We start from the raw sequence: 56,217 nt of genomic DNA on the forward strand, positions 1-56,217 counted from the left end.
CGACCTCGACCTCGACGGTGGTGGTCTGGCCCAGCCGCACCTGCTTCGGGACGCTGCCGAAGGCGATGGTCACGGGGTACTGGACGACGTTGTTGCTGGTGGTGGCGACCGGGTCGATCTGGGTGATCTTGCCGGTGGCGGTGACGCCGGGCAGCGCGTCGAAGGTGACGGTGGCCGCCTGGCCGGCCTTCAGCTTGCCGACGTCCGACTCGGTGAACGTGCCGACGAGCTGGAGCCTGCCGGTGTCGGCCAGCTCGACGAAGCCCGACTGGCTCTGGCCGGACTGGCTCTGGCCGGACTGGCTCTGACCCGACTGGCTCTGGCCCGTGGAGGCGCCGCCGGCGCCGCCGTTCACGGCCGTGACCGTGCCGGCGAACGGCGCCCTGATCACGGCGCCCGCGACCGTGCGCTGCGCCTCCCGGTAGGCGTTGCGCGCCTTGACGTAGGCGGCGTACAGCTGGGCCGTCGAGGTGCCGTCGTCCGCGGCGCTCGCGTACGTGGCCCGTGCGGCCGACAGGTTCTCCTGCGCGGCCGTGTCGTCCAGCCTGGCCAGGATGTCGCCTACGCGGACCTTGTCGCCGGCCTTCACGTAGACCCGCTCGACCGTGCCGCTCGTGGCGAAGGCGAGCGATCTGGTCTTCGCGCTCCCGACCGCTCCCGAGGCGGACACGGTGGCCGTCACGGTGCCCCGCCCGGCGGTCACCGTCCGGGTGGCCGTCTGGCCCGCCGCCTGTTCCGTGCCGAGCTGGGCATAGGCGAACGCGGCACCACCCAGCAGGAGCACGGCAAGGGCTCCGTTGGTCATCAGCGCTCTGCGCCTTGTCGACACCTTCACAGCCGGTGACCCTTGCACACCAGCCTGCGCCCGAGCAGGGAGCCAGCTGAAGGTTCGCTGACAAGGCCGCCACCCGTCCGGCGTCCACAGGTAACTCTGAGCCGCCTCGCAGCCGGGCGTGAACCTGCCAGGCCATGATGGGCCACCATGAGACCGACATTCCCGCCGAAGGCGCTCACGCTGGGCGGGCTGGCGCTGGCCGTCATCGTGGCCGGGTCCGGCCTGGCCATCACTTCGCGTGACGACGCCACCCCGGCTGTCCAGGTACGGCTGGCGGCCGCCCAGCGCGGCGAGGTCACCGCCTCGGTGACGGCCGCGGGCAACACCGTCGACGGATCGCGGCGGGACCTGGCCTTCGGCTCCTCGGGAACGGTCAGCAGGGTCTACGTGAAGGCCGGGGCCAAGGTGAAGAAGGGCCAGGTGCTGGCCCGGATCGACGGCCGCGCGGCCCGCGAGTCGTACGCCGCCGCCGCGGCCGACCTCGCGGCGGCCGAGGAGGCCCTCACCACGGCCTCCACCACGGCCTCCGCCACCTGCCCCCCCACCGGCGCGGCGACGGCCGATACGCAGGCCGGCGCGACCGGCACATCAGCCAACGGCGCCGGCCGAACGCCGAGCACGCCCCCCACGCCGGCCGGCGGCACCGGCACGCCGAGCGCCGGGACCGGCAACACTGGCGGGATCGGTGGGACTTCGGATGCCCCGGTCGGTGCGGCCGTCGACCGCGCGATTGGCACGCCAAGCGCGGCGATCGGCGCGTCGGGGAGCCGTGTGGTCGGCGCGGTCTCGGCCGGCGCCACCGGCGTGATCGCGGACGGCCCGGCCGGTCGCGCGGGCGGGACGCCTTCCGGGAGCGCCACTCCGAGCGCCACCCGCGGCGCCGGCCCCAGTGCGACCCCGGCGCCGAGCGGGACCCCGACTCCCGAGCCGACCGGGCACGAGCCCCGGCCCACGGTGACCGTGACCGTGACGGCCACCGTCACCGCCACCGCCACGGTCACCGCCACCGCCACCGCCACCGCCACCGCCACCGCGACGCCGGGAGACGGCGGTGGCGGCAGGCCGGCCGAGAGCGGCAGCCCCACCGGCTCCGCGAACCCCACCGGCTCCGCGAACCCGACGGGCTCGGCGAACCCGACGGGCTCCGCCAAGCCCACCGGCTCACCGAAGCCGACGGGTTCGGGCAGGCCCTCGGGTGGGCCCAGTGGGAAGCCGACGGCCGGAGGGCAGCGCTCGCCGGGGGCGACCACGGGGCCGCGCGCCTCCCAGGGGTGCGGCGACGCGGCCAGGGGCGGGCTGAGCGAGGAGCAGGCTTCGGCGAACGTCGACAGGGCGCAGGCGGCGCTCGAGGAGGCCGCCGACGTGGTGCGGGGCACCCGGATCGTGGCTCCCGCGCCGGGCACCGTGCTGTCGGTGGCGGGTAGGGCAGGTGAGCCGGCGGGCACCGGCACCTTCATCAGCCTCGGCGACCTGAACGAACTGCAGGTCCAGGCGATGGTCACCGAGTCCGACGTGAACAGGCTCAAGCTCGGCCAGCGGGCGAGGATCACACTGGCCACCCGGCCCGGCGAGGAGCACACCGGCCGGATCATCCATATCTCACCCACCGCGACCGTGTCCGACCAGCTCGTCCGCTATTCCGTCACGCTCGCCTTCGACGAGCCGCCCACCGGGCTGATGCTGGGCCAGACGGCCTCCGTGACGGTCACCACCGAGACGGCGAAGGACACGGTGTACGTGCCGGTCGAGGCCGTGCGCAGCCGCGCGGACGGCACGACCGTGGTCACCGTACGTTCCGGCGGCCGCGACTCGGCGCGGGCGGTGAGCACCGGGGTCCGCGGCGACCGGTACGTGGAGGTCACCTCCGGCCTGACCGAGAGCGACCAGGTCGTGCTGAAGGACGGATCGGCCGGCGAGTTCCCGGACGGCGGCTGGCCGGGACGTTGAGCGAATCCTCAGCCGTCTCCCAGCGAACGGTCAGGTCCGGGGCTCCGGAGTGGCCGGGATCGTGAGGCGGTGCGCGGTCCTGGCGCGGGCGCCCCTGCGGGAGACGTACTCGAGGGTGCGGAAGGCAACCGACAGGTCGTCGTGGGTGAGCTTCGCGGTGATGTAGCCGCGGCGCTGGTCGATGTAGGAGATGTGCCGGTTCTCCGACAGCGCCTCGGCGATCCGGCGGTGGTCGCGGTAGCCGTCGCCGTCGCTGGCGATCGACGAGGTCACGAGCTCCTTGGCGATCACGGGCGAGCCGGGGTCGTCGAAGTCCGCCTTGAGGTCGGACAGGTGGTGCATGTGGGCGTCGCCGGTGAGCACGACCGGATTGGCGGTGGCCGCCAGCGAGCCGAGCAGCCGGGTGCGCTCGGCGGCGTAGCCGTCCCAGGAGTCCATGTTCACCTCGCGGCCCGGGCCGGCTTTGAAGTCGCGGTGGGCCATCATGATCTGCTGGCCGAGCAGGTTCCATCGGGTGGTGGAGCCGCGCAGTCCCTCTTCCAGCCAGCGCCACTGAGCGGCGCCGAGCAGGGTCCGCCCGGTGTCCAGCCGCTCGTCGCAGCCCGCCCGCACGCCGTCCCGGCAGGCCTGGTCGTCGCGGAACTGGCGGGTGTCGAGCAGGTGGAAGCGGGCGAGCGACCCCCAGGAGACGCGCCGGTTCACGCGCAGCGCCGCTCCCCGGACGCTGGCCCGGCGTAGCGGCATGTTCTCGTAGTACGCGCGGAAGGCGTCGGCGCGGCGCCGGTCGAATGCCGGGGCGCCGGTGCTGGAGACGGGACCTGCCCAGTTGTTCTCCACCTCGTGGTCGTCGAAGGCCACCAGCCACGGCGCGGTCGCGTGCGCCAGCTGGAGGTCGGGGTCGCTCTTGTACTGGGCGTGTCGCAGCCGGTAGTCGGCCAGCGTCACGCACTTGCCGGGCGTGTGGGTGCGCACCTGACCGGCGAGCGCGGTGTAGCCGCGGGGGCCGTACTCGTACATGTAATCGCCGAGGAACACCACCAGCTCGGGCTCCTCCTCGGCCAGGCGCCGGTAGGCCGTGTAGTAGCCGTGCTCGTAGTGGGCGCAGGCGGCCACGGCGAACGACAGCGGCCGCGCCCCCACGGGCGTGGTCCTGGTGCGGCCGGCTGGCGAGACCCGGCCCTGGCTCCTGAACCGGTAGAAGTAGTCGCGGCCCGGGTCCAGGCCCCGGACCTCGACGTGCACGCTGTGCGCCGCCGCCGGCCGGGCCGTGGCCGTACCGGATCTGACGATCTTCGTGAAGCGCTCGTCCGCGGCGATCTGCCAGTCGACGGGCACGTCATGGGAGGGCATGCCGCCGCGCCCGTCGCCACCGAGCGGGTCGAGGGCGAGGCGGGTCCAGAGCACGAACCCGTCGGTGGAGGGGTCGCCGGAGGCGACGCCGAGCGTGAACGGGTCGCTGTTCAGTGCCCTGGATGTCCGGGAGTAGCCGGCCGGGGCGAGGAGGCTCACGGTCGCCGTCGCGAGGAAGGATCTGCGGTCCACGCTTCAGGTATGCCGGCCTCCGCTGACCCGGTCATGACGCCGGAGTCAAGGGCGGATGAACAGCGTCGGTCGGCCTCCTCCCGCGGCCCGCCGAGAAGTCTCCGCCGTCCAGCTCATGCCAGGAAGGGTCGCAAATGCGGGGGGACGGCCGGGCAGGCCAGGTACTTCTCCACGGTGTGGAAGTCGATCCAGTCCAGGTTGACCAGTTCGGTGAGGTCGACGCCGGTGAAGCTGTCGCACAGGTCGGGCGGGATGGCCGCGATGTCGTCCTTGTCGGCGATGTTCACCCAGCGTTTGACGCCGGCGGGGCGTCCGCCGCGGCCGTTGACGGGGGCGGGCAGCAGCCGTTCGAAGACGACGTTGCGCATGCCCAGCGGGCTGCCGAGGGTCAGCAGCAGGTCGATCCGCAGGTCGGGGTTGGCCCAGAGCGCCTCGTAGGCGACGACGCTGCCGAGGGAATGAGCGATCACCACCTTAGGCTGATTTTTCCGGATAACGGCTGCGACGGTCTGGCGGGATCTCTCGCGCTTGACCGGGTCGGTGAGGTAGGCCGCCACCTCCGGCGCGAACAGCGTGGCGAACGCCACCGACCTGCTGTCGAGCCTGGTCAGCAGCCACCCCGCGAACGATTTGAGCGCCCCGGTGACGTGCTCGCCCACGCCCAGCTGCCTGGCCCAGTCGACGAGGACCTGGTGGGCCGGGGCGTCCATGGCCGCGAGCGCCCGCGGGCCCTCCGGCGGCCTGCCGTCGTGCAGGTGGTGGGCGAAGTAGGCGACCTCGCTGATGTACGCCCGGCGCTCTCCCCCGAGCGCCACTCCCAGGTAGCGATCCCACTTGAGGCGCATCGCCTCCGCCGCCCCGGCCACCGAGTTGCCGGCGTCGAGGTAGTACTTGTACTTGCCGATCCCGTGCACGCCGACGATCGCCGCCACAGCGCCTCCCACTCGCCCCGTATTGTCCAGGCGATATTGGCATACGCCGCCCGCGTCCGGCCGTCAACCGCCCGACCTGACTTTAGGCTTGCCTAAACGTTTAGGTAGAGCTAAAGTGAAGGCATCTGAGCAACCGAGGCGTTGAGAGCGAGCCGAGATGGCCTTCCGCCGGAGCACGCAGGACGAGGGGGCGGGTCCGGGCGGCCTCGCCCAGGACGTCGTCGACGAGATCACGTGGTATATGCGCGAGCACAAGATCTCCCGCGCCGACCTGGCCGCGTCGATGGGCGTCTCGCCCGGCCGCGTGAGCCAGATCCTGTCCGGCGACGAGAACCTCACGCTGCGCACGCTCGGCTCCGTGGTCGCCGCGCTGGGCGCCCGGCTCGATCTCACGCTGGGCGACGCGGAGGGCTCCGCCGACCTCGGCTGAGGCCACCGGCTCACGGATGCGGTCTGACCGGCTCGGTGACCGTACGCGACCGCGACGGTGGCACGTACACAGGCAGCGACCGATGGCCGGCCCGGTAGGCCGAGGCGAGCAACCGGAGCAGGTCACTCTCGGCGTCGTGCCGCAGGATCCCGTGCAACCGGGTCAGATCGTTGAGGTAGCGCTCATACCGTGCCTGCTTCGTGTGCCGCGACCCGCCGAGCGCGGCCACCGCCTTGGAGCGCGAGGCGCCGTCCTCGATCAGCGCCGCCACGTCCAGCCTGCGTTCGATCGCCTCCAGCCTGGCGTGCACCCGCTCCTTGCGGCGTTCCTCGGGGGTGAGCCGGTCGCAGACGCGTTCGTGGTAGCGGATGGCGGCCAGGCTCAGCTCGTGGACGGTCCACGAGTCGTCCAGCCGTCTCTCGCACCAGCCCCGCTGGTCCTCGGCCATCGCCTGGTCCAGCCTGGCCAGCAGCGACACCAGCCAGAACGTCGCCATCTCCTTGCCCAGCGTGCGGCGTTCGGCCTCGCCGGCCCGGACCTGGCTGAACCACAGGCCGCTCGGCGCCACCGCGCCCAGCAGGGTGGACAGGTACTCGTCGAGCACGATCCCGCCCACCAGCGCGACCGACGCGGACACCAGCCCGGTCAGCACGATGATCGTCACCGCCAGCCGCCGGCCGGCGGGCCCGAACGGCCGGCCTTTGCCCTGGCAGCGCAGCAGGAGGAACCCGACGGCGGAGACCAGGGCCAGCCCGATCGTGAGGCCCACCTGCCCGGCCGTGACCTCCTGCATGGAATCCGCCTTCCGTGCTGGATGTTGAATTCCATAGTCGCAGCGATAACGGGCAATGGAAATGCTGTTGCCTGTCGCATATGTCCGCCAGATACGGTGAAACTCTCACCAGGCGCTTTCAACGACAGGAGCACGCCGCCATGCCCGGCCCGCTGATCGTCAGCAACTCGGTCGTCGTCCCCGACGCCGAGCTCGTCTGGCGCTTCTCGCGTTCGTCCGGGCCCGGCGGCCAGGGCGTCAACACCACCGACAGCAGGGTGGAGCTCAGCTTCGACGTGGCGGCCAGCACGGCTTTGCCGCCGGCGCTGAAGGCCCGCGCGCTCGAGCGCCTGGGCGCCCCCGTCATCACGATCGCCGCCTCGGAACACCGTTCCCAGCTGCGCAACCGGGAGGCCGCCGAGCAGCGGCTGGCCCAGCGGCTGCGCGAGGCGATCGCCCCGCCGCCGAAGCGCCGCCGCCCTACCAAGCCGAGCCGGGGGGCCGTCGAGCGGCGCATCGCCACCAAGAAGCACCGCGCCGACCTGAAGCGTCTGCGCCGCGACCCCTGACCCGCGGGGCCGAGCGGGTCACGCCCGTTCAGGTCCAGAGGCGCTCCGGGTCTCCGGCGTTCAGGAGCGCGGTGACGTCGTCCAGCGGCGGGTAGATCCGTTTCTCCACGATGGTGCGCTTGAGATCCTTGGCGCTGCCGCCGGTGAGCTTGACGGAGCGTTCCCATCCGGTGGTGAGGAGGGCGCCGGCCGCCCCCAGGTCGAGACAGGTCACGTAGGGCTGGGGCGCGAACTCCAGGGAGGGCCGCCCGAGCAGGTCGGCCGCGGCGTTGTGGCCGGCGTATCTGCCGAGGGGGATCGCGTACTGGCAGCTCTGCAGGGTCGGATGGTCGGAGTCCGCCATCGCGGCCGCGGTGTCTCCGGCGGCGAACACCTCCGGCGACTCCGGCACCCGGAGGTGCCGATCGACGCGCAACCTGTCCAGGCCGTCACGGCGGCCCGGGATGTGCCGGGTGAGCGCGCTCGCCGCCATGCCGGCCGTCCACACGGTGGTGTGCGCGGAGATCTCCGTCCCGTCGGTGAGGCGGACGTGGGCGGCGTCGAGCGACGCGACACTCGAGTCGAGACGGACCTCGATGCCGAGCTCCTCCACCGCGGCGCTGATGATGGGATGCGGCCCCGGGCCGAGCTCCGGCCCGAGCATGCCCGCGCGTTCCACCAGCACGACACGGACCTCGTGGGCGGCCGGTCCGGCGAGCGCGCGGAGCCGCCCGACCAGCTCGGTCGACACCTCCAGGCCGGTGAAGCCCGCCCCGACGACCACGGCGGTGAACCGGCCGGACCCCTCGGGCCGAGCCGGGAGCGCGCGCAGGTGGCTGTCGAGGGCGACCGCGCGGGCCAGGGTGTCGACGTCGAACAGGTGCTCGCCACCGGGCAGGTCCGGCCGGCGCAGGGCGCTGCCGCTGGCCAGGATCAGGCGGCGGTAGCTCAGCCGCTCCGTCCGCCCGTCGCCGTGCGTGACGGCGACCGACCGGTGGTCGCTGTCGATGGCCGTGGCGATCCCGGGCAGCCGCGTGACGCCGACGGGGTGCAGGATCCGTTCCAGCGGCACCCGCAGCGCCGCCGGGTCGGCTTCGTACAGGCGCGGGCGGATGACGAGGTCGTCGCCCGGGGTGACCATGGTGATCGTCAGGCCGGCACCGTGCTCATCGCGTAACCGGGCGGCGGCCAGAGCGCTCCACACCCCGGCGAATCCGCCACCGATGATCAAAATATCTGACATTTCGCTTACCTCCGTATACACAGGGTGAAACGCATACGGCCCAAGGGCGGGGACGTCGAAGGGCCCGCCCCGGCGCCGGGGCGCGGGCTCAGCCGGGCCACAGGTCGAGCGCCGCCGACTCGCGCGCCCAGATGTCGGCGAGCGTCTCGCGCCGGCGCACCAGCCGTACGTCGCCGTCGTCGAGGTGCACGACCGCCGGCCGGGGAAAGCCGTTGAACTGGGTGGACAGCACCTCGCAGTAGGCCCCCTGGTTCAGCAGGGCCACCAGGTCGCCCTCCCGCACGGCCGGCAACGAGACGTCCTCGGCGATGCTGTCGTACGCGCACGTGGGCCCCACCAGCTCCACCGGCAGCGGATGCGGCGCGGCGCCGGGCCCGTGCCCGACCACCAGCAGGGGAAAGCCGACCCGGTTGAGCCCGCGGCCGGTGAACATGGTCATGGCGCAGTCGAGCGTGACATAGCGTCGCTCTCGCGGGCGGGTCACGTCCTTCACGTCCTGGACTCCGGCGAGCAGCAGCACGGCGTTGCCCACGTGGAACCCGCCGGTCTCGAACTGCACGATCGGATCCCAGTCGGCCCCGGCGAGCCCGGCCGCGATCGCCTCCGCGTACTCGTCGGGAGTGGGCAGCGTCCTGAACTCGCCGTCGCCGCCGTTGCCCGGCGTCGAAAGGTACACCGACCGTCCGGAGCGCAGCCCGCCGCCGAGGTTGAGGCGCGGGGTGACGATTCCCATCCGGCGTCGCAGCAGGTGGGCGAACTCCACGATCTCCTCGGCGCAGCGGGCCTGGTGCATGAGCTGCCGCTCGGCGGTGAAGTCCGCGCGGTAGCCGGGGAAGCCGGCGTGGTGGGTGAGCCCGGCGAACTCTAGCTCCTCCGACGCCACGATGGCCCGGACGACGGCCTCGGCGTCACCGCTCTGCGTGCTCGAGCCGAACTTGCCCTCGGCGATGCGCAGCGTCCGCTCGTAGCTGGGGTCGCTCCGCAGCAGGCGGGCATAGGAGAGCTTCAGCCGGACCGCGCACGGCACCGTGACGCCCAGCGACCGCGCGATCGCCCGGATCCGGTCGACCTCGGCGATCGAGTCGACGTTGATCTGCCAGACGCCCAGGCGGATGGCGGCGGTGAGGTAGGCGCGCGACTTCCCGTTGCCGTTGATGATCACCTTGCCGGCCGGCACACCGGCCGACACGGCGAGCGCGAGCTCGTACTCGGAGCTGCAGTCCAGCGCCGCCCCGAGCCCCGCCATGGTCTGGACGACCGCCCGGTTGTTGTTCGCCTTCATGGAGTACGCGATCACCGGCCGCGAGAGCCGGGCGCTGAGCGCGGCGTGCAGGGTCGTGTAGTTGAGCCGGAGCTGGGAGGCGGAGATCGCCCACGTGGGCGTGCCGTGGCGGGCGGCCAGCTCCGCCAGGCTGACGCCGTCGAACGTGACGGAGCCGTCCGGGGCGTGGGCGAGCGCCTCGGGCGCGTGGGACAGGTCGGTCACGGTCACCTGGGCACCATCCTTGGGTCGGGGGCACCGTACCGGCGCCGGGAGGAGTTCATGATCATGAGGGTCAGCGGCCCACGTGCCGTCCGGCGTTGAACGGGGGCATCGCCTCCGGGTCGACGGCGACGTCGATCAACGCCGGCCCGTCCTGCGCGAACGCCTCGCGCAGGGCGTCCGCCAGGTGGTGGGGGTCCGTCACCCGGCGGCCGTGGATGCCCACCGCCGACGCGAGCCGGTCGTGCCGCACGTCGGCGAAGTCCAGCCACCTCGGCGGCCGGTCGTTCAGGTCGTGCCAGAGGCGCTGGTAGGCGAAGCAGCCGTTGTTGAGCACGACGACCACGACCGGCAGCCGCTCCCGCGCCAGGGTTTCCAGCTCGCCCCAGGTGAATCCGAACCCGCCGTCGCCGACGACGGCGACGACCCTGCGGCCGGGGTGGGCGACCTGCGCTCCGATGGCCCCGGGCAGGCCGAACCCGAGAGTGCCGGCCGCACGCCCGTAGGTGATGGCGGAGACGTCGCGGCCGACGGTCAGCGCGCTGAGCGCCCAGATGCTGGAGTAGCCGGCGTCGCAGACCACCAGGGCGTCCTCCGGCAGGGTCTCGCGCAGGTCCGCGTACACGCGGGCGGGCGCGACGGCCTCGCCCGGCGCCCGCGCCGCGGCGGCCTGGGCGGCTCTCACCTGCTCCCATCGCCGGGCGAGCTCGCGGGTGACCGCCGACAGGTCGCGGGATTCGGGCCGCGCGGCGCGCAGGGCGTCGTTGATCGCCTCAAGGGCCAGGCGGGCATCGGCGGCGATGGGGAGCTGGTCGCGGGGCGAGCGGGCGAGGCGGTCGGCGTCGACGTCGACGCGGATCACGGTGCTGCCCGGCGCGGGCAGTCTGCCGCCGTCGGTGGTCGCGCCGTCGAGATCCGATCCGACGACGAGGACGACGTCGGCGGCCGCGAGCCGCGGGTTGGCCACGCTGCCCGATCCGCCGGTCGCGTCGCTCATGAATCCGGCGACACCGGCGTAGAGAGGATGGGTCTCCGTGATGACGCCCCGGGCCATGGCCGTCAGCGCCATCGGGGCGGCCAGCCGCTCGGCCAGCTCGGTGGCCGCGGCTCCCGCTCCGGCGATGCGGGCGCCGTTGCCGAGCAGCAGCACCGGTGACCGGGCCCCGGCGAGGATGGCGGCCGCCCGCGCGGCCACCTCCGGTGCGACGCCCGCGGGGGCAGGGAAGGGCTCGTTCCGCGATGGCCGGGCCGGCTCCACGGAAGCGCCGAGAACGTCGTTGGGCAGGGCCACCAGGACGGGACCCGGGCATCCGCTCATGGAGGTGCGCAGCGCCCTGGCCACGGCCGGCGCGACGTCCTCGGGCCGCTCGGGTCGTGCCGCCCACTTGACGATCGGCGCGACCACGCCGAGCATGTCGACCTCCTGGAAGGCGCCGCGCCCCCGGACCGTCGTCTCCACGTCGCTGACCAGCGCGACAACGGGTGAGTTCGCCTCGCGCGCTTCGAACAGCGCGGTGACGAGGTTGAGCGCGCCGGGGCCGTGGATGCCGCAGGCGACGGCCGGTCGCCTGGTCAGCCGGGCGACCGCGTCGGCGGCGAAACCCGCCGACCGCTCGTCGCGCATGGTCACCGGCCTGATGACGTCCGGGTCGATCGCCTCGTAGAGCCATTCCGGGGAATCCTGGCCGAAGATCTCGGTCACCCCGTGGCGGCGCAGCTCCTCGGCGACGGCGTGACCGGCGTTGCGCGCGGCGGGCTCAGACATGGGCGCCGGTCCGCCGCCCAGGGGCCGCGCCGGCGGGCCGCCGCGGCCGGAGGTGGCCGGCCGAAGCCGGGGCTGGATGCCGAACGATCATCGCATCTCCTTGAGGGTGGAGACCCAGCCCTTCAGGGCGGGGAGGAAAGCCGGAACAATCCGGCAAAATCGAACACTTATTCTATATCTGGCTGATCTTGCAGTAGCGTGTGAGGCGGGCGCAGATCGCGAAGCGGGCCTGCAAATACCGCTTCCACCCGGCCCGGGAGCAGGCCGAAGAGCTTGCCCGGAACGCCGCCGGGTCGCCGAGAGGGTCACGGCGGGGCCGGACGTCGGTTCCCGACAACTCGGCAATTGTATAATTGGATCCTATTCCTCCCTCAGAAGGCCGTCAAGGGACGGTATCGGCGGTGATTGGATACAACTCGTGTCCCGGCGTCGGCCCGGGCGAGACGGAGGTGTCCATGAACCGGCGCAGCACGTTCCCGGTGATGCGTGAGACGTTGTTGTCGTAGTCGTTGTGGGAGAGGCTGCCGACCCAGTCGATCGAGCCGACCGCGAACACCGCTCCCCCTCCGGGGGTCTCGAAGAAGGTGAGGTCGGCCCGGACGTCGGCGCACTCCGTGCCGCCCTGCCCCGGCTTCATCGCCAGCACCTCTTCGACCACGTGCTGGAACAGGTCGCTGTGGCCGCCCTGGGAGGTCGCGACCACGAGGGCGTGCGGCGGCGTCCCGAGCGAGACGTCCGCCCGGTCGGTCTCCGCGCCGGCCGCGCCGCCGCCGTTGTTGCCGAAGTCGCCGATCGGCTCGTCCTCGTCCACGCCCTCGAAGATGAAGGCGGCGCGCGGATCCCGGCTCGCCGGCGTGCGGTGGTAGGGAACGGAGGGCCCGCCGCCCTGCGCGGTGAAGCCGACGCCGGCGAGCCGTTGCGGCGGCCGCCCGCGGTGCCGCCACAGTCCGCCCGGCTCACCGTTGGAATGATGCTCCTCGCCGGGCGCGCTCGCCCATGCCCGGGTGCCCGCGTGGCCGCGGCGGATCTCGATCACATGGGGGCGATCCGGGAGGACCGTCGTCACCCAGTAGAACCCGTTGCCGCCCAGGTACATCAGCCGGCCGCCGGTGTCCGCGTAACACGTCAGCGCCTCGAGCATCTCGCCGCTGACGTACTCGGGATGCATGCCGGTGAGGACCACGTCGTAGCGCCGCAGCAGCGCGAGGCCCTCCTCGTGGAGGTCGTCGTCGGTGATCACGTCGTAGCCGACGTCCCGCGCGTTCAGCCAGTCGAGGAGGTACATGTCGCCGCTGAAGCACCACCCGCCTCCGCCGCTGAGGAACCAGCGGTAGGTGGGCTGGACGTTGAGCATCGGCCGCAGCCGTGAGACGTGCGCGACGCCGGATCCGTCGGAGTGCAGGTTGTAGAGCGACGGCCCCAGATCACGGCGCTCGCCGATGACCGGGTCGATCTCGTCGATCACCACGTCGGCGCCCCCGGTCATCTCCCTCATCCGGACGGGGTTGTGCCGCAGGTTGGAGTAGGCCATGTAGGTGAAGGTCGAGGCCAGGAACGCGATCCGCCGGCGGGCTCGCCCGCGCGGTGGGCGTACGAAGAAGACCACGAAACACTCCTCGCCGTCCGAGCTGAGCCGTGCGGCGTAGGCTCCGCCGGCCAGCTCGTCCGGCACCTCGTAGCGGAAGGCCGGATCCCAGCGGGCGTCGTCGAGGTCGTCGTCGTGGAAGTGGATCGCGCCGTACTCCCCGGGCGCCAGGCGGTGATCACGGTATCGCCCGGTCCAGCGGTGACCCGTCACGGCACGCAGCGGAGAGTTGACCGTCTCGCCGTGGAAGCCGTGCCCCGACACGTCCGTGATCCGCCGATGCTCCATGTCCAGGCTGAAGTCCCAGTCGGCCTGGACCTGCCCCGGGGCGAGGTCCCTGCCGTCCGCGCCGTCGCGCAGCCGCGCCATCTCGGCAGCCGTCAGCGCCCGATCGAGCACGCAGGGGCTGTCGATCTTGCCGTTGAACCCGCCCTCGAGGCGGGGAGGCCGCCGGCCCCCTGCCGAGCCGGCCAGCGCCTCGCCGGCGATGAGGACGGGAGCGCCGGGGTCGATCCGCGGGCCGGCGCCGATGTGCCCGGTCCGGTCCGCGCGATCGGGGTCACCGGCGTAGCGCCGCAGCGGCCGCTGGAGGAGGCGCACCGTGCCGGCGGCCGGATCGAGCGCCGCCGCCACGAGGTACCAGTGCCCGGCCAGGAGCGGGACCCCCGTGCCGACCAGGACGTCGCCGGCCCGGCACGCGAGCGCGCCGGTCTCGTCGAGCAGCAGGCCGAAGCCCTCGCCGGGCTCTTCGCAGCCCTTCGTCAGGATCCCCTGGCGGCGGCCGCCGCCAGGCGCGGTGGGGCAGATCCACGCCTGGACGGTGAAGCCGGGGCCGGACAGCAGCCGGGCGTCGCCGGCGACCGTCGCGTACGAGCCGGGCCGCAGCTCCTGGACGCCGCCCGCGTACGTGCCGTCGACCGCGGCGCCGGCCCGTTCGTACGCGAACGTCTCGGCCGCGCCCCTGGTGCGCGGTCCGCCGCGGGTCAGCCTGACGATCTCCGCCTGGTAGCGCTCGGGTTCGGCGCTCACCATGAAGGTGATCGTCTCACCGGGCGCGACCGACCAGCGATCGGCGTATCCCATGAGCCGCCCGTTGCGGCGCAGCGTCTTTCCCGCGGTCATCCGCGCAGACCTCCATCGACTCGAATGACCTGGCCGGTGACGTAGTCGGACAGATCGGTGGCCAGGAACTCGATGACCCCGGCGCAGTCCTCCACGGTGCCGAGCCGTCGCAACGCGATGTCCCGGGTCACCTCGTCGAGGCCCAGCTCGCGCATCTTGGGCAGCAGCCGTCCGGTGCCGATCGCCCCCGGCGCGATCACGTTGGCGGTGACGCCTTCCGGGCCCAGTTCCTGAGCGAGACAGCGGGTGTACATGATGATCGCCGCCTTGGCCGCGGCGTAGTGGGCGTAGCCGCCGTCCGGCCGGGGCTGGAGCCCGGAGACCGACGACACGGTCACGATCTTTCCCGACCGTCGAGCGCGCATCACCTCGGCGACCGGCGCGCACGTGTTGACGGTCGTCAGCAGGTTGCGGTCGAGCACGGCGGCGAGCTGGCCCAGATCGAGGCGGGAGGCCGTGTTCTCCGTCATCGCGCCGGTTCCGCCGCCGGCGTTGCACACGCAGACGTCGATGCGGCCACAGGCGTCCATGACCTGGTCGACCATCTGCCGGGCCGACCGCGCGTCGCTCAGGTCGGCTTCGATGGCCAGCGCGCGACCGCCCATCGCGGCTATCTCGTCCGCGGTGCCGGCCGCGGTCATCAGCTCGCGTTCGGCGTCGAACTCCTCGTAGGAACGCAGGTCGCGATCGACGACCACCACGGCCGCGCCCAGCCGCGCCAGCCGCAGCGCGTAACCGCGCCCGATGCCGCGGGCCGCCCCGGTCACGATCGCGACCTGACCGGCGAGCGCGGCACGGCGTGGGCCGGTGGCCGTGGCGCTCACGAAGTCACCTCACGGCCCGGAGCCGGCGCCTCGAGGACGACGGCGTCGGCGCACTCCCACGTGAGCCGTACGGCGTCGCCCCGGCCGAGGCCGGCGTCCGCCTCGGCGGCGCCGACCCGCGCCTGGCGCAGGCTGCCGTCGGGCAGCGCGACCAGGTACCTGCGGCCGGAGCCGAGGTAGATCACGTCCTGGACGACGCCGGTCAGGACGTTGCCGCCGGGGCCCGGCCCGGGATCGCCCGCGGGCTCGTCCCGCGTCAAGCGGATGCGCTCGGGACGGACGATGACCGCGGCGCTCGTCCCGTTGCCGGGACGGCGTGACCCGTCGGGCGCCACGGCGATCGGCGGCAGGTCCGGGGCGACGACGCGGGCCACCCTCCCGGTGCCGTCGAAGGTGCCGTGGAAGACGTTGGACTCGCCCATGAACTGCGCCACGAAGACCGACTCCGGGCGCTCGTAGAGCTCCTGGGCCGTGCCGACCTGCTTGATCCGGCCGTGGTCGTAGATGGCGATGCGGTCGCTCATCACGAGGGCCTCTTCCTGGTCGTGCGTCACGTAGCAGATCGTGATGCCGAGCTCCCGATGGATGCGCATGATCTCGAGCTGGAGCGCCTCGCGGAGTTTCTTGTCGAGCGCCCCCATGGGCTCGTCCATCAGCAGGACCTGCGGCTCGAAGACGATCGCCCGGGCAAGCGCGACCCGCTGCTGCTGCCCGCCGGAGAGCTGGCGCGGGTAGCGGTCGCCCATGCCCTCCAGGTGGACGGTGGCCAGCGCCGCCTCCACCCGGTCGAGCCGCGCCCCCTTCGCGACCCCGCGGGCCCGCAGCGGGAACGCGATGTTCTCGGCGGCGGTCAGGTGGGGGAACAACGCGTAGTTCTGGAAGACCACGCCGATGTCCCGGCGGTGCGCGGGAAGCCGGGTGATGGCGCGGTCGTGCAGCCGCACCTCGCCGGAGTCGGGCTCCACGAACCCGGCGATGATCTTCAGGGTGGTGGTCTTGCCGGAGCCGGAGGCCCCCAGCAGGGTCAGGAACTCGCCCGGGGCGATGCGGATGGAGACGTCGTCCACCGCGGCCACCTTGCCGTAGCGCTTGCCGACCCCGCACAGCTCCAGCCGGCCGGGGGATCTTGTGGATGTCATGGTCGATGTCATGGTCGATGTCATGCCGGGTTCCTTCAAGTCTTGAGCCCGCGCCGGGCGGCCAGGGCGACTCCGAGCGCCGTCACGGTGACCAGGACGAGCAGGGTGGCCGCCGCCGCGACCGTCGGGTCCACTCCGCTGCGCAGCTGGTTGAAGATCACGACGGGGAGGGTGCGCACCACCGGGTCGGTCACGAACAGCGCGACGACGATCTCGTCCCACGAGGTGATGAACGCGAACAGCGCGCTGGCCGCGACTCCCGGCGCGACCAGGGGCAACGTGATCCGGAAGAACGTGGAGACAGGTCCGGCGCCGAGGCTCAGGGCCGCGAGTTCGAGGTTGCGGTCGAACGAGCGCAGGCTGTTGGTCACGGAGACGATGACCAGGGGAAGCGCCAGCACGGTGTGCGCCAGCACCAGCCCCGCGGTCGTGCCGACGATCCCGAGCCGCACGAAGACGAAGTACGTTCCGATCGCGGTGATGACCGTCGGGACGACGATCGGGCTCAGCGACAGCGAGCTGATCAGCTGCCGGCCGCGGAAGCGTCCCCGGGTGAGCCCCAGCGCGGTCGTGGTGCCGATGGCCGTCGCCGCGAGCGCCGTCCAGAGCGCCACCTCGAGGCTTTTCAGGGTCGCGTCGCGCCAGGCCGGGTCGGCCAGCAGGGTCTCGTACCACCTCAGGCTGAAGCCGCGCGGCGGCCAGCGCAGCAGGCTGCCCTCGGTGAACGAGAGGGGGATGACGACGAGGGTGGGCAGCAGCAGGAAGACCGCGATCAGCGCGACGGCCGAGCGCAGGCCGCCCTTCCAGGGGATCCGGCGCATCATTCCTCGTATCCCATGACGGTGCGCAGGTCGACCAGCCGCGTGCCCGCCCAGACGATGGCCAGCGTCGAGACCAGCAGGACGACGCCGAGCGCGCCGCCCACGCCGAACTCCAGCTGGCCGCTGACCTGTTCGACGATGAGCTGGCCGACGAGCGGCTCGCCCGGGTCGCCGAGGATCGCCGGGGTGAGGTAGAACCCCAGCGAGATGACGAACACGATGAGGCTGCCCGCGTAGACGCCGGCCTTGCTGAGCGGCAGGAAGACCCGGCGGAACGCGGTGAGCGGCGACGCGCCGAGGCTTTTGGCCGCGCGGGTGAGATCCGGGTCGATCCGCCGCATCCCCGCGTAGAGGGAGAGCACCATGAACGGCAGCAGCACGTGCGTCATGCCGATGGTCGTGCCGAGCGCGTTGCGGATCAGCGGGAGCGGCTCGTCGACGATGCCCGCGCTCATCAGCGCGGTGTTGACGATGCCGCTGTCCTGCAGCCACACCGACCAGGCGAAGGTGCGCACGAGGATGCTCGACCAGAACGGCAGCAGCACGAAGAACCCGAGCACCAGGGCGAGCCGGCGGCCGGAGACGTGCATCACGTAGGCGTACGGATAGCCGAGCAGCAGGCAGGCTCCGGTGGTGACCGCCGCGACGAGGAACGTCGTGACGTAGGCGTCCCGGTAGACGGGTGACTCCGTGAAGACCGCGTAGTTGACCGGGGACGGCTCGGTGAGGCTGAGGATGGCCATGTCCCCGATCGGCCAGCCGAAGAACAGCAGCAGGAACACGACGCCGGGGAGGGCCAGGAGCCCCCAGCCGGGCGTCCGCCTCGCCGTCCTCGCCGTCCTCGCCGTCAGGCTCCCGGAGGCCACGGCGGGTCCTTCGGGCGGGTCCTCCGGGCGGGTCACCGCTTCAGCCATTCGTTCAGCCGCTGCGCGAGCATCTTCTGGTTGTCGGCGTAGTAGCGGCTGTCGTAGGCGAAGGAGGTGCCGCCCTTGCCGGAGGGCAGGAAGTCGTAGGTGGGCGCCGACTCGTCGGGCCGGGCGTCCGGGTGGCCGGGCGCGACCGGGTAGATGTTGGACAGCTGGGCGTTCCGTTCGCCGCCGGTCATGTAGGCGGCGAGGGCCATGGCGGCGTCCTTGTTCTTCGCCCCCTTCGGGATGACGAGGTAGTCGCTGCCGAGCCCGTACTCGTTCCACACCACGCCGATCTTGGCGCCGTCACGCGCCATGGCGTACGCCTGGCTGGAGAAGACGGACGCGAGGGTGACCTCTCCGTCGGCGAGCAGCCGTACGGTGTCCGTGGGAGAGGGCGCCCAGATGAGCGACGACCTGATGGTGTCGAGTTTGCGGAAGGCCCGGTCGACGTCGAGCGGGAACAGCTTGTCGATGGCCACGCCGTCGGCCAGCAGCGCCGACTCGTAGATGCCCGTGGGGCCGGACACCCGGAAGAAGGCCCGCTTTCCCGGGTAGGCGTCGAGATCGAACCACTCGGCCCAGGTCTTCGGCGGGTCGGGCGTCTTGTCGGTGCGGTAGCCCATGACGCTCGCGTACCGGTGCAGCGGCACGCGGTATCGGGTGCCGCCCTCGCCCGCGAGGCAGTCGATGAGGCCGCAGTCGAGTGGTTCGAGCAGGGCCTCCTGATCGCCGGTGCCGAAGTCGCCGCCGACGTCGACCAGGTCCCAGGTGACCAGGCCCGACTTCACCATCGCCTCGATGCGCGCGTAGTCGGTCGACCCGACGTCCTGGACGATCTTGATGCCGGGGTTGGCCAGCATGTACGGGTTGAGGTACGCCTGTTCCTGCGCCTTCTGCAGGGCTCCGCCGTTGCTGGCGAAGGTCACCGTGGTCGTGCCGCCGCCGGCGCTCCCGCCTCCGCCGCCGTCGCCGCATCCGGCGAGGAGCTGGGGCATGGCCAGCAGGGCGGCGCCGCCCAGCCCTCCTCGCAGCATCTGCCTGCGGGTCGGCCGGAGCCCTCCGCGTTCGTGGTCTCGCATGGTTCCACCTTTCGCCGTCTCACTCCGCGGTGGCCCCGTCAACGGGGAGTGCCTGGAAGAATTGGATCCGAGTATCCAATTCACCTAGATAGCTGTCAAGAGAGTCTTCCAGCGGGCGACACCAGGCCGTCTCACTGGGGGCGGATCGTTCTTTGCGACCCGGCGGCGAGCGTATGTAGGATCCAATTATCCAGAGGTGACTCGGCTACGGAGAGAACGGAGAGCGATGGCATCCGACGCGCAGCAGTGGCGGACCCGGCGTCAGGGAGGCGAGTCGCTGAGCCATTTCGTCACGCGGGCAATCCGGGAGGCGATCGTCAGCGGCCTGCTCGCCCCCGGCGAGCGCATCCCGCAGGAGCAGATCGCCGGCGCGCTCGACGTGAGCCGCATCCCCGTGCGCGAGGCGCTCCGGCAACTGGAGAGCGAGGGCCTGGTCCACCTGACGCCCAACAGCTTCGCCCGGGTCGCGAAGCTCGACATCACCGAGGTCCGCGAGATCTACCTCATGCGCGAACGGCTCGAACCGCTCGCCATCGAGCTCAGCACGCCCCGGCTCACCGAGGCGCAGCTCCGGCAGCTCCGCAACCTGCACACCGACATCGAGGCCGACCGGGACAACCCCGAGACGGTCCTCCAGCTCGACCGCGAATTCCACCTGGCCTGCTACGAGGGAGCGCCGGCCCGGCTGCGGCGGATCGTCGGCGACTTCTGGAACGCCACGCAGCACGCGCGCCGGGCGTACAGCAACACGGTCCGTCCCGACGACGACGAGCACGAGGTGATGCGCGCCGAGCACTATCTCATCTACGTGGCGCTCAAGGAGGGCGACAGCGAGCAGGCCGGGGCGCTGCTGCGCGGCCACATCGCGCGCACCCGGACGCGGCTCGAACGCGAGCTGTCCGGCGAGGCCGGCGCCTGAGTCAGGCCGAGAGGGCCGGCTCCCTGAGAACGGGCTCGCCGAAGGCGGGCTGCCCGACGGACACCGGGCACAGCTGGCGGACCACGTCGAGCACCTGGTCGCGCAGGTAGCGGGCGATCAGCCGGCCCTTCTCGTCGAAGTGGGGGCAGCTGGGCGAGATGACCAGCTCGCCGCCCATCACGACGGCTCCCGCGGCGGAGAGCTCCTTGTACAGCTCGGCCTGCGCCCACATGGCGCCGCAGGCCCGCGCGCTGGCGCTCATCACCGCGACATGCTTGCCGGCCAGCGCGCCGAAGGCCGACAGCCAGCCCAGCGTGTGGGTCAGCTCGGCGGGCAGCAGGCTGTGCTCGGGCGCGGTCAGCACCAGCGCGTCGGCCTCGTCCAGCGACCGGAGCAGCCCCGCCACCGGTTCGGGCGGCGGCCCGGGGGTGTAGGGCGGCACCTCGGCCAGGTCCGGCCAGCACCCGAAGTGCACGCCGGGCGGCAGCTCGCCGCCCACCGCCTTCAGCAACCGGTTGACGAAGGATCCTGCGTGGAGGCTGGCGGCGATCCCGATGATTCTCACCCTCTACTCCCGCAAGGTCGCGATGTGTGCCCGTAGTCGGAAAACTGCCCGATGTCTGGGTTGTCCAAGACCAGCCGCTGGTCAAGAGGCCATCGAGTTCGGTCAGGGCACCGGTGATCGCGCGGTGTGCCACCGGACCGCGACACCGACGGGGAGCGCCCGCCGTACGGTCAGGACCGCAGCTCGTGCGGGCGGCGGAAGATCAGGACGAGCACCCGCAGCACCAGGACGGCGCTGACGACGAGCAGGTTGTAGCCGATCAGCTCGAACAGGCTCATCACCTCGGTCACCCGTGGCCCGCCCTCGGCGCTGAGCAGCAGCACCGCCATCAGCCCGGCCGTGGCGCCGAGGACGGTGAGGAGCACCTGGTGCAGCAGGCCGGTCAGGAAGCGGCGGTCGCGCTCGTCGGCCAGGAGGCGGACGTTCATGCTGAAGCGGCCGTGCTCCGCGGCGGCCGCGATGCGCTCGACGCGGCGGGGCAGCCGGCGCAGCATCGGCAGCAGCGCGGTCGCCTCCTGGGTGATCGCCTCCTTGATCGTGCCGCCGTCGAGTTGCTCCGCGAGGTGGCGGGCGGCGAACGAGCGGCCTTCGCCGATGAGGTCGAAGCCCGGCGAGAGCCGTACCAGCGTGCCCTCCAGCGTGGCCAGGGCCCGGAAGACCGCGGCGACCTCGGGCGGGATCGACAGCCCGTAGACGGAGACGATCTTGAACAGGTCCGTGAAGAGCCGCGCGCTGTCCATGCCGGGCGCCAGGTGCCTGGCCATGAACTGGCCGAGCGCCCGCTCCAGCGCGGCCTCGTCGATCTCCTCCGGCCGGGGCACCACCTCGAGCAGCGCGTCGGTCACACCGAGGGGATCCTGCCTGTTCAGGGCGAGCAGGAAGCGCTGCAGGGCGGAGCGGACGGACGCGTCGAGGCGGCCGACCGAGCCGAAGTCGAGCAGGCCGAGCGTGCCGTCGTCGAGCAGCATGATGTTGCCGGGGTGCGGGTCGGCGTGGAAGACGCCCTCGACGAGGATCTGCCTGAGCAGGCAGTCGAGCAGGTCGCGGGCGAGCGCGGGGCCCTGCTCCTTGGTGGCGGCGGCGAGCGGCCTGCCGGACAGGCGCCGCATGACCAGGACGCGTTCGGTGCACATGGCGGTGACCGGGGCGGGGTAGGTCACGTCGCCGGCGCGGGAGGAGGCGACGGCCGCCATGTTGGCCGCCTCGATGCGGAGGTCGAGCTCCTCGCGGATGGCGAGCGCGAACCCCTCGGCCAGGTCGCGCAGGCCGAGCGAGCGGCCCCAGCGGGTGCGCGTCTCCAGGGTGGCCGCCAGCCGGCGGACGATGTCGAGGTCCTTGACCACGACGCGGCCGATGCCGGGCCGGCGCACCTTGACCACGACGTCCTCGCCGGTGTGCAGGCGGGCGGTGTGGACTTGGGCGACCGAGGCGGCGGCCAGCGGCTCGCGGTCGAACTCGGCGAACACCTGCTCGACCGGCCCGCCCAGCTCGGCGACCAGCACGGGCTCGACCTGCTCCCACGGCGCGGGCGCCACCTGGTCCTGCAACCGGCCGAGCTCGTCGGCGAACTCCGGCGGCAGCAGGTCACGCCGGGTGGACAGAACCTGGCCGAGCTTGACGAACGTGACGCCGCCGTCGTCGAGCGCCTGGCGCAGCGAGGAGGCCAGGCGAACCGTGCCGGATCGGTCCTCCAGCCGCTCGCCGCGCCCGCGCAGGTAAGGGCCGAGGCCGTGCCGGAAGGCGATCCTGGTGATCTGCGAATAGCGCCTGGCCCGCGAGATCCGGCCGCGCAGCGACCGGAAGAACTCGAGCGGCCCCGGGATCGAGCCCGGCGGGACCAGCGCCTCGGCGAGCACCAGGAGCACCATGGGGATGAGCACGATGCACATCACCACGAGGAACAACACCCACAGCGGCCCGATGCCCGCGTCGGCGGGAGCCTCCGGGACGGCGAACGAGCTCAGGATCGGCGACAGCAACGGCTCCGCCAGGGAGAAGGCGAGCAGCGCGGCCAGGAACGTGCGGATCGCGCCCAGCCTGACGCCGAGGAGCCGCCGCGCGGCCCCCGCCAGCGCGATGATCATGACCAGCGCGGCGAAGGAGACGATGAGCGTGGCGGGGAGGTCCATGGGGACCGATCATCGCATGGCGGCTCGGGCCTTTCGTTCCTCCCTGCGGGCGACGAACCTGGCGGCCGTGGTCTCGGTCTTGGCCAGGAAGGCGGCCAGCTCCTCGCGGGCCCGCTCACCCTCGGCGTCGAGGCCGGTCTGGTCGAAGACGGCCCACTGCCGCAGCACGGGCATGAGCACGTCGTCGAGGTGGAGGCGCAGGTCGTAGATGCCCTCGTGGGCGATGATCATGGCCTTGCGGGTGAATCCCTCGATGCTGGAGCCCGGCATCTGGAAGGTGGTGACGACGTCGGTCACGGCCCGCATGGTCTGGTTGGGGTCGAGCTCGAAGGCCGCCTTGAGCAGGTTGCGGTAGAAGAGCATGTGAAGGTTCTCGTCGGCGGCGATGCGGGCCAGCAGCCGCTCGCAGCCCTCGTCGCCCGACGCCCGGCCGGTGTTGCGGTGGGCGATGCGGGTGGCCAGCTCCTGGAAGGAGACATAGGCCAGCTGCTGGAGCATGGTCCCGTAGTCGGTGATGTAGCCCGTCTCCATGTGGGTCATGCGGGCGCGCTCCAGCGCGACGGGGTCGACCGCGCGGGTCACGGTCAGGTAGTCGCGGATCGCCGTGCCGTGGCGGCCCTCCTCGGCGGTCCAGCGGTGCACCCACGTGCCCCACGCGCCGTCGCGGCCGAACGTGGTGGCGATCTCGTGGTGATAGCTGGGCAGGTTGTCCTCGGTCAGGAGGTTGACGATGAGCGAGACGCGGGCGGCCTCAGGGATCTTGGAATCGCTCTCCTGCCAGGCCTCGCCCTGGTAGAAGCCGTCGAAGTCGCGGCCTTCGCTCCACGGGACGTACTCGTGCGGGAACCACTCCTTGGCCATCTTGTGATGACGGTCGAGCTCTCCCGCGACCACGGGCTCCAGCTCGTGCAGCAGCTCCGTCTGAGTCATCGCCATAGAAGATCCTTTCCTTCAGGTTACGGCACCGTAGGTTAGGCTACCGGAGGACGGTGCCCGTCTCATAAAGTGCCCCTATGCGACCGAGTGTCCGTGGTGTCCTGCTCGATCATGACGAGCGCCTGATGCTCTTCCGGCGCACGGTGCCCGGCCGCCAGATCTACTGGTCGGTGCCGGGCGGCCACGTCGAGCCGGAGGACGCCACACTCGAGGACACCCTGCACAGGGAGTTACTCGAGGAGCTGGGCGCGACCGTCTCCGGCGTCACCCCGCTCATCACGGTGAGTTACCCCTGGCAGGGCGGGATCAAAACCCAGCACGTGTACGGCTGCCGCCTGGTCGGCCTGGATCCGGCGCTGCGCCACGGTCCCGAGCTGGACGACCCGGCGCGCGGGCGCTACGAGGTGGTGCGGCTGCCGCTGCGCAGCTCGGAGATCACCTCCCGGCACGTCGTGCCGGAGCCGGTCGCCGACTACCTGTCGGCCAACATCTCGGCCCTGCCGGGTCTCATCCGCCGCGGCGGTCCTCGATCTCCCACAGATGGTCGATGACGTGCCAGGCCAGCCTGCGCACGGCGTAAGCGGGCGTCCAGCCGGTGCTCCGCGGCGGCTGCCAGGGGCGTGACAGCACCTGGGCGAGCTCCTCGCGCAGCGCGTCGCGGTCCTCGCGGGACGTGTACGGCTTGTGCCGCACGCCCACCTGGCGGGCATAGGAGCGCTCGGCGTCGACGACATGGTGGTAGATCTTCGTGAGGTCGCGCCCGCCGCCGCGCGGCCCCTTGCGCAGTTGCTCCGGTGAGACGGCCACGACCTCGTCGAACAGCTCCCACGCGGCCCGCAGCACCGCCACGCCGCGTTCGGCCCGCTCGGCGCCGACGGGTTCGGAGTCGAGCTCGCACTCGGCGCCGGGCGCGCCGAAGTCGGTGGTCGCGCTGCCCGGCACCCGGCCGACGACCTCGGGCGGGCCGGGGTCGAACGTCAGCCCGGCCCGCTCGGCGATCACGCGGTAACGCGGCACGTAGTCCATGAGCAGGTCGACGGCCGCCTCCTCGCCCTTGGCGACCCGGCACCAGCCGGGCCAGTCCAGCGAGCAGGCGAAGACCCTCTTGGGGCCGAGCTCCAGGTAGATGCGGGTCATACGGCCAGCCTGCCACCCGTACCTGTCAGCGGCCGTCAGGTAAGGCGGCCGGCGATTCAGACCAGGTCGAGGAGGTCCGCGACCGAGCCGACCACCAGGGAGGGCCGGAAGGGGAAGCGGTCGACCTGGTGCCGCTGCGTGACGCCGGTGAGCACGAGGATCGTGTAGAGCCCGGCCTCCATGCCGCAGACGATGTCGGTGTCCATGCGGTCGCCGATCATGGCGGTGGTCTCGCTGTGCCCCTCGATCTTGTTGAGCGCGCCGCGCATCATCCGGGGATTGGGCTTGCCGACGAAGTAGGGCTCGACGCCGGTGGCCTTGGTGATCATCGCGGCGACGGCGCCGCAGGCGGGGAGGGAGCCTTCGATGGACGGGCCCACTGGATCCGGATTTGTCGCGATAAATCGGGATCCGCCGTCGATGAGGCGGATTGCCCGGGTGATCTGGGTGAAGCTGTAGGTCCGGGTCTCACCGAGCACCACGTAGTCGGGGTCGAGGTCGGTCAGCACGTAGCCCACCTCGTGCAGCGCGGTGGTCAGCCCGGCCTCGCCGACCACGTAGGCGGAGCCGGAGGGCCGCTGGTCGTCCAGGAACTCGGCGGTGGCCATCGCGGAGGTCCAGATCGACTCGGGCGGCACGTCGAGGCCCGCGGCGGCGAGCCGCACCGACAGGTCGCGCGGGGTGTAGATCGAGTTGTTGGTCAGCACCCTGAACGGCTTGCCCGAATCGGCGAGGCGCTTGATGAACTCGTCGGCCCCGGGGACCGGCCTGCCCTCATGTACCAGCACGCCGTCCATGTCGGACAGCCAGTAGTCGATCCGTTTACGCTCAGTCACCATGACATCGTACCGATCTGGGGTTGCCTATTCCGTATCCGGTATATGAACAATGTCCACATGTCGTTCACCGAATCCGCCCATGACATGCGGGACGAGCTCGTCCGGTTGCGTCACTCGCTGCACACCACACCCGAGGTCGGCCTCACCCTGCCGCGCACCCAGGAGAAGGTCCTCCAGGCGCTCGACGGCCTCCCCCTGGAGATCACGACGGGGAAGACGCTCAGCTCGGTCACCGCCGTACTGCGCGGAGGCGCGGGCGCCGCCGGGCAGGCGCCCTCGGTCCTGCTGCGCGGCGACATGGACGCGCTGCCCGTCGCCGAGCGGAACGACCTGCCGTACATCTCGCGGATCGACGGCCAGATGCACGCCTGCGGCCACGATCTGCACACCACGATGCTGGCGGGCGCGGCGCACCTGCTGAGCGCGCGGCGCGAGGAGCTCGCGGGCGACGTGATCTTCATGTTCCAGCCGGGTGAGGAGGGGCACGAGGGCGCCAGGCACATGATCGGCGAAGGCGTGCTCGACGCCGCGGGCGCCCGGCCCGTCGCCGCGTACGGCATGCACGTCATCTCTGCGATGCTGCCTCCCGGCCTGTTCGCCTCGCGGCCGGGCCCGGTGATGGCCGCCGCCGACGTGTTCGCGGTGCGGGTCAAGGGGCGCGGCGGCCACGGCTCCAGCCCGCACCGCGCGCTCGACCCGATCCAGGCCGGCTGCGAGATGGTGTCGGCGCTGCAGACGATGGTCACCAGGACGTTCGACGTGTTCGACCCCGTGGTGGTCACCGTGGGCCAGTTCCACGCGGGCACCGTGGACAACGTGATCCCCGAAGAGGCGTACTTCGAGGCGACGGTGCGCACGTTCAGCCCGGGCAACCGCAAGCTGGTGAAGCGGCGGCTGGTCGAGGTCGTCGAGGGCATCGCGGCGGCTCACGGGCTGGGTGTGGAGGCGTCGTTCGGCATGGGCTACCCGGTGACGGTCAACGACCCGGGCGAGGCGGACTTCGCCGGGCGGACCGCCGACGAGTTGTTCGGCCCCGGCCGCTACTTCGTCTCCCCGCAGCCGGCGATGGGCTCGGAGGACTTCTCGTACGTGCTGGAGCAGGTGCCGGGCGCGTTCGTCTTCCTGGGCGCCTGCCCGCCGGATCTCGACCCGGCCACCGCCCCCTACAACCACTCGCCGGAGGCGAGGTTCGACGACTCCGTCCTGCCCGACGGCGCGGCGCTGTACGCGTCGCTGGCGATGTCGCGGCTGGCGTCCTGACGAGCCCCCGCCGCTCTCCCACCTCGTACAGGTCGACCCCGTACGGCCCGCCTTCCCGCGTCCGGGCGGGTCGTTCCGTAGGCTGATCTGGTGATCGATCGCGTCGCTGTGGACGGGCGGCCGGCGCAGGCCGCCGACCTGGGTCTGGCCGTGGCCGCGCGCTACGGCCACTTCACCGCGATGCAGGTGCGGCGGGGCCGGGTGCGCGGCCTCGACCTGCACCTCGACCGGCTGGAGGGCGCCAACGCCGAGCTGTTCGGCGTGCCCCTCGACCGCGAGCTGGCCCTGGCCTCGGTCAGGGCGGCGCTCGGGGGCGAGCCCGACGCGAGCGTGCGGGTCATCGTGGTCGACCGGGGCGGCATCCGCGTGATCGCCACGGCGACTCCCCCGGCCGAGGTGGCCACCGAGCCGCGGGCCGTCGTCTCGGCCGCCTACCAGCGCTTCCTGCCGCACATCAAGCACCTGGGCGGCTTCCCCCAGGCTTACCTGGGCGAGCGGGCCCGGGCGGCGGGCTACGACGAGGCGCTGCTGGTCGGCCCCGACGGCCGCATCTCCGAGGGCGCCATCACCAACCTGGGCTGCTTCGACGGCGAGCGCGTGGTCTGGCCCGACGCGCCGATGCTGCACGGCATCACGATGCGGCTGATCGAGCGCGCCGGGCCGCCGTGTGTGCGCAGGCCGCTCACGGCGGCCGACCTGCCGGGGCACCGGGCGGTGTTCCTGGCCAACTCGATCGGGGTCGTGCCGGTGGGCCGCGTCGACGACCTCGCGCTGAAGGTGGACGAGGAGATCATGGCGCGGCTGATCGCGATGTACGAGGAGACGCCGTGGGATCCGATCTGATGTGGGCGTGGGTGGTGGCCGAGCCGGGCCCGATGGCGACCGGACCGCTGGAGATGGAGGAGCGGCCGATCCCCGAGCCCGGCCTGGGCGAGGTGCTGGTGAAGGTGGAGGCGTGCGGCGTGTGCCGTACCGACCTGCACCTGGCGGAGGGCGACCTGCCGCCGCGCCGGCCGCGCACCGTGCCCGGCCACGAGGCGGTGGGGCTCGTGGTCGGCGGCGAGGGGCTGCCGCTGGGGTCGCGGGCCGGGGTCGCCTGGCTGCGCTCGACCTGCGGCGCGTGCCGCTACTGCCTGCGCGGCTCGGAGAACCTCTGTCCCTATTCGGCCTACACCGGGTGGGACGCCGACGGCGGCTACGCCGAATACCTCACGGTTCCGGCCGCCTACGCCTACCCGCTGCCCGAGGACGTGCCCGCGGAGCGGCTGGCGCCACTGCTCTGCGCCGGGATCATCGGCTACCGGGCGCTGCTCCGCTGCGACCTGCCCGAGGGGGGACGGCTCGGCATCTACGGGTTCGGGGCCTCGGCCCACCTGACCGCGCAGGCGGCCATCGCCCGGGGGGCGACGGTGCACGTCGTGACCCGAGCCCCCGCCGCCCGGGCGCTCGCCCTCGAACTCGGAGCCGCCTCCGCCGACGCCACCGCGCCGCCCGAGCCGCTGGACGCGGCGATCCTGTTCGCGCCGGTGGGGACCCTTGTACCACCTGCGCTCGAAGCACTCGGACGTGGGGGTACTCTGGCAGTCGCGGGGATCCATCTCACCGACATCCCTCAACTGAATTACCAGCGGCATCTGTTCCAGGAGCGGACCCTGCGGAGCGTGACCGCCAACACCCGTGACGACGGCCGGGCCTACCTCGATGTGGCGCTCGCCCACCCTCCACACGTGACGATCACGCCCTACCCGTTCGATTCCGCCGACCTGGCGCTGACCGACCTCGCAGAAGACCGGGTCAGCGGCGCCGCGGTCCTCCTCTTCCCCTGACGTTCCGGCACGTGAAGCCGAGCACCATTGCGCAGGAGGATGAAGGAAAGTTACATTAACCTCACAACGTCTGGAGATTATTGACGCACCCAGAGCGTAACCGTAGGGTCCGGTCAATCCCACAGATCTTTAACAGGTCCGACATCCCCCGGAGCGGCATTATGAAGCGACTAGCAGCGGTAGTGGCGTTGCTGGGCCTTGCCACCGCCACCGCGTGCAGCGGCGGCGGCACCACCAACGACAAGTCCTCTTCGGGCGGTGGTGGCGGGCTCTTCACCACAATTGACGTGAACAGGCCGGGCCTTGAGCCATCGGCCCCGCCCAACCCGTACGCGCCCAAGGGCAACTCCTTCTCCGCGTACAACTCGATGAAGCTCGGCTGGGTCAAGAACCACCTGACCGACCCCAACCAGGCTCTCCCCGGGCTCGCCGCGAGCTGGGAGATCGCCCCCGACAACTCGTCGATCACGCTGAAACTCCAGCCGAACGCCAAGTGGTCCGACGACAAGCCGGTCACCGCCGAGGACGTGAAGCTGTCCATCGGCATCGCCTACACGGTCGGCAGCACGGCTTTCGCGGTCACCCCCGGCGCGGCGGGCGCCGCCAGCGAGGTCACCGTCGTGGACAACGCGACCGTCAAGATCACCCAGGACATGGCCAACCCCAGTCCCAAGTTCGCCCGCGGCGTGCTCGACACCACCGTGGTGCCCGCGCACGTGTGGAACAGCGTCCTGCCCGCGGACTTCTGGGACAAGCTCAAGGCCGCTCGCGGCGACGGCGCCGACGCCGAGAAGGCCCGCGAGGAGATCACCGGCCTGGGCGAGAAGGTGCTGGCGTTCGCGCCGCCCAAGGACGTCTCGGCCGGCCCGTTCGTGCTGGAGCGGGTCAACCCCGGCGAGGCGCTGCTGGTCAAGAACAAGAACTTCTTCAACGCCGCCAACGTCGCACCCGACCAGGTCAAGTTCCTCAACTACACCGGCAACGAGCAGATCTGGAACTACCTGACCGCCGGCAAGCTGGACCACTCCGGGTTCGTCGCCGCCCCTACGGACGTGATGAACCGGATCAAGGCCGCGCCGGGCAGCGAGGTCATCAAGGGCTACTCACCGGTGGCCGTGGGCCTGGCGTTCAACCAGTCCAAGAAGCCCTATGACAACGTGCACGTGCGCAAGGGCCTGGCCCACCTGATCGACCGCGAGGAGGTCACCAAGGTCGCCTCTCCCGAGGGCGGCACGGCGGCCATCACCACCAGCGGCATCCACCAGAAGGCCGCGCAGGCCTGGATCCCCGAAACGCTGGGCCAGCTCGAGCCGTACAAGATCGACGTGGCCAAGGCCGAGGAGGAGTTCAAGGCGGCCGGGCTGACGAAGAAGGACGGCAAGTGGGCCCTGGCCGACGGCTCGCCGTGGAAGGTCTCCATGCACGCGCCCGCCGGCTTCTCCGACTGGCTGTCCGCCCAGGAGAACATCAAGAGCCAGCTGATCAAGGCCGGTGTCGACGCCGAGGTCGTGACCACCACCGACTTCCCGCTCTACCTGGAGGAGCTGGCCGCGGGCAAGTATGACGCGGGCTTCTGGCTGATGGCGCTCGGCCCCGCGCCGTACGACATCTTCCAGCGGCTCTACGGCGCCTCCAACGGCTGGACCAACGTCGCGGGCAAGATCAAGCACTCCCCCGCGGGCAAGGCCGGCAACTGGATGGGCGGCCCCGAGGAGATCGAGGTCGACGGCACCAAGATCAACCCTGGTGAGCTGACCGCCAAGCTCAACTCGTCCACCGAGGAGGAGGCGAAGCCGATCATGTCGCAGCTGGCCAAGGCGGCCAACCAGGACCTGCCGGTCATCCAGCTCTGGGACTACGTCAACACCCAGTTCGTCAACAACAGCCGCTTCACCGGCTGGCCGCACGACGACGAGATTCTCCGTCTCGGCACCGGGGTGCTCGCATCCGGCGTGTGGATCCAGGCCGGCATGGTCAAGTCGAAGCCGTAACTCATATGACGCTTATCGCACGCCGACTCGCGGGCCACCTGGCCCGCGGGTTCGTCATGATTCTCGTGGTCGCCACGATCAGCTTCTTCATCGTCAACAACATCCCCGGCGACCCCATGGCCGCCCGGTTCGAGAAGCTGGTCGAGGGGGGCATGTCGCCGGACGCGGCCGCCCAGGCCGTCAAGGTGCTGTACGGGTTCCAGCCCTCGGGGTCCATGTGGCAGCAGTACACCGACTACATGGCCGGGCTGCTCCGCTTCGACCTCGGCCAGTCCATCACCAGGCCGGGCACTCCCGTCCTCGACGTGCTCGCCGAGAAAGCGAAGTGGACCGTTCTACCGGTGCTGGCCGGCACGCTGGTCAGCTTCCTCGTCGGGATCATCCTCGGCGTGTACGCGGCGATCAAGCGCAAGGGCAAGCTGGGAGACCTCCTGGCGATCTCCGGCTCACTGCTGCACGGCATCCCGCAGTACGTGCTGGCGATGCTGCTCGTGGTGATCTTCGCGACGCTTATCCCCATCCTGCCCGCCGACGGGCCGGTGGACATCCTGTTCGAGCCGGGCTTCAACGCCGGCTATCTCGGCTCGCTCGCCGAGCACGCCGTGCTCCCGGTGGCCACCTACGCCCTGTCGGCGTACGGAGGCTGGATCCTGGCGATGAAGTCGAGCGTGGTCACCGTGCTGGGCGACGACTTCATCCTGGCCGCCGAGCTGCGGGGCATGAAGCGCTCGATCGTCTTCCGCTACATCGCGCGCAACGCGATCCTGCCGCTGTTCACGATCCTCGCCCTCTCCCTGGGGCTGTTGCTCGGCGGCGCCGTCTTCATCGAGAAGATCTTCAACTATCCGGGGCTCGGGCTGCTGCTCATCGACAGCGTCAACGAACGCGACTACGCGACGATGGGCGGGGCCTTCCTGCTGATCACGGTCGCGGTCATCATCGCGAACATCGTGGCCGACCTGTTCTACAGCGTGATCGACCCGCGGGTGCGGAGCGGAGAGGAGGCGACATGAGCGCCACGCTCATTCCCGAGGCGACGTCCGCCACCGCGACCATGCGCCGTAACTTCTGGCAGGGCGTCTGGCGGGTGATGAAGCGCAAGCCCAGCCGGATGGCGGGTGTGGTCATCATCGTGGGCTTCGCGTTCATGGGCGTCTTCGGGCCGATGTTCTTCCCCGACCACCTGCCCGGCAACGCCAACGCCATCACCCAGCCGCCGAGCTGGGAGCACTGGTTCGGCACCGACCCACAGGGCAGGGACGTGCTCGCGCTGGTCATCACCGGCTCCCGCTACGTCCTGCTCTGCGCCACGGTGACCGCGATCATCACGGTCGTCCTCGGCACCACGCTCGGCCTGTTCTCCGGCTTCAAGCGGGGCCGCTGGGACACCGTGCTCATGCGGATCACCGACATGAAGCTCACCATCCCGGGCCTGCCGCTGCTGCTGGTCCTGGCGACCGTCTGGAAGTTCGGCAGCCCGATCCAGATGGGCCTGGTGCTCGGTCTGCTGGGCTGGGGCGGCGTGGCGCGGGCCGTACGGGCACAGACCCTGTCGCTGCGCGAGCGCGGCTTCATCGAGGCGGCGCGCGGGCTCGGCCTGTCCACGTCGCACATCGTCGGCAGGGAACTGCTGCCGAGCATGGCCCCCTACATCGCGATGAACATGCTCATCTCGGTCACCGGCGCCGTCTACGCGCAGGTGGGCCTGTTCTTCCTCGGCGTCCTGCCCTACGAGTCCGACAACTGGGGCGTGATGCTCAACCTGGCCGTGTTCCAGGCCGGGGCCATGATCCAGCCGAACGCGCTCGGCTACCTGATGGCGCCGCTGCTGGCGATCCTGCTGCTCACGCTCGGCATCGTGCTCGTGGTCGACGCCATGGACGAGATCTTCAATCCCCGGCTGCGTGAGGAGTAACGGTGGCCCAGGCAACAACAGGGCAGGCGCCGGGCGTGCGCATCGACGGCCTGTCGGTCGTCTACAAGACGCCGGCCGGCGAGCTGCCCGCCGTGCGCGACGTCAGCCTGACGTTGGAGCCCGGCTCGATCACCGGCATCGTCGGCGAGTCCGGCTCCGGCAAGTCCACGCTGGCGCTGTCGCTGCTGAACGCGGTGCAGCCGCCGGGCCGGATCTCCACCGGCAGCGTGGAGATCGACGGGCTGGGCGACGTCGTGGGCTTCGAGGGCGAACGGCTGCGCAAGGCCAGGGGCGCGCACATCGGGTACGTGTTCCAGGCCGCCCAGAACTCCCTCAACCCGCTCAAGACGGTCGGCAAGCAGTTGCTCGACCTGGGCCGCTCGCACGGCGTCGAGGACCTGCGCGGCCTGGTCCGCGAGGCCAGGGAGCTGCTCGGCCGGATGGGCCTCGACGGGGCCCGGGTGCTCGACTCCTACCAGCACGAGCTGTCCGGCGGCATGCGGCAGCGGGTCGGCATCATGCTGGCGCTGGTGCTCAACGCGCACCTGGTGGTGCTCGACGAGCCGACCACCGCGCTGGACATGATCACGCAGGCCAACATCCTGAAGATCGTCCGTGAGGTGCACGCCGAGCGCGGGCTCACCACGCTGGTCATCACGCACGACATCGGCGTGGTCGCCGAGGTCGCCGACCGGCTCGCGGTCATGTACGGCGGGCGGCTGGTCGAGCAGGGGCCCACCAGGCAGGTGCTGGGCGACCCGCGCCACCCCTACACCAAGGGCCTGATCAAGGCGATCCCCCGGCTGATCGGCGACATCGACGAGGCGCGGGCGCTGCCGGGCCGGCCGCCGACGCTGGCGAGCGCGCCCAAGGAGGGGTGCGTGTTCAGGGAGCGGTGCGCGCTGCGGATGGACATCTGCGACACCGACGATCCGGCGGCCCTCGCGCACGGGCCGAGGATCGTGGCCTGCCATGCGGTGAAGGTGAAGGAGCACGCGTGATCACGGGGAACGGCATCGTCAAGACCTTCAAGCAGCGGGGCAGCGTGCTCGGCGGCCGGGAGGTGCGGGCACTGCGGGGAGTCGACTTCTCGATCGCCAAGGGCGGCGCGGCGTCGTTCATCGGCGAGTCGGGCTGCGGCAAGACCACGCTCGGCCGGATCATCGCCGGGCTGGAGACCTACGACGGCGGCGAGATCGCCATCGACGGCGTCCCGATGTCGTCGCTCACGCCCAAGCAGCGCCAGCCGCACTTCCGCAAGATCCAGCTGATCCACCAGGACCCCTACTCGGCCCTGAACCCGACCCGGACGATCCACCAGACCCTGCGGGCGCCGCTGGCGCTGCGGGCCAAGCAGACCGGGCGGTCCAGGACGTGGATGGACGAGCGGGCGGCCGAGGTGCTGTCGCTCGTGGGTCTCGACCCGGCGACGGTGCTGGCCCGCTACCCGCACCAGCTGTCGGGCGGCATGCGCCAGCGCGTGGTCATCGCCAGGGCGCTGACCGTGGACCCCGAGATGCTCGTCGCCGACGAGGCGGTCTCGATGATCGACGTGTCGCTCCGGCTCGGCATCCTGGCGCTGCTGAAGGACCTGCGCGAGCGGCTCGGCGTCAGCGTGCTGTTCATCACGCACGACGTGGCCACGGCCCGCTACATCGGCGGCGACGGCGACCTCTACGTCATCTACCGGGGTCAGGTCGTGGAGCGCGGTCCGGTGGACACGGTGATCGCCGACCCGGTGCACCCCTACACGCAGTCGCTGCTGTCGGCCATCCCGGTCCTGCACGGGCTGGAGCAGCCGGGTGAGCAGCCGGTGGTGCCGCTGGAGGCGCTGGAGGCCGGCCAGGACGACGCCGGCTGCCTGTTCGCCCCCCGCTGCCCGTTCCGCGGCGAGCGGTGCGAGACCGAGCGGCCGCTGCTGCGGCTGACGGAGGGTGTCCCGCAGGAGCACGCGTGCTTCTACCCGGAGCGCCGCAGCGTCATCGCCCGCCCGATGAGCGAGGTGTGACCCCGTGACCCACGCCGACGACGCCGTGGAACCGACCTCCAACCCAGCCGGATCCGCCCGAGGTCGGCGCATGCCGGGCTCCGCCGCCGGGACCGCCGCCCCGATTCCGGCCGCCGCCGACCTGGCCGTCGCGGCCGAGGTGGCGCGCGAGGCACTCGTGTTCGACGCCGGGGAGGCCGCCGCGCTGGTCGCGCGGCTGGCCGCCCCGCCCGCCGACCGCCGGTGGACCGCGCTGGTGTCCGGGGGCGGGGTCGTCATGGCGTCCATGTCCACCCGGGACCCCCAGGTCGGGCACATCGACCTGCTCGCCGTGCGCCCTCGCGAGCAGGGCCGCGGGCTCGGCCGGGAGCTGGTGCGCGCGGCCGAGGAGTGGCTGCGCGCGCGGGGCGCGACACAGGCGCGCTTCGCCGGCAACGCGCCGTGCTACGCCTGGCCGGGCATCGACGTGCGCTACACCGCCGCCGCCTGCCTGGCCGAGAGCCTCGGGTACGAGCGCTACCACGTGGCCTGGAACATGACCGCCGACCTGTCCACCGGCCCCACAGCCGGACCGCCCGCCGGCCAGGCCACCGACCGCCTTGCCACGGACGAGGACGTGGCAAGGCTGGCCCGGGCCGGGGTGGACGTCCGGGAGGCCGGGCCGGAGCGCGAGCGGGTCGTCGCGTTCGTCCGCGAGCACTGGAACGACCGCTGGGCCTGGGAGGCGGCCAACGCCGCCGGGCTGCACTACGCCGAGCGCGACGGCGAGGTGCTGGCGTTCGCCGCCTGGGGCGCCCGGCCCGCGTGGTTCGGCCCGATGGGCACCGCGCCCGCGGCGCGCGGGCTGGGCGTGGGCGGCGTGCTGCTGCGCCGCTGCCTGGCCGATCAGCGCGCCGCCGGGCAGAGCACCGCCCAGATCGGCTGGGTGGGGCCGCTGCGGTTCTACTCGCGCGCCGTGGGCGCGCGAGCGGAACGCGTCTTCTGGCTCTACCGGCGCGACCTTGCGTGAGATGTCAGGCGTAGAGCAGGCGGCCTTCGGGGTGAGCGGGTTCGGGGCACAGGGCTCGTGGGTCTCGTCCCGCGTCCAGGCCGCGGGTGAGCGTGTCGGAGCCCCACAGGTGGTCCATGTGCAGCTCGGGGCCGCGCCAGGCGAAGTCGCCGTCGTAGAGTTCGCGGGCCACGTGCAGCATCGACAGGCCGGTCAGCACCGGCCGGAACTCCGCCCGGTCGTGCACGTGCAGCTGGACCCCGCGCACGGCCGTGCCCGCGTGCTTGTGGAACATCGGCGTGAACCAGGTCTCGCGGAAGCGCACGCCGGGCAGCCCGAGCGCGCCGAGGGCCGGGGCGAACCGGTCGTCCACGCACGGCGCGCCGACCAGCTCGAACGGCCGGGTGGTGCCGCGCCCCTCGGAGAACGTGGTGCCCTCGAACAGCCCGGTTCCCGGGTAGACCAGCGCGGTGTCGGGGGTCGGCATGTTGACCGACGGCATCACCCAGGGCAGCCCGGTGCCGGCGAAGGTCATGTCGCGCCGCCAGCCCTCTATCCGCACCACGTGCAGGTCCAGGTCGAAGCCGAAGAGCAGGGCCAGCTCCCCCACCGTCCTGCCGTGCCGCAACGGCAGCGGGAACCTGCCGACGAAGCTGGCGAACTCCGGGTCCAGCGGCGGCCCTTCCGTCACGGTGCCGCCGAGCGGGTTCGGCCGGTCGAGCACCACGAAGCGCAGCCCGAGCCGGGAGGCCGATGCCATCAGGTCGTACATGGTCCAGACGTAGGTGTAGAAGCGGGCGCCCACGTCGGCGATGTCGAAGACCAGCGTGTCGACGCCGGAGCGGGCGACCACCTCGTCCAGCGCCGCGCCGGAGCGCCTGTAGGTGTCGTAGACCGGCAGCCCGGTCCTGGCGTCGGCGGAGTCAGGCTCACTGCCGTCCGCCTGCGCGGTGCCGCGGATGCCGTGCTCGGGGCCGAACAGCGCGGTCAGCGGCGCTCCGGCCGCCATCAGGGCGTCCGGCGTGGGGGTCAGGTCGGGCAGGACGCCGGTGGGGTTCGTGATCAGGCCGAGCCGGCCGCCACCCGCCAGGGCGGGATCCGCGGCCAGCCGCTCGGCTCCGGTGCGTACGTACGTCATGAACCCCATTGTCTGAAAGATATTTACAAGAGAGAAGTAAAGGGTGGAAATTAGCGTCATGATTGATCCGCTACCTGAGCTGTCCACCGAACAGAGCGACCCCCGCTACAGCCAGATCGACCGGCTGCCGACCGAGCGTATCGCCCGCCTGATGAACCAGGCCGACGCCGCCGTGCCCGCCGCCGTCGCCGTGGTCATCCCGGCCATCTCGGCCGCCATCGACGCGATCGCCACGCGGATGGGGGCGGGCGGGCGGCTGCTGTACGTCGGCGCGGGCACGTCGGGACGGCTGGCCGTGCTCGACGCGTCGGAGTGTCCGCCCACGTTCGGCACCGACCCCGAGCTCGTGCAGGGAGTCATCGCGGGCGGCCCCGACGCGCTCACGCGGTCGGTCGAGGGCGCGGAGGACGACGGCGAGGCGGGCGCCGCCGCGATGGCCGGCCTTGAGGTGGGGGCGCTCGACTCGGTCGTGGGCGTCTCGGCCAGCGGGCACGCGCCGTTCGTGCTGGGCGCCCTGTCGGAGGCCACCCGGCGCGGCGCGCTCACCGTCGGGCTGTCGTGCAACGACGGCGCCCCCTTGTCGGCCGCCGCCGAGCACGCGATCGAGGTGGTCGTGGGCCCCGAGGTGGTGACCGGCTCCACCCGGCTGAAGGCGGGCACCGCCCAGAAGCTGGTGCTCAACATGATCTCGACGATCTCGATGGTTCGGCTGGGCCGTACCTACGGGAACAAGATGATCGAGATGTCGGCGATGAACAACAAGCTGGCGGGGCGGGCGCTGCGGATGGTCATGGACATCACCGGCGCCGACCACGACACGGCGGAGAAGGCGCTCGCCTCGGCGGGCGGGCACGCCAAGACCGCGGTGGTGATGATCCGGCACGGGCTCGACGCCGAGGGGGCGCGCGCGCTGCTGGAGTCGCACGGTGAGCGGCTCAGCGACACGCTGAGCGGCTGACCGCACAGGGGGCATGTCAACGGGGAGGGGAACGATGTCCGATCGGCTGGACGCGATCCTGGCGGACGGGGTGCCGCGGGTGTGCTCGGCGGCGGTCGCGCTGATCGCCGTGGACGGAGCCGTCGTGGCGTCCTCGGCCACCGGCGAGCTGGTGCGCTATCTGGACCTGGAGGGGACTCTCGCCCCGGATCGGCCGCCCGCGCGCCGCGATTCCATCTTCGACCTGGCCTCGATCAGCAAGCTGTTCACCACGGCCGTCGTGCTCTCGCTGGCCGAGGAGGGCCGCCTGGACCTGGACGAGCCGGTGGCCGCCTGGCTTCCCGGACGCGACCCGAGGATCACGCCGCGCCGCCTGCTCACCCACACGGCCGGACTGCGGCCCACCCGCCGCATCGACCTGGAGCTGCCCGGCGCCTCCGCGGCCGCCCGCCTGGCGGCCATGACGGACACGCCGGTCACCCACCCGGTCGCCGGGCCCTACCTCTACACCGACGTCGGCCTGGTCATGATGGGCCACGTCGCCGAGCTGGCCGGCGGCGCGCCGCTCGACGACCTGGTCCGCGCCAGGGTCACCGGCGTGCTGGAGCTGGCCGACACCGGCTACCGGCCGGGGCCGCCGGCGCTGGCGCGCGTCGCCGCCACCGAGTGGAAGCCCGAGCGCCCCGGGCCGGGCTGCGTGCGCGGCGAGGTGCACGACGAGACCTCCTACGCCCTCGGCGGCGTGGCGGGGCACGCGGGCCTGTTCGCCACGGCCGACGACGTGCTGACCTTCGGCGAGACGCTGCGGCTCGGCGGCGGCGCGATGCTGCGTCCCGGCACCGTGGCGGAGATGCTGCGCGACCAGGGGGCGGAGGGCGCGGCCTTCCGTCACGGGCTGGGCGTGCGGATCGGCGACCCGGCCATCGTGGGCCCGCTGACCGGCGCCTTCGGCCACTCGGGCTTCACCGGCACCTCGCTGGTCGTCGACCCGGCCCACCGGCTGACGGTGGTGCTGCTGACCAACGCCGTGCATCCGGTGCGCGGCCGCGACGGCATCCGCGCCCTGCGCCACGCGGTCGCCGCCGAGGCCCTGCGCCTCGCCGCCCACGCCACCGCGTAGGGCGCGGCCGTGCGACGGCCAGGGCGATCACGCACGTGACGCCGACGGCCGCACGGAGCCGCACCGGAGCCGCCGAGGCGCGGGCGACCGCCCTACGCGGTGGGGCTCAGGGCCTCCAGGGCCTCCTCGGCGCGGCGCATGGTGTCCTTCGCGTCCGCGGAGGAGGCGATCTCCCGGTCGAAGTTCAGGTCGTGGAAGACGTCCGTCACCCCCTTGGCCGCCAGGCCCGCCACGTCCGCCCTGATCTCCTCGTAGGAGCCCGTGAGCGGGCGCCGGCTCGCGCCGGCGCCCCCGGGCCGTACCTGGGTGACGCCCCGGCACACGAAGCGCAACGCCGCCGGGTCGCGCCCGGCCCGCGTGGCCGCCTCCTTGACGGCGGCGATGCGCGGGGCGATGCCCGCCAGGTCCTCCCGGCTGGAGCTCACCCAGCCGTCGGCGAGCCGGCCGGCCCGGCGCAGCGCCACCTCGGCGGTGCCGCCCAGCAGGATCGGCGGCGGCGGCGACGGCTTGGGGTCGATGTAGGACGGCGGGATCCGGTAGAACTCGCCGTGGTGCTCGACCACGTCGTCGGTCCAGGCCTTGCGCAGCACCTCGACGAACTCCTCGCCCCTGCGCCCCCGGTGCTCGAAGGCCACGCCCGTGGCCTCGAACTCCTCGGGCACCCATCCCAGCCCCAGCCCGGCCGTCAGCCTGCCGCCCGAGACCACCTGCAGCGAGGCGAGCTGCTTGGCCAGCAGCACCGGCGGGACGTAGGCGTTGATCACCGCCACGCCCAGCCTCACGGTGCTCGTCACCCCGGCCAGATAGGAAAGTGTGACCACCGGGTCGTGCACGCTGCGATAGGTCGGCCCCATCTCGTGGCCGACGGGATAGAGCACCCGCTGGAACGTCCAGAGCTCGTGGTAGCCGAGCTCCTCGGCCCGGGTGGCGAGGCGCCGCATGTTGTCCGGGGTGGCCCAGGCCCCCGACTGGGGCACGGCGAAACCGATTCTCATGCCCCCTAGTCTGTACGAGTGGATCTGGAGGCGGAACTTGCCCGCATCGCGGGCGCGTACGGCGGTTCCGGCGACCCCGTGGTCCATCCCACCCGCACCGACGTGCTGGTGCTGCGCCGGGGCGAGGTCGTGGTCAAGGCCCACTCGTTGCGTGACGACCCCGACAGCCTGCGGCCCCGGCTGTCGGCCACCGCCTCGGCCGCGCTGAGCGGCGTGATGCTCGCCCCGCTGGATCCCGAGGTGCTGAAGGTGGGCGACCGGGCGGTCACCGTCTGGCCCGCCGGGCGGCCCGTCTCCCACGACGATCCCGACGCGGCTCCGTGGGAGGAAGGGGCCAGGCTGCTGGCCCGGCTGCACGCCGTGTCCCTCACGCTGCTGCCGCCGCTCCCGGCGGCGGGCGGTCCGGAGCGGGCCGCGCGGGCGGTCCGGCGTATGCCCGGCGACGGCCCGGTCGAGCGGCTGTTACGGCGGACGTTCGACGGGCTGCCCCGGGCCGAGCCGGGGCCCGGCCTGCTCACCCACGGCGACTGGCACCTGGGCCAGCTGGTCCGGCGCGAGCACTGGCTGCTCATCGACATCGACGACCTCGGCGTCGGCGACCCCGCCTGGGACCTGGCCAGGCCCGCCGCCTGGTACGCCGCCGGACTGCTCGACCCGGCCGTCTGGGACCGGTTCCTGGGCGCCTACCTGGCCTCGGGCGGGCCCGCGCTGGGCGACGGCGACGACCCGTGGCGGCCGCTCGACCTGCCGGCCAGGGCGCTGACCGTGCAGCTGGCCGCGGTGGCCGTGCTCAACGCCGACCGCGAGAGCCGGGAACTCGACGAGGTCGAGCATTCGTTGGTCGAAGCGTGCAACAGAATCGTCAGAGCATGACGCCGTTGCGCGCGGTAGGTTTTCCTCACAGATTCCAGGCCAAGGAGACCGACTAGAGATGCAGTGCCCGAAGTGCCGCGGCAACATGCGGACCTATGAGCGCAATGGCGTCCACATCGAACAGTGCGACAGCTGCCGGGGGATTTTCCTCGACTACGGCGAGCTCGAGTCGCTGACCCAGATGGAGTCCAGCTGGCACTCCGCTCCCCCACCCCCGGCGCCCGGTCCCGCGTGGGGCGGCCCTCCGCGCGGCGGCCACCACCACGGCGGCCACCACCGCCAGCGCAGCTGGGTGGGGATGCTGTTCTCGTCCTGATGTCACCCGAGGTCAAGGGGCCGCGCACGCGGGTGCGCGGTCCCTTGGCAGGTTCGGGGGCGGTTCAGCCCGGGAAGTCCTTGGGGTCCACGGCCGAGGTGCGGGCGTTGCCGCCGGAGATGGCGTGCAGCGTGATCCGCCAGTCGTGCCAGAGGATCTGCGTCGCGGTGAACGTGGTCTTGAACGTGACCGGCTTCGAGAAGCGCTCGAAGCTGCACTGACGGGTGAACGACCCGCTTCTGCCGTCCCAGTCGACGCCGTGCGTGAAGTAGACCTTGTACGTGCCGTCGCGCACGCCGCTGACCTTGAACTTCGCCTTCCGGCGCACGTAGACGCTGAACTCCTTGGACTTACCGCGCATGACGGTGACGACCGCGTCCCGGGTGCCGCCGTTGTGGATCTGCAGCGAGCTGCGGCCGTTCAGCGTGCCCCGGCGGAGGTAGCTGCCGTTGCCGAGCCGCCTGGTCTTCTTGCTAGCGGCCTTCACCGTGACCACGTCGGCCGGGTAGTCGCCGGCCCGCTGCAGGGCCTCGCCCGCGTCGTCGAGCGCCTTCAGCCTGTCGTCGATGTCGGTCAGGACGGCCGAGGAGGTGCACAGGTCGCGGCTGCCGACCCGGCCCGCGGTCGAGCCGAGCCCGGTGACGAACTCGCGCAGGCTGGCCACGTAGGCGTCGTGCTGGGGACGCACCTCCTCGGGCGGGGCGAGGGCGGCCAGCGTGTCGGCGCCGCCGGCCAGCGCCTCCTCGGTGCGTCTGACGCGCTGGCCGAGCGTGTTGATCGTCCGCGCGCCGGCCATGGACTTGATCGCGCCCGCCATGGCCTTCTGCGTGGTGGCCAGCTCGGTCTTGTACGCCTCCGGGTCGAGCGGGGCGGCGGTGGGCGTGCCCGACGGGCCGCCCGAGCCGGTGGAGGCCGAGCTCTCGGGGACGGACTCGAAGCCGCCGGCCACGCCGCTGGCCCTGGGCTCGCCACCGGCCGGCCCTGAGGGGGTCGCGGTGCACGCGGCCAGCGTCAGGGTCGCCAGAGCGAGTGCACAGGAGATCAATCGGGGGGCTACCACCTGCCACACTATTGCCCGATTGCTCCCCAGACGTCAATCTCATTCCGGGCACCTCACCGCTTCCACCTGGTGAAATCGGGCCGATCAGGGGGTCGCGGCCATCCTGGCCCGGTGGGCGGCCACGTTGAACCGGTTGGCGCAGACCGGCGAGCAGAACCCGCGGCGCCTGGGAGGTGCGCACGTCCAGGCCGAAGGGCCTCGTCGCCAGGATCCCCACCGTGCTCGCAACGTGATGATCGGGACATCGACGGACATGGGGCGGTAGTCCTAGAGTCGGCAGCATCACTCCCGGGAGGATCAGGCATGTCGAGCATTCCGTCCCTGCTGCGCGATCGGATCGCGGCAACCCCCGACTCCGAGGCCTACCGCACCCCGTCGGCCGACGGCTGGACATCACTGTCCTGGCAGGAGGTGGGCGAGCGGGTGCGGAAGCTGGCGCTGGGCCTGGCCGGGCTCGGCGCGGGCCCCGGCGCCAGGGTCTCGATCCTCAGCTCCACCAGGCTCGAGTGGATCATCGCCGACCTGGCGGTGCTGTCGACCGGCGCGGCCACCACCACGATCTACCCGTCCAACACGGCGGCCGAGTCGGCGTTCGTCATCACCGACTCGGGCAGCACGATCGTCATCGCCGAGGACGACGACCAGGTGGCCAAGCTGAGGTCGGTGCAGAAAGAGCTGCCGGACGTCACGCACGTCGTGGTCATCGACGGCACGCCCAGCGACGACGGCTGGGTGCTGCGCCTCGACTCGGTGAGCGGCGAGGGCGACTACGACGCGATGGTCGACGCCATCGCCCAGGACGACCTGGCCACGCTCATCTACACCTCCGGCACGACCGGGCGTCCCAAGGGCGTGGAGCTGACCCACGACAACTGGCTCTACGCGGGCAGCGCGGTGCGCGAGCTGGAGCTGCTCTCCGGTGACGACCTGCACTTCCTCTGGCTGCCGCTGTCGCACTCGTTCGGCAAGCTGCTCGAAGTGGTCATGATCGACGCCGGCGTGCCGACCGCGATCGACGGCCGTCTCGACAAGATCGCCGAGAACATGGGCGTGCTCCGGCCCACCTTCATGGCCGCGGCCCCGCGCATCTTCGAGAAGATCCACAACACCGTGTCCGCCACCATGCGGCGCGAGGGCGGGGCCAAGGCCCGCATCTTCACCTGGGCGCGCGCGACGGGCGTCAGGGTGGTCCGGGCGCGCCAGCGCGGCGCCTCGGTCCCGTTCACCACCCGGCTCGAGTACGCCCTGGCCGACCGGCTGGTCTTCGCCAAGCTGCGCGAGCGGTTCGGCGGCCGGATCCGCTTCTTCATCTCGGGGGCGGCCCCGCTCTCGCAGGACATCGCCGAGTTCTTCGACGCCGCCGGCCTGACGATCCTGGAGGGTTACGGGCTGACCGAGTCGTCGGCGGGCAGCTTCCTCAACCGGCCCGAGTCGGTGCGGTTCGGCACGGTCGGGCTGCCGCTGCCCGGCACGCGGGTGCGCATCGCCGACGACGGGGAGGTCCTGATCGGCGGGCGCGGCGTCATGCGCGGCTACCACGGCCTGCCCGAGGAGACCGCGGAGGCGCTGGAGGACGGCTGGCTGCACACCGGCGACATCGGCGAGCTCGACTCCGAGGGCCGCCTGACGATCACCGACCGCAAGAAGGAGCTGATCAAGACCTCCGGGGGCAAGTACGTCGCCCCCACCTACCTCGAGGGCCGGATCAAGGCGGCCTGCCCCTTCCTGTCGCACGTGTTCGTGCACGGCGACCGGCGCAACTACTGCACGGCGCTGGTGACCCTCGACATGGAGGTGGTCAAGCCGTGGGCCGAGGCCGAGGGGCTGCCGGCCGACGCGGAGGCGCTGCGCGAGCACCCGCGGATGCTCGCCGAGGTCGAGAAGGCGATCGCCCAGGTCAACGGCGGCGAGGCCAGCTACTCCACGGTCAAGAAGTTCGCCATCCTGACCGACGACTTCACCGTCGAGTCGGGCGAGCTCACGCCCAGCCTCAAGATCAAGCGCAAGGCCGTCGAGACCCGCTACGGCGGCACGCTCGACGCCTTCTACGACGGGCCCGCCTGACCCTTCCTCGTCGCGTCGCGGCCGGCGGGGCGTTCGAAGGCCGCCAGCAGCCGGTCCGCGGCCAGGGAGGGGGTGAGGGCGCCCGCGAGCACCTCCTCCTCCACCTGGCCCGCCACGGCCCGCACCACCGGGTCGTCGCGCAGCTCCGAGAGCAGCCGGTCGCGCACCAGGGTCCAGGTCCACTGCACCTGCTGGCGGCGGCGCCTGGCCGCCAGGTCGAGGCTCTCCTGGTGGGCCAGGATCTGGCGCCAGAGCTCGGGCAGGCCCGCGCCCGTGAGGCCGCTGCAGGTGAGCACCGGAGGCGGCGTGCTGTCGGAGCGGAGCATCCGCAGCGCCCCGGCCAGCTCGCGCGCCGCCTTGCGGGCCGCGGGCTCGTGCTCGCCGTCGGCCTTGTTGACCGCGATGACGTCGGCCAGCTCCAGGACGCCCTTCTTGATGCCCTGCAGCTGGTCGCCGGTGCGGGCCAGGGTGAGCAGCAGGAACGTGTCGACCATGTCGGCGACCGCGGTCTCCGACTGGCCGACGCCCACGGTCTCGACCAGGACGACGTCGTAGCCGGCCGCCTCGACCACCACCATGGCCTCCCTGGTGGCCTTGGTGACGCCGCCGAGGGTGCCGGAGGTGGGCGAGGGCCGGATGAAGGCGGCCGGGTCGACCGACAGGCGCGCCATGCGGGTCTTGTCGCCGAGGATGCTGCCGCCCGTCCTGGTCGACGAGGGATCGACCGCCAGGACGGCCACCCGGTGGCCCTGCCCGGTCAGCATCGTGCCGAGGGAGTCGACGAAGGTGGACTTGCCGGCGCCGGGCACGCCCGAGACGCCCACCCGGCGGGCCGCGCCGGACATCGGGGTGAGCTCGACGAGCAGCCGCTGGGCCAGCGCCATGTGGTCGGGCCTGGTCGACTCCACCAGCGTGATCGCGCGGGCGATCCAGGCGCGGGAGCCGTCCTTGACGCCCTGGACGTAGTCTTCGAGCGACCGCACCGGACTAGTGTCCCAGGCGGGCCGTGAGCTCCCGCAGCAGGTCGAGGGCCGCGTCGGCGATCACGGTGCCCGGCGGGAAGATCGCCGAGGCGCCCGCCGCGCGCAGCTCGTCGAAGTCTCCCGGCGGGATGACGCCGCCGACCACGATCATCACGTCGCCGGCGCCCAGCTCGGCCAGCGCCTCCCGGAGGGCGGGCACCAGCGTGAGGTGACCGGCCGCCAGCGAGGAGACGCCGACGACGTGCACGTCGGCCTCGACGGCCTGGCGCGCGACCTCCTCCGGCGTCTGGAACAGCGGGCCGACGTCCACGTCGAAGCCCAGGTCGGCGAAGGCCGTGGCGATCACCTTCTGGCCTCGGTCGTGGCCGTCCTGGCCCATCTTGGCCACCAGGATGCGCGGGCGGCGGCCCTCGTCACGCTCGAAGTCGGCGCACGCCCGGCGTACGGCCTCGATGCCGGAGACGGAACCCGCCTCGTCGCGGTACACCCCCGAGATCGTACGGACCTGACCGGCGTGGCGGCCGAACACCCGCTCCAGCGCGTCGGAGATCTCGCCCACCGTGGCCTTGGCGCGGGCGGCGTCGACCGCGAGCTTGAGCAGGTTGTGGCCGAGCCCGGGGGTGGGGTTGTCGGCGGCCTTGGTGAGGGCGTCGAGCGCGCGGGTGACGGCGGCGTCGTCGCGTTCGGCGCGCAGCCGGCGCAGCTTGTCGAGCTGCTGGGCGCGTACGGCGCTGTTGTCGACCTTGAGCACGTCGATCGGCTCGTCGGCGTCGGCGCGGTACTTGTTGACGCCGATCACCGGCTGCCGGCCGGAGTCGATGCGGGCCTGGGCGCGGGCCGCGGCCTCCTCGATGCGGAGCTTGGGCAGGCCGGCCTCGATGGCGTGGGCCATCCCGCCCGCGGCCTCGACCTCCTGGATGTGGGCCCAGGCGCGTTCGGCCAGGTCGTGGGTGAGGCGCTCGACGTAGTAGGAGCCGCCCCACGGGTCGATCACCTGGGTGGTGCCGGACTCCTGCTGGAGCACCAGCTGGGTGTTGCGGGCGATGCGGGCGGAGAAGTCGGTGGGCAGGGCGAGCGCCTCGTCGAGCGCGTTGGTGTGCAGCGACTGGGTGTGGCCCTGGGTGGCGGCCATGGCCTCGACGCAGGTGCGGGCGACGTTGTTGAAGACGTCCTGGGCGGTGAGCGACCAGCCGGAGGTCTGCGAGTGCGTACGCAGCGACAGCGACTTGGGGTTCTTCGCGCCGAACCCGGACACCAGCTTCGCCCAGAGCAGCCGGGCGGCCCGCAGCTTGGCGACCTCCATGAAGAAGTTCATGCCGATGCACCAGAAGAACGACAGCCGGGGCGCGAACCGGTCGATGTCCATCCCGGCCGCGACGCCGGCCCGGAGGTACTCGACGCCGTCGGCCAGCGTGTAGGCCAACTCCAGGTCGAGCGTGGCCCCGGCCTCCTGGATGTGGTAGCCGGAGATGCTGATCGAGTTGAATTTCGGCATCTTCTCACTCGTAAAAGCGAAAATATCCGAAATTATGCGCATTGATGGGGCAGGCGGGTAGATGTAGGTGTTGCGGACCATGAACTCCTTGAGGATGTCGTTCTGGATGGTCCCGGCCAGCTGCTCCGGCGCCACCCCCTGCTCCTCGGCCGCCACGATGTAGAGCGCCAGGATCGGCAGCACGGCGCCGTTCATGGTCATCGACACCGACATCCGGTCGAGCGGGATCCCGTCGAACAGCTGCCGCATGTCGTAGATCGAGTCGATCGCCACCCCCGCCATGCCCACGTCGCCGGCGACGCGCGGGTGGTCGGAGTCGTAGCCCCGGTGGGTGGCCAGGTCGAAGGCCACCGACAGCCCCTTCTGCCCGGCCGCCAGGTTGCGCCGGTAGAAGGCGTTGGAGTCCTCGGCCGTGGAGAAGCCCGCGTACTGGCGGATGGTCCACGGCTGGTTGACGTACATGGTCGGGTAGGGGCCGCGCAGGAAGGGGGCGGCGCCCGGGTAGGTCTCCAGGAAGTCGAGCCCGTCCAGGTCGGCGGCCGTGTAGAGCGGCTTGACCCCGATGCCCTCGGGCGTCTCCCACACCTCGCCGACGGGCGCCTCCTGCGGCCCGGCCGGGGCGTGGCCGTCCAGCGGGATGCCGGTGAAGTCGGGGATCATCGGGCAACCTCCAGGTCGTCGAAGGTCGTGCGGAGCACGTCGAGCACGTCGCAGCCGGCATGGAGGTACGCGTCCACGCCGTCGTAGTCTCCCTTCCCCGCCAGCCAGACCCTGCGCGCGCCCGCCCGTCTCAGCGCGGCGGCGACCGCCTCGGCGTGCTGGGCGTAGAGCCTGTCGCTGGAGCACAGGCAGGCGACGGTGGCGCCGCTGACGGCGAACGCGGTGGCGATCTGCTCGGGGTCGGTGCCCGGGCCCGCGGTCTCGGTGGCCAGGCCGCCCGCCTGGAACAGGTTGGCGGCGAACGAGGCGCGCGCGGTGTGGGTGGCGACCGGGCCGATCGTGGCCAGGAACACCTTGGGCCGCTCCGGTCTCGCGTCGGCGAGGTCGCGCAGCCTCTCGTACTCCTCGGCGTAGTGGATCCGCGGCAGGGCGGGCACCGGGCCCTCGGACGCGGCGGGGGCGGCGGGCACGGCGGGACGGCGCAGCGGCTTCTCCCCGAGGTCGGGGAACTCGCTCACGCCGGTGATCGGGAAGCGGCGGTGCGCGATGTCGCCGGCGCGGCGCTCCCTGGTCGCGGCGATCCGCTCGGCCACCAGCGATCCGGCCGCCTCGACGCCGCCCGCCGCCTCGATCTCCTGGAACCACGCCCAGGCCCGTCCGGCCAGGTCGGCGGTGCGCCGCTCGACGTACCAGGAGCCGCCCGCCGGGTCGATCGCCCGGCCCACCCCCGACTCCTCCAGCAGCAGCGCCTGGGTGTTGCGGGCGATCCGGCGGGAGAACGCGTCGGGCAGCCCGGCGCGGGCGTCGAACGGCTGCACGGTCACCGCGTCGGCGCCGCCCACACCGGCGGCGAAGCAGGCCAGGGTGGTGCGCAGCATGTTCACGTAGGGGTCGCGCGAGGTCATCATCGCCGAGCTGGTGACCGCGTGCTGCAGCTGCCCGCTCCGCCCACCGCACGCCTCTGCGACGCGCGCCCACAGCTTGCGCGCCGCGCGCAGCTTGGCGATGGTGGCGAACTGGTCGGCGGTGGCGGCGTAGCGGAACTCCAGCTGGCCGAGCGCCTGCTCGACGGTGAGCCCGGCCGCGGTCAGGGCGCGCAGGTGGCCGACGGCCAGCGCGATCGAGCAGCCAAGCTCGTCGGCGTCGCTCCCGCCCGCGTCGTGGTAGGGGGTGGCGTCGACGGTGATCGCCCGCAGCCCCGGGAACTCGGCAGCGCACCGCCGGGCCAGCGAGACCGCCACGTCGGGCTGGGACGCACCGGCTCCGAGGTTGCCCGACAGCGGGGTGCCGCGCTCGGCGGCCAGCGCGAGCAGGATCTCCGCCGCCCGCGCGGTGTCGGCACCGGCGTCGAGCATGACGGGCGCGAGGTCGAGGTAGACGCCCTCCAGCACCCTGGGCAGCTCGCTCACCGGGATCGCGCCGGCACCGGCCACCAGCCAGAGCGAGGTCACGCCGTTGTCCAGATCGGCCAGCACCGCCTCGGGGTCGGCCACGGCGTGCCGCTGGCGTACGTCCCAGCCCGTGGAGGTCCGCGCGCCCCTCGCGAACGGGGGCGACCCGGGCAGGTCGGCGGCGTCGTAGAGCGGTGCGAGCGTCACCCCGTCATAGGTCGGGGTGGACAGCGCCAGCTCCGGCGAGTCGGCCTCGACGCCGGATTTGCGCAGGACCCCGAGCGCGAGCGCTCGCCAGTCATCGCGAGTAGTGGAAGGAAAACCCACTGCCAGATCCATGCAACGGATAGTAAGCGGAGCCTGGCAGCCGCGATGACCCGGGGGTGGCCCCAGGTCAAGCCCCGGCGACGATCAGGGCATCGGCGCTTCCCAGGACAGCCTCCAGGTGGTCGGCCCCACGACGCCGTCGACCTCGATGCCCTGGTTGCGCTGGAAACGGCGGCACACGTCGCGCGAGCCGCCGCCGTAGGCGCCGTCGGCCTCCAGGTCCCAGCCGCGCTCACGCATCTGGACCTGCCAGGTGCGGACATCCTCGCCGCGCATGACCGGAGGGTACTTCAGCAGCCTGCCGGGGAACGGGGGCGCCTCGGGCGGGGTCGTGCCGCCGTCGCCGCCGCCGGGCCGGGGGGCGCCCCGGCGAACCCACGCGTACAGGGCCTCGCCCGGGCAGTCGGTCGCGTAGCCGTCGCGGTGTCCCTTGATCTCCATGCCCGCGTCGCCGCGCTCGCGAAGGTGGTCGATCGCGTCGAGGATGCCGTGCAGCACCCCGTCGGGCGGCTGCACCAGCCCGGCGTTGCCGACCAGCCCGAGCACCGCGTAGTGGCCGGCGTTGAGCCCGGCGCCGTTGGCCGCCGGCAGGTGGTGTAACCCCCTGCCCACGAACACCTTGCGATGCGGACAAGCCACGAAAGAATAGCCGATGTCCACCCAGCCGTTGCCGTCCATGTGGCCGCGCTGGATCGACTGCACCAGGGAGACGCAGCCGTTGTGGTCTCCGACGATGCCGGGATCGACCCTGCCACCGGTGTAGTGGACTTTGACGCCTCTGGTCGAGTCGAGTTGCGTGTAGTCACCGCGAGGCGCGCGGGCGTTCCAGTCACGCCGTGACACGAGGTCGGCCACCGTGTGCTCTCCGGAGGTCGGGATTGTGACGACTGAGCGTAACGCGGCCTGTGCAGACTGGTCCCGGAATTGGGCTATTTTTGTCTATGGCCTGATGATCCGCTTGTCGGTGATGATCGCCGTGATCAGGTCGTGCGGCGTCACGTCGAACGCGGGGTTCGCCGCGCCGGTGCCCTCGGGAGCCAGCCGCACCCCCCTGATCGTGACGACCTCGGCCGATCCCCTGTCCTCGATCTCGATCTGCTCGCCCGTCGGCGTGGCGAAGTCGATCGTCGTCTCGGGCGCGACCACGTAGAACGGCACTCCCGCCCGCTCCGCGCCGAGCGCGAGGGAGTAGGAGCCGATCTTGTTGGCGGTGTCGCCGTTGGCGGCGATCCGGTCGGCGCCGATGAGCACCGCGTCGATGCCGCCCCTGGCCAGGAGGTACGGGCCCGCCGAGTCGGCGACGAGCCGGTGCGGCACCCCCATCCTGCCGAGCTCCCAGGTGGTCAGCCTGGCGCCCTGCAGCAGCGGCCGGGTCTCCAGGGCGAGCACCTCGGCCATCCGCCCGCGCTCGTGCAACGTCTGCACGACGCCCAGCGCGGTGCCGCGCTCGACGGCCGCCAGCCCGCCGGTGTTGCAGAGCGTCATGATCCGCAGCCGGTGGCCTTCGAGGAGGTCGGCGCCCCGTTCGCCCATGGCCTGGCAGGCCGCGATGTCCTCGTCGCGGATCCGCAGCGCCGTCTCCAGCACCGCCTCGGGGCCCTGGGGCAGCCAGGCGGCGGCCTGGTCGACGCCCCAGGCGAGGTTCACGGCCGTGGGCCTGGCCGCTCGCAGCCTGGCGATGGCGTCCTGGTCGTCTCCGGCCAGCACGACGCCGAGCGCGCCCGCGACGCCGAGCGCGGGCGCCCCTCGCACGGCCAGCCGCTGGATCGCGTCGATCAGCTCGTCGACGGCGGAGATCCTGAGCATGACGCACTCGTCGGGCAGCCGCGTCTGATCGACCAGCTCGACCGCCCCGTCCACCCAGTCAATGGTCCTCACTCCACGCACGCTAATCGACCGGCGCGAATCCGCCACCATCCGTACGAATCTGTCATGGCCAGGTCAGTGCCGCCTTACCGCCGTGTCAGATGACCCGAGGAACGGTTCGTTGAACGACGCAAGATCCCGGCGTATCCGTCGTTCCGGATGAAGCCCGGTAACGTAACCGCCATGGTGATCCCCCTGACACCTGACGATCCCACGTCGCTGGGCGCGTTCCGCCTGGCCGGGCGCCTCGGCGAGGGTGGACAGGGAGTCGTCTACCTGGCTCACACGCCCGGCGGCGAGCCGGTCGCGGTCAAGCTGCTGAACACGGGCGACGCCGAGACCCGGGCCCGGCTCGCGCGCGAGCTCGACGCGCTGGAGAGCGTCGCCTCCTTCTGCACGGCCCGCGTGCTCGACGCCTCGACCGACGGGCCGCGCCCCTATGTGGTGAGCGAGTTCGTCGACGGCCCGTCGCTGGCCGACCGCGTGCGCGAGCGCGGCCCGCTCCGCGGCGGTGAGCTCGAACGCCTGGTGGTGGGCACCGCGACGGCGCTGGCCGCCATCCACGCCGCCGGGGTCGTGCACCGCGACTTCAAACCGGCGAACGTGCTGCTCGGTCCCGACGGGCCGCGCGTCGTGGATTTCGGCATCGCCAGAGCGGAAGGTGCGGCGACGCTCACCTCGGGACTGATCGGCACCCCCGCCTATCTGGCGCCCGAGCAGATCGGCGGCTCGCCCGCCTCGGCGGCCTCCGACGTGTTCGCGTGGGCGGCGACGATGCTGTTCGCCGCCACGGGCCGGTCCCCCTTCGGCGCCGACACGGTGCCCGCGGTGCTGCACCGGGTCCTGCACGCCGAACCCGACCTGTCGCCCCTCCCGCCGCGCCTGCGCGCTCCCATCGCGGGCGCCGTCTCCAAGGCCCCCTCCCGCCGTCCCACGGCCCGCGACCTGATGGTCACCCTGGTCAACCCCGACACACCCGGCGGCCCTCCGATCCCGGCCGCCTCATCCGCCGGCGCCGGCCCGCACCCGGGCGAGGGTCCCGGGCCGGGCACCGCGCCCGGGTCCGGTCATCCGGGCGGCACCGGCGGGCCGCCGAGGCGGGCGCGGGGAGTGCTGATCGGTGTGCTGGCGGTCGTCGTGGCCCTGGCGGCGGGCGGCGCGGTCCTCTGGTTCGGCCGCGGCTCGCTCCTTCCTTCCACGCGGACGACCGCCGAGCCCTCGACCTCCGTCTCGGCGGATCAGGCGGATCAGGCGGCTTCGGCCACTTCGACGGCTCCGGCGAGCCCGCCGGCCACGGGCGGCACCGGCGACCCGGGCTCAGCGGCGACCCCGCCCTCGACGGCCGCCAAGGGCACGGTGAGGATCCCGGCCGCGTTCGCGGGCACCTGGAAGGGCACGGCGGACGGGGACGTCCTCGGCACCACGTTCGAGGACGAACCCGTCACGATCATCCTGCGGCAGGGCGACACCACCGGCGTCTGGGACTCCCCCGGTGAAGACCCCGGGTGTGCGAAGGGAACGCTCGCCACGACGGACCTGTCGGGGTCGACCCTGACGTTCCGCCTCTCCGGGTTGAGCGGCACGTGCGCGCTCATCGAGTCCGCGGGCGGCATCACGGTGTCGCTGAAGCGCAAGGACGACGGCAGGGCCGACTACGAGCTGACGATGCCGCTGGCCGGGGTCAGCAAGGGGGAGTTGAGCAGGGACTAGCCCGCCGCCCTGCCCTGGAGATGAGGGCGCCGGGCTCGCTTCGAACGCGAGAGCCCGGCCGATCGCGCCAGCCGGGCTCGAAGCTCCCCATCATCACGGACGAGGGCGGTATCCCGCTGCCGAAGCCGCGACCGCCATCAGAAGGCGGTATCCCGCTGTCGAAGCCGCGACCGCCATCAGAAGGCGGTATCCCGCTGCCGAAGCCGCGACCGCCATCAGAGGGCGGCATTCCGCTGTCGAAGCCGCGACCGCCATCAGCACGTCCGGCTGACCACGCGGGTGCCCGCCACCAGGTCGTGCAGCGCCGCCCGATCGCGGCGCAAGAGCATCAGCGCCACGGTGACACCGACCAGTGCGTAGCAGAGCACCAGCGCGGGCACCGCGACCACGGAGTCGCCCTCCAGCGTCCAGAACCGCAGCACGGCAAGGTGGGCGAGCTCCCACGGCAGCAGCTTCACGGCGTTGCGGATCATGATCCGGACGGGCCCCGCCCTGCCGCCGCCGGCGGCGGTCACGATCAGCCTCGCGCGCCGCTTTCCCCACGTGGCCTGCGCCGTGCCTGCCTCGGTCACCACCAGATAGGCCCACACGGGCAGCACGGTGAGCCCGGTGATCACCAGGTCCGCCACGACCAGGGGTGCACCGGTCAGCCTGCCCACCGGGCCCAACCCCAGCAGGTAGGCCCCGGCCAGCAGCGCCAGCCAGCCGACGATCAGCAGGTAGTCCCATCCCAACGCGACCACGCGGCGCACCCGGGGAGCCGCCTCACCTGTCATCCTCGCGACCTCCCGACGCGGTGGTGTCCACGGCGGCGGCCGGCGCCAGGGGATGGGACGGATGGATCATGACCGTGACGCTACGCCACCATCCGGACTTCGCGCACCTGTCAAGAGCGAAACGGCCGTTGAACAAGGCGATCTCCCGGTGCGCGGCCGGCCGGTCCGGCCGCGCGAGCGTCCCGCCTGGATCTTGCGTGGTTGTCGTGGTCTGCGTGCCGTCGGGGTTGTAGGTCGTCGTCGTCTCGGTGCCCACCCCGTTCGCGTCGAGCGTCGTCGTCTCGGTGCCCACCCCGTTCGCGTCGAGCGTCGTGGTCGTGACGGTCGTCGTGCCGTCGGGGGTGGTCCGTTCGACGGTCTTGCTGCTGTTGCCGTTCGCGTCGACCGCCCAGCCGCTGCGCTCGCTGAAAGTCTGGCCGTGGTTGCCGGTGTAGGTCAGCTCCCAGTATCCGGAGCTCGTACCGGTGGATTCGTTCGTGCTGCTCCGGAAGAGCTCGTGATACACCACCGCCGACCTGCCGTCGGATGAGACGGCGGTGACCGTGGTCTCGCGACTGCTGGGGATATCCGGTTCGCACAGGGGTCCGCCGCCGGTCTCCGTGGTGGTGGTGATCCGCTGACTGCCGTCGGGGAAGGTCTCCACCCTGATCGTCGCGCTGCTGCCATCGGCGTCCACAGTCCTCGTCTCGTCCACCGTGCTGTTGGCGACGAGATCGCCGTTGATCGTGTTCACCTTGCGGAACCCCGTGTCGGTGGCGAACACCACCTGCTTGCTCTCGAGGGACGCGCCGACTGCGTCGGTGACCCGGACCCTGGTCGTCTTCCCGGAATTGCCGGCATTCCCGGGACTTTGCGGTTTGTCGTAAGTTGTCTCGCTGCCCTCGGATCAGAGGGTGTTTCCGAGCCGGTCGCTTCGGCGCCGCGTCAGCGTGGTGACGCCCTGAACGGCCCTCGGCGTTCAGCAACGCGCCGTCCGCGGACTTCTCTTCGACGGTCCATCGCCGCGTGTCATCGGAGTCGATCGTGAGGTCGCGGTCTCGCCGGAAGCCGGTCGTCGACAGCAGCACGGAACGGGCGGCGATGCCGCCGTCCGGGGCAGGAAAGATCCGTCACTCTCGATCTGGAGCAGTGCCGAGATTTTCTCGTTTCCGGTGACGGACCGGCGTCGTTACATCATGAACCTCTAGAGGAGCGTTGGGACCAGTTTCATCCAAGAGGCTAACGACGTCCCTCCGGACGGTGCGTGATCGGCCGGACACCAGACGTGGCGGCCAGCCTCGGCGCTGACACGTGTAGCCTGGCTCGGCCGGCAGGGTGGAACCAATACCTCAAAACCCTTCGACATACCGTACGTCTAACCGGATCATTGGGGGCATGTCCGTGATTAAGGAGGTGCCGTTCCCGGGCCCGGAGTCGGCCGAGCTCCCGATGAACATCTGGGTCGACGACGCCGATTCGGCCATCGACATCATCGACGCCCTGGCGCTGTCGCCGTTCGCGACCGGGGTCCAGCCCTGGTCCCGCCTGGTCAACCTGGAGCGCGTACGCTCCGACGCCGCGCTCAGCCCGGCGCAGGGCCGGGTCGTGCGCACGGCGCAGGTGCAGGACGGCTCGGAGTCCCGCCTGATCTGCGGTGAGGGCTGGACACTGCGGGTCATCCGCCACCGCAACCGCACGGCGACGGTCAGCGTGACCGCCGTCAGCGAGGAGTTGGCCTGTTCGGTGCTGAAGGAGAGCATCGACGGCGCGGAGGAGCCGGAGCCCGAGACCGACCATGTGGAGATGGGCTTCTGGTGGCGCGGCGCGCACGGCGGCACCCGCTCCGAGAAGCCGATCACCGCGCAGCCGTGGGCGGAGATCAATAGCAACTACTCGGCCCGGGTCCGCAGGTCGCTCGACGTCCTGATGGAGATCACGCCCTCCGACGTCAACGGCCGCCTCATCCTCCTGCACGGCCCGCCGGGCACCGGCAAGACCACGCTGCTGCGCTCGCTGGCCAAGCAGTGGCAGGACTGGTGCCAGGTCGACTGCGTGCTCGACCCGGAGCGCCTCTTCAACGACCCCGGCTACCTGATGGAGGTCGCGGTCGGCTACGACACCGACGAGGACAAACAGCGCTGGCGGCTGCTCGTGCTGGAGGACTGCGACGAGCTCATCAGCGCGGCGGCGAAGGCGCAGACGGGGCAGGGCCTGTCGCGCCTGCTCAACCTCACCGACGGGCTGCTCGGCCAGGGCCGTGACGTGCTGGTGGCGATCACCACCAACGAGGATCTGGCCCGCCTGCACCCCGCCGTGGTCCGTCCGGGCCGCTGCCTGGCGCAGATCGAGATCGGCCCGCTGACCCGCGAGGAGGCCGTCCGCTGGCTCGGCACCTCCGCGGGCGTCGGCCCGTCGGGCGCCACGCTCGCCGAGCTGTACGCGACCCGCGCGGGCCGCGCCGTGCCCACCACCACCGACGAGTCCACCGGTCTCTACCTGTAGGGGCCGGCCCGAGCCGGATGGCCGGGCCCCTCGGTCGGAGCCCGGCCGGGGTGCCCCCGCGGCCCCCGGCCGGGACGTTTGAGCCGGAACGTTCGGTCAGTCGGAACGTTCGGTGAGCCGAAACGTTCGGTCAGTCGGAACGTTCGGTGAGCCGAAACGTTCGGCGAACCGGGACGTTCTAGGACAGGTGGGCGTGCAGCCGCCTGGCCTCGCGGACGAGCCCGGTCGCGCCCTCGCGGGCCGCGAGCTCCGCGACGCACGGCAGCGCCCCCTTGGCCCCGGCCGACCGGGCGAGCTGGAGGGCGAACGCGAGCATCCGGGTGTGCCCCGCGTGTGCCCGCTCGCCCGGCCCCGGCAGGTGGACCGGCAGGAAGCCGGTCATGATCCGCCACACCTGATCACGGGCGCCTCCGGCGGCCGCGAACTCCAGAGCGCGGCGGACCGCCGCCGGCTTGAACCAGGTCCGCCGCAGGAGCAGGCCCAGCTGCCGTCCGATCTCCGCGGCGGGCAGGTCGTCGCGGGCGGTCAGGTCGAGCAGCACCTTCACCCCGGACT

The 56,217-nt window shown here is 72.0% G+C and carries 51 protein-coding genes (2 of these 51 running past the window's edge); 21 read left to right on the forward strand and 30 right to left on the reverse strand.

The window, feature by feature from the left end:
- Positions 1-805, reverse strand: the 5' portion of a protein-coding gene (locus AB0C16_RS23845) for an efflux RND transporter periplasmic adaptor subunit (protein ID WP_357686101.1). Its footprint begins 278 nt before the window's first position; 805 of the gene's 1,083 nt are visible here — the first part of the coding sequence; it begins with the start codon at positions 803-805; its stop codon lies beyond the left edge, outside the window.
- Between the two features lie 177 nt (positions 806-982).
- Here AB0C16_RS23845 and AB0C16_RS23850 point away from each other — a divergent pair, with 177 nt between their 5' ends.
- Entirely contained in the window at positions 983-2,782 is a 1,800-nt protein-coding gene (locus AB0C16_RS23850) for an efflux RND transporter periplasmic adaptor subunit (protein WP_357686102.1), read from the forward strand.
- 30 nt (positions 2,783-2,812) lie between these two features.
- Here AB0C16_RS23850 and AB0C16_RS23855 read toward each other — a convergent pair whose 3' ends face one another.
- Entirely contained in the window at positions 2,813-4,324 is a 1,512-nt protein-coding gene (locus AB0C16_RS23855) for an alkaline phosphatase D family protein (protein WP_357686103.1), read from the reverse strand.
- A 113-nt stretch (positions 4,325-4,437) separates the two neighbouring features.
- On the reverse strand, positions 4,438-5,256 hold the full coding sequence (locus tag AB0C16_RS23860; RefSeq protein ID WP_357686104.1) for a hypothetical protein: 819 nt from the start codon (positions 5,254-5,256) through the stop codon (positions 4,438-4,440).
- Between the two features lie 157 nt (positions 5,257-5,413).
- Here AB0C16_RS23860 and AB0C16_RS23865 point away from each other — a divergent pair, with 157 nt between their 5' ends.
- A complete protein-coding gene (locus tag AB0C16_RS23865; RefSeq protein WP_357686105.1) occupies positions 5,414-5,686 on the forward strand; it encodes a helix-turn-helix transcriptional regulator in 273 nt (90 codons plus the stop codon).
- A gap of 10 nt (positions 5,687-5,696) precedes the next feature.
- Here AB0C16_RS23865 and AB0C16_RS23870 read toward each other — a convergent pair whose 3' ends face one another.
- Positions 5,697-6,479, reverse strand: coding sequence for a hypothetical protein (locus AB0C16_RS23870; protein WP_357686106.1), 783 nt, complete (start codon positions 6,477-6,479; stop codon positions 5,697-5,699).
- Positions 6,480-6,619: 140 nt separating this feature from the next.
- Between AB0C16_RS23870 and arfB the strand changes: the two genes are divergently transcribed.
- Positions 6,620-7,027, forward strand: coding sequence for an alternative ribosome rescue aminoacyl-tRNA hydrolase ArfB (arfB, locus tag AB0C16_RS23875; RefSeq protein ID WP_357686107.1), 408 nt, complete (start codon positions 6,620-6,622; stop codon positions 7,025-7,027).
- A gap of 28 nt (positions 7,028-7,055) precedes the next feature.
- On the opposite strand, the gene AB0C16_RS23880 is transcribed toward arfB, so the two are convergent.
- The 9 genes from AB0C16_RS23880 to AB0C16_RS23920 all read right to left on the reverse strand — a co-directional run bounded on the left by AB0C16_RS23880 (position 7,056) and on the right by AB0C16_RS23920 (position 18,978).
- Complete coding sequence (locus AB0C16_RS23880) at positions 7,056-8,249, reverse strand: FAD-dependent oxidoreductase (RefSeq protein WP_357686108.1); 1,194 nt, start codon at positions 8,247-8,249, stop codon at positions 7,056-7,058.
- An 88-nt stretch (positions 8,250-8,337) separates the two neighbouring features.
- On the reverse strand, positions 8,338-9,741 hold the full coding sequence (locus tag AB0C16_RS23885; RefSeq protein ID WP_357686109.1) for a hypothetical protein: 1,404 nt from the start codon (positions 9,739-9,741) through the stop codon (positions 8,338-8,340).
- A gap of 64 nt (positions 9,742-9,805) precedes the next feature.
- On the reverse strand, positions 9,806-11,497 hold the full coding sequence (locus AB0C16_RS23890) for a thiamine pyrophosphate-binding protein (RefSeq protein ID WP_357686110.1): 1,692 nt from the start codon (positions 11,495-11,497) through the stop codon (positions 9,806-9,808).
- 382 nt (positions 11,498-11,879) lie between these two features.
- Positions 11,880-14,204 (reverse strand): N,N-dimethylformamidase beta subunit family domain-containing protein, encoded by a 2,325-nt coding sequence (locus tag AB0C16_RS23895; RefSeq protein ID WP_357686111.1) that lies wholly within the window; start codon positions 14,202-14,204, stop codon positions 11,880-11,882.
- Positions 14,201-15,028: an SDR family oxidoreductase gene (locus AB0C16_RS23900; RefSeq protein ID WP_357686112.1), complete on the reverse strand. Its 828-nt coding sequence runs from the start codon at positions 15,026-15,028 to the stop codon at positions 14,201-14,203. Before AB0C16_RS23900 ends, AB0C16_RS23895 begins: the two co-directional genes overlap by 4 nt.
- Positions 15,025-16,167 (reverse strand): ABC transporter ATP-binding protein, encoded by a 1,143-nt coding sequence (locus AB0C16_RS23905; RefSeq protein ID WP_357686113.1) that lies wholly within the window; start codon positions 16,165-16,167, stop codon positions 15,025-15,027. The genes AB0C16_RS23900 and AB0C16_RS23905 overlap by 4 nt, the downstream gene beginning before the upstream one ends.
- A 35-nt stretch (positions 16,168-16,202) precedes the next feature.
- Complete coding sequence (locus AB0C16_RS23910; protein ID WP_357686114.1) at positions 16,203-16,991, reverse strand: ABC transporter permease; 789 nt, start codon at positions 16,989-16,991, stop codon at positions 16,203-16,205.
- Positions 16,988-17,902, reverse strand: coding sequence for an ABC transporter permease (locus tag AB0C16_RS23915; RefSeq protein ID WP_357686115.1), 915 nt, complete (start codon positions 17,900-17,902; stop codon positions 16,988-16,990). Before AB0C16_RS23915 ends, AB0C16_RS23910 begins: the two co-directional genes overlap by 4 nt.
- Positions 17,887-18,978, reverse strand: coding sequence for an extracellular solute-binding protein (locus AB0C16_RS23920; protein WP_357686116.1), 1,092 nt, complete (start codon positions 18,976-18,978; stop codon positions 17,887-17,889). Before AB0C16_RS23920 ends, AB0C16_RS23915 begins: the two co-directional genes overlap by 16 nt.
- Before the next feature lie 226 nt (positions 18,979-19,204).
- On the opposite strand from AB0C16_RS23920, the gene AB0C16_RS23925 reads away from it, so the two are divergent.
- A complete protein-coding gene (locus tag AB0C16_RS23925) occupies positions 19,205-19,897 on the forward strand; it encodes a GntR family transcriptional regulator (protein ID WP_357686117.1) in 693 nt (230 codons plus the stop codon).
- A gap of 1 nt (position 19,898) precedes the next feature.
- On the opposite strand, the gene AB0C16_RS23930 is transcribed toward AB0C16_RS23925, so the two are convergent.
- The 3 genes from AB0C16_RS23930 to AB0C16_RS23940 all read right to left on the reverse strand — a co-directional run bounded on the left by AB0C16_RS23930 (position 19,899) and on the right by AB0C16_RS23940 (position 23,521).
- Positions 19,899-20,462, reverse strand: coding sequence for an NAD(P)H-dependent oxidoreductase (locus tag AB0C16_RS23930; RefSeq protein ID WP_357686118.1), 564 nt, complete (start codon positions 20,460-20,462; stop codon positions 19,899-19,901).
- Positions 20,463-20,632: 170 nt separating this feature from the next.
- Positions 20,633-22,591 (reverse strand): AarF/UbiB family protein, encoded by a 1,959-nt coding sequence (locus tag AB0C16_RS23935; protein WP_357686119.1) that lies wholly within the window; start codon positions 22,589-22,591, stop codon positions 20,633-20,635.
- A gap of 9 nt (positions 22,592-22,600) precedes the next feature.
- Positions 22,601-23,521, reverse strand: coding sequence for an acyl-ACP desaturase (locus tag AB0C16_RS23940; protein ID WP_357686120.1), 921 nt, complete (start codon positions 23,519-23,521; stop codon positions 22,601-22,603).
- A gap of 83 nt (positions 23,522-23,604) precedes the next feature.
- Here AB0C16_RS23940 and AB0C16_RS23945 point away from each other — a divergent pair, with 83 nt between their 5' ends.
- Positions 23,605-24,078, forward strand: a complete 474-nt coding sequence (locus tag AB0C16_RS23945; protein WP_357686121.1) for an NUDIX hydrolase — start codon at positions 23,605-23,607, stop codon at positions 24,076-24,078.
- On the opposite strand, the gene AB0C16_RS23950 is transcribed toward AB0C16_RS23945, so the two are convergent.
- Complete coding sequence (locus AB0C16_RS23950; protein ID WP_357686122.1) at positions 24,035-24,664, reverse strand: hypothetical protein; 630 nt, start codon at positions 24,662-24,664, stop codon at positions 24,035-24,037. The two genes, AB0C16_RS23945 and AB0C16_RS23950, sit on opposite strands and share 44 nt — an antisense overlap.
- 56 nt (positions 24,665-24,720) lie before the next feature.
- Complete coding sequence (locus AB0C16_RS23955) at positions 24,721-25,503, reverse strand: HAD-IIA family hydrolase (protein ID WP_357686123.1); 783 nt, start codon at positions 25,501-25,503, stop codon at positions 24,721-24,723.
- A gap of 57 nt (positions 25,504-25,560) precedes the next feature.
- Here AB0C16_RS23955 and AB0C16_RS23960 point away from each other — a divergent pair, with 57 nt between their 5' ends.
- The 9 genes from AB0C16_RS23960 to AB0C16_RS24000 all read left to right on the forward strand — a co-directional run bounded on the left by AB0C16_RS23960 (position 25,561) and on the right by AB0C16_RS24000 (position 35,491).
- Positions 25,561-26,763, forward strand: a complete 1,203-nt coding sequence (locus tag AB0C16_RS23960; RefSeq protein WP_357686124.1) for a M20 family metallopeptidase — start codon at positions 25,561-25,563, stop codon at positions 26,761-26,763.
- A gap of 90 nt (positions 26,764-26,853) precedes the next feature.
- A complete protein-coding gene (locus AB0C16_RS23965; RefSeq protein ID WP_357686125.1) occupies positions 26,854-27,606 on the forward strand; it encodes an aminotransferase class IV in 753 nt (250 codons plus the stop codon).
- Entirely contained in the window at positions 27,591-28,589 is a 999-nt protein-coding gene (locus tag AB0C16_RS23970; RefSeq protein ID WP_357686126.1) for a zinc-binding alcohol dehydrogenase family protein, read from the forward strand. The genes AB0C16_RS23965 and AB0C16_RS23970 overlap by 16 nt, the downstream gene beginning before the upstream one ends.
- 161 nt (positions 28,590-28,750) lie before the next feature.
- A complete protein-coding gene (locus tag AB0C16_RS23975) occupies positions 28,751-30,580 on the forward strand; it encodes an ABC transporter substrate-binding protein (RefSeq protein WP_357686127.1) in 1,830 nt (609 codons plus the stop codon).
- Positions 30,581-30,585: 5 nt separating this feature from the next.
- The gene (locus AB0C16_RS23980; RefSeq protein WP_357686128.1) at positions 30,586-31,593 is read left to right on the forward strand and encodes an ABC transporter permease; all 1,008 of its coding nucleotides are present in this window, start codon (positions 30,586-30,588) and stop codon (positions 31,591-31,593) included.
- Complete coding sequence (locus tag AB0C16_RS23985) at positions 31,590-32,495, forward strand: ABC transporter permease (RefSeq protein ID WP_357686129.1); 906 nt, start codon at positions 31,590-31,592, stop codon at positions 32,493-32,495. The genes AB0C16_RS23980 and AB0C16_RS23985 overlap by 4 nt, the downstream gene beginning before the upstream one ends.
- A 2-nt stretch (positions 32,496-32,497) precedes the next feature.
- Entirely contained in the window at positions 32,498-33,496 is a 999-nt protein-coding gene (locus AB0C16_RS23990; protein WP_357686130.1) for an ABC transporter ATP-binding protein, read from the forward strand.
- The gene (locus AB0C16_RS23995; RefSeq protein ID WP_357686131.1) at positions 33,493-34,503 is read left to right on the forward strand and encodes an ABC transporter ATP-binding protein; all 1,011 of its coding nucleotides are present in this window, start codon (positions 33,493-33,495) and stop codon (positions 34,501-34,503) included. The genes AB0C16_RS23990 and AB0C16_RS23995 overlap by 4 nt, the downstream gene beginning before the upstream one ends.
- Positions 34,504-34,573: 70 nt before the next feature.
- The gene (locus tag AB0C16_RS24000; RefSeq protein WP_357686132.1) at positions 34,574-35,491 is read left to right on the forward strand and encodes a GNAT family N-acetyltransferase; all 918 of its coding nucleotides are present in this window, start codon (positions 34,574-34,576) and stop codon (positions 35,489-35,491) included.
- A 4-nt stretch (positions 35,492-35,495) separates the two neighbouring features.
- On the opposite strand, the gene AB0C16_RS24005 is transcribed toward AB0C16_RS24000, so the two are convergent.
- Positions 35,496-36,608 (reverse strand): DUF1343 domain-containing protein, encoded by a 1,113-nt coding sequence (locus tag AB0C16_RS24005; protein ID WP_357686133.1) that lies wholly within the window; start codon positions 36,606-36,608, stop codon positions 35,496-35,498.
- A gap of 58 nt (positions 36,609-36,666) precedes the next feature.
- Here AB0C16_RS24005 and murQ point away from each other — a divergent pair, with 58 nt between their 5' ends.
- Both murQ and AB0C16_RS24015 read left to right on the forward strand, forming a co-directional pair.
- Complete coding sequence (gene murQ / locus AB0C16_RS24010; RefSeq protein ID WP_357686134.1) at positions 36,667-37,566, forward strand: N-acetylmuramic acid 6-phosphate etherase; 900 nt, start codon at positions 36,667-36,669, stop codon at positions 37,564-37,566.
- A 34-nt stretch (positions 37,567-37,600) separates the two neighbouring features.
- Positions 37,601-38,665, forward strand: coding sequence for a serine hydrolase domain-containing protein (locus tag AB0C16_RS24015; protein ID WP_357686135.1), 1,065 nt, complete (start codon positions 37,601-37,603; stop codon positions 38,663-38,665).
- A gap of 92 nt (positions 38,666-38,757) precedes the next feature.
- Here the strand turns inward: AB0C16_RS24015 and AB0C16_RS24020 are convergent, their stop codons facing one another.
- Complete coding sequence (locus AB0C16_RS24020; protein WP_357686136.1) at positions 38,758-39,660, reverse strand: TIGR03619 family F420-dependent LLM class oxidoreductase; 903 nt, start codon at positions 39,658-39,660, stop codon at positions 38,758-38,760.
- Between the two features lie 18 nt (positions 39,661-39,678).
- Here AB0C16_RS24020 and AB0C16_RS24025 point away from each other — a divergent pair, with 18 nt between their 5' ends.
- Both AB0C16_RS24025 and AB0C16_RS24030 read left to right on the forward strand, forming a co-directional pair.
- Entirely contained in the window at positions 39,679-40,533 is an 855-nt protein-coding gene (locus AB0C16_RS24025; RefSeq protein WP_357686137.1) for a phosphotransferase, read from the forward strand.
- 58 nt (positions 40,534-40,591) lie between these two features.
- Positions 40,592-40,849, forward strand: coding sequence for a zf-TFIIB domain-containing protein (locus tag AB0C16_RS24030; protein WP_357686138.1), 258 nt, complete (start codon positions 40,592-40,594; stop codon positions 40,847-40,849).
- 64 nt (positions 40,850-40,913) lie between these two features.
- On the opposite strand, the gene AB0C16_RS24035 is transcribed toward AB0C16_RS24030, so the two are convergent.
- Both AB0C16_RS24035 and AB0C16_RS24040 read right to left on the reverse strand, forming a co-directional pair.
- Entirely contained in the window at positions 40,914-41,909 is a 996-nt protein-coding gene (locus tag AB0C16_RS24035; RefSeq protein ID WP_357686139.1) for a hypothetical protein, read from the reverse strand.
- Positions 41,910-41,993: 84 nt separating this feature from the next.
- Complete coding sequence (locus AB0C16_RS24040; protein ID WP_357686140.1) at positions 41,994-42,164, reverse strand: CGNR zinc finger domain-containing protein; 171 nt, start codon at positions 42,162-42,164, stop codon at positions 41,994-41,996.
- 48 nt (positions 42,165-42,212) lie between these two features.
- On the opposite strand from AB0C16_RS24040, the gene AB0C16_RS24045 reads away from it, so the two are divergent.
- Positions 42,213-43,973 (forward strand): long-chain fatty acid--CoA ligase, encoded by a 1,761-nt coding sequence (locus tag AB0C16_RS24045; protein ID WP_357686141.1) that lies wholly within the window; start codon positions 42,213-42,215, stop codon positions 43,971-43,973.
- Here the strand turns inward: AB0C16_RS24045 and meaB are convergent.
- The 5 genes from meaB to mtnA form a co-directional block, all read right to left on the reverse strand.
- Positions 43,955-44,956 carry a methylmalonyl Co-A mutase-associated GTPase MeaB gene (gene meaB, locus AB0C16_RS24050; protein ID WP_357686142.1) on the reverse strand — a complete coding sequence of 334 codons (1,002 nt, stop codon included), beginning with the start codon at positions 44,954-44,956 and terminating at the stop codon, positions 43,955-43,957. The genes AB0C16_RS24045 and meaB overlap by 19 nt on opposite strands.
- A 4-nt stretch (positions 44,957-44,960) precedes the next feature.
- The gene (gene scpA / locus AB0C16_RS24055; protein ID WP_357686143.1) at positions 44,961-47,111 is read right to left on the reverse strand and encodes a methylmalonyl-CoA mutase; all 2,151 of its coding nucleotides are present in this window, start codon (positions 47,109-47,111) and stop codon (positions 44,961-44,963) included.
- Entirely contained in the window at positions 47,108-48,841 is a 1,734-nt protein-coding gene (locus AB0C16_RS24060) for a methylmalonyl-CoA mutase family protein (RefSeq protein ID WP_357686144.1), read from the reverse strand. The genes scpA and AB0C16_RS24060 overlap by 4 nt, the downstream gene beginning before the upstream one ends.
- Positions 48,842-48,913: 72 nt before the next feature.
- Positions 48,914-49,684 (reverse strand): N-acetylmuramoyl-L-alanine amidase, encoded by a 771-nt coding sequence (locus AB0C16_RS24065; RefSeq protein ID WP_357686145.1) that lies wholly within the window; start codon positions 49,682-49,684, stop codon positions 48,914-48,916.
- Positions 49,685-49,768: 84 nt separating this feature from the next.
- Complete coding sequence (gene mtnA, locus AB0C16_RS24070; RefSeq protein WP_357686146.1) at positions 49,769-50,707, reverse strand: S-methyl-5-thioribose-1-phosphate isomerase; 939 nt, start codon at positions 50,705-50,707, stop codon at positions 49,769-49,771.
- Positions 50,708-50,878: 171 nt separating this feature from the next.
- Between mtnA and AB0C16_RS24075 the strand changes: the two genes are divergently transcribed.
- Positions 50,879-52,405: a serine/threonine-protein kinase gene (locus AB0C16_RS24075; RefSeq protein ID WP_357686147.1), complete on the forward strand. Its 1,527-nt coding sequence runs from the start codon at positions 50,879-50,881 to the stop codon at positions 52,403-52,405.
- Between the two features lie 254 nt (positions 52,406-52,659).
- On the opposite strand, the gene AB0C16_RS24080 is transcribed toward AB0C16_RS24075, so the two are convergent.
- Positions 52,660-53,181, reverse strand: coding sequence for an RDD family protein (locus AB0C16_RS24080; RefSeq protein ID WP_357686148.1), 522 nt, complete (start codon positions 53,179-53,181; stop codon positions 52,660-52,662).
- Positions 53,171-53,944, reverse strand: coding sequence for a hypothetical protein (locus AB0C16_RS24085; protein WP_357686149.1), 774 nt, complete (start codon positions 53,942-53,944; stop codon positions 53,171-53,173). Before AB0C16_RS24085 ends, AB0C16_RS24080 begins: the two co-directional genes overlap by 11 nt.
- 611 nt (positions 53,945-54,555) lie before the next feature.
- Between AB0C16_RS24085 and AB0C16_RS24090 the strand changes: the two genes are divergently transcribed.
- Positions 54,556-55,662, forward strand: coding sequence for a DUF5925 domain-containing protein (locus AB0C16_RS24090; protein WP_357686150.1), 1,107 nt, complete (start codon positions 54,556-54,558; stop codon positions 55,660-55,662).
- Between the two features lie 178 nt (positions 55,663-55,840).
- Here the strand turns inward: AB0C16_RS24090 and AB0C16_RS24095 are convergent, their stop codons facing one another.
- A protein-coding gene (locus AB0C16_RS24095; protein WP_357686151.1) for a DUF6493 family protein crosses the window boundary here: on the reverse strand, positions 55,841-56,217 show its 3' portion. Its footprint extends 1,006 nt past the window's final position; 377 of the gene's 1,383 nt are visible here — the last part of the coding sequence; its start codon lies off the right edge, out of view; it ends in the stop codon at positions 55,841-55,843.

Source organism: Nonomuraea sp. NPDC048916 (assembly GCF_040649575.1).
Lineage (GTDB): Bacteria > Actinomycetota > Actinomycetes > Streptosporangiales > Streptosporangiaceae > Nonomuraea.

Excerpts from the sequence above, each read along its gene's own strand:
- AB0C16_RS23920 (WP_357686116.1), bottom strand. The coding sequence starts at position 18,978 with ATGCGAGACCACGAACGCGGAGGGCTCCGGCCGACCCGCAGGCAGATG.
- AB0C16_RS23905 (WP_357686113.1), bottom strand. The coding sequence starts at position 16,167 with ATGACATCCACAAGATCCCCCGGCCGGCTGGAGCTGTGCGGGGTCGGC.
- AB0C16_RS23915 (WP_357686115.1), bottom strand. The coding sequence starts at position 17,902 with ATGGCTGAAGCGGTGACCCGCCCGGAGGACCCGCCCGAAGGACCCGCC.
- murQ (WP_357686134.1), top strand. The coding sequence starts at position 36,667 with ATGATTGATCCGCTACCTGAGCTGTCCACCGAACAGAGCGACCCCCGC.
- AB0C16_RS23925 (WP_357686117.1), top strand. The coding sequence starts at position 19,205 with ATGGCATCCGACGCGCAGCAGTGGCGGACCCGGCGTCAGGGAGGCGAG.
- AB0C16_RS24000 (WP_357686132.1), top strand. The coding sequence starts at position 34,574 with ATGCCGGGCTCCGCCGCCGGGACCGCCGCCCCGATTCCGGCCGCCGCC.
- AB0C16_RS24030 (WP_357686138.1), top strand. The coding sequence starts at position 40,592 with ATGCAGTGCCCGAAGTGCCGCGGCAACATGCGGACCTATGAGCGCAAT.
- AB0C16_RS24060 (WP_357686144.1), bottom strand. The coding sequence starts at position 48,841 with ATGGATCTGGCAGTGGGTTTTCCTTCCACTACTCGCGATGACTGGCGA.
- AB0C16_RS23985 (WP_357686129.1), top strand. The coding sequence starts at position 31,590 with ATGAGCGCCACGCTCATTCCCGAGGCGACGTCCGCCACCGCGACCATG.
- AB0C16_RS24075 (WP_357686147.1), top strand. The coding sequence starts at position 50,879 with ATGGTGATCCCCCTGACACCTGACGATCCCACGTCGCTGGGCGCGTTC.
- AB0C16_RS23975 (WP_357686127.1), top strand. The coding sequence starts at position 28,751 with ATGAAGCGACTAGCAGCGGTAGTGGCGTTGCTGGGCCTTGCCACCGCC.
- AB0C16_RS23980 (WP_357686128.1), top strand. The coding sequence starts at position 30,586 with ATGACGCTTATCGCACGCCGACTCGCGGGCCACCTGGCCCGCGGGTTC.
- AB0C16_RS23895 (WP_357686111.1), bottom strand. The coding sequence starts at position 14,204 with ATGACCGCGGGAAAGACGCTGCGCCGCAACGGGCGGCTCATGGGATAC.
- scpA (WP_357686143.1), bottom strand. The coding sequence starts at position 47,111 with ATGATCCCCGACTTCACCGGCATCCCGCTGGACGGCCACGCCCCGGCC.
- AB0C16_RS24090 (WP_357686150.1), top strand. The coding sequence starts at position 54,556 with ATGTCCGTGATTAAGGAGGTGCCGTTCCCGGGCCCGGAGTCGGCCGAG.
- AB0C16_RS24015 (WP_357686135.1), top strand. The coding sequence starts at position 37,601 with ATGTCCGATCGGCTGGACGCGATCCTGGCGGACGGGGTGCCGCGGGTG.
- AB0C16_RS24005 (WP_357686133.1), bottom strand. The coding sequence starts at position 36,608 with ATGACGTACGTACGCACCGGAGCCGAGCGGCTGGCCGCGGATCCCGCC.
- AB0C16_RS24045 (WP_357686141.1), top strand. The coding sequence starts at position 42,213 with ATGTCGAGCATTCCGTCCCTGCTGCGCGATCGGATCGCGGCAACCCCC.
- AB0C16_RS23865 (WP_357686105.1), top strand. The coding sequence starts at position 5,414 with ATGGCCTTCCGCCGGAGCACGCAGGACGAGGGGGCGGGTCCGGGCGGC.
- AB0C16_RS24020 (WP_357686136.1), bottom strand. The coding sequence starts at position 39,660 with ATGAGAATCGGTTTCGCCGTGCCCCAGTCGGGGGCCTGGGCCACCCCG.
- AB0C16_RS23960 (WP_357686124.1), top strand. The coding sequence starts at position 25,561 with ATGTCGTTCACCGAATCCGCCCATGACATGCGGGACGAGCTCGTCCGG.
- AB0C16_RS23935 (WP_357686119.1), bottom strand. The coding sequence starts at position 22,591 with ATGGACCTCCCCGCCACGCTCATCGTCTCCTTCGCCGCGCTGGTCATG.
- AB0C16_RS23955 (WP_357686123.1), bottom strand. The coding sequence starts at position 25,503 with ATGGTGACTGAGCGTAAACGGATCGACTACTGGCTGTCCGACATGGAC.
- AB0C16_RS24040 (WP_357686140.1), bottom strand. The coding sequence starts at position 42,164 with ATGTCCGTCGATGTCCCGATCATCACGTTGCGAGCACGGTGGGGATCC.
- AB0C16_RS23870 (WP_357686106.1), bottom strand. The coding sequence starts at position 6,479 with ATGCAGGAGGTCACGGCCGGGCAGGTGGGCCTCACGATCGGGCTGGCC.
- AB0C16_RS23910 (WP_357686114.1), bottom strand. The coding sequence starts at position 16,991 with ATGATGCGCCGGATCCCCTGGAAGGGCGGCCTGCGCTCGGCCGTCGCG.
- AB0C16_RS23950 (WP_357686122.1), bottom strand. The coding sequence starts at position 24,664 with ATGACCCGCATCTACCTGGAGCTCGGCCCCAAGAGGGTCTTCGCCTGC.
- AB0C16_RS23880 (WP_357686108.1), bottom strand. The coding sequence starts at position 8,249 with ATGTCAGATATTTTGATCATCGGTGGCGGATTCGCCGGGGTGTGGAGC.
- AB0C16_RS23940 (WP_357686120.1), bottom strand. The coding sequence starts at position 23,521 with ATGACTCAGACGGAGCTGCTGCACGAGCTGGAGCCCGTGGTCGCGGGA.
- AB0C16_RS23890 (WP_357686110.1), bottom strand. The coding sequence starts at position 11,497 with ATGTCTGAGCCCGCCGCGCGCAACGCCGGTCACGCCGTCGCCGAGGAG.
- AB0C16_RS24080 (WP_357686148.1), bottom strand. The coding sequence starts at position 53,181 with ATGACAGGTGAGGCGGCTCCCCGGGTGCGCCGCGTGGTCGCGTTGGGA.
- AB0C16_RS23850 (WP_357686102.1), top strand. The coding sequence starts at position 983 with ATGAGACCGACATTCCCGCCGAAGGCGCTCACGCTGGGCGGGCTGGCG.
- AB0C16_RS23945 (WP_357686121.1), top strand. The coding sequence starts at position 23,605 with ATGCGACCGAGTGTCCGTGGTGTCCTGCTCGATCATGACGAGCGCCTG.
- arfB (WP_357686107.1), top strand. The coding sequence starts at position 6,620 with ATGCCCGGCCCGCTGATCGTCAGCAACTCGGTCGTCGTCCCCGACGCC.